Origin of the sequence: Streptomyces sp. (genome assembly GCF_035644915.1) — a bacterium.
In the GTDB taxonomy this organism is placed as follows: Bacteria; Actinomycetota; Actinomycetes; order Streptomycetales; family Streptomycetaceae; genus Streptomyces.
Window position 1 is genome coordinate 1 of the sequence record NZ_DASQNP010000007.1, and the last position, 44933, is coordinate 44933.

The window sequence follows — 44933 nt, forward strand, 5'->3', positions numbered from 1 at the left end:
CGGTGATCGGAAACGCTAGGGCAGGGGTCTGACAACGCCTCAGAACCGGGCCCGCACACGGCGTTGTCAGTGGCGGTTGGTAGAAAGATCCGCACCTCGCGACCAGAGTCAGGAGAAGCGCCCCATGACCATCCACGGGCATCTGTCGGAACTGCACGCCCTGCCCGCCCACGACTTCGTCCCGCCGGAGCCCGGCGAGGAGGGTGCCCTGCCCGCGGCCGACTCCGTGGCCTGGCGCGTCGCCTACAGCATTTACTCCGACCCGTTTCCCGGGGGTTTCTCGTCCCTCTGGCAGAGCTTCCTGGAGACCGTGGACACCACGGCCGTCCGGGCGCTGATCATCGGTTCGTGGGGCGAACCCTCCGAAGACGATTCGGGATCCGTCGTCGAACAGCTCGTCTCGGACGCCGACCGGTTCCCGGCGCTGGAGGCGGTCTTCATCGGCGATGTGGTGATGGAGGAGGCGGAGATCTCCTGGATCATGCAGTCCGACGTCACCCCGGTCCTGGAGGCCTACCCGCGGCTGCGCGAGTTCGGGGTGCGCGGCGGTACCGGGCTGGTGTTCCGGCCCCTCCGCCACGAGCACTTGGAGACCCTGGCGTTCGAGGCGGGCGGACTGCCGGCCGCGGTGGTGCGCGCGGTCGCCGCGAGCGAGCTGCCCGCGCTGAAGCAGCTCGAACTGTGGCTGGGTGTCAGTGATTACGGTGGTGACGCCACGCTGGAGGACCTGGCGCCGTTCCTCTCCGGGGACCGTTTCCCCGCGCTGCGCAGCCTGGGGCTGAAGAACAGCGAACTGCAGGACGAGATCGCCGCGGCCGTCGCGGGCGCCCCGGTGGTGGCGCGGCTGCACACGCTGGACCTGTCCATGGGCACCCTCACCGACGCCGGCGCCGAGGCGCTGCTGAGCGGGCAGCCCCTCACCCACCTCCAGCAACTCGACCTGAGCCACCACTTCCTGAGCGACGCCGTGATGGAGCGGCTGCGCGAGGAGCTGGGCGGCGCCGGGGTCGACGTGGACCTCTCCGACCAGGAGAAGCCGCACGAGTACAACGGCGAGACGTGGCGCTATGTCGCGGTCTCCGAGTAGCCCGGGCCGCCCGGGCGATCCCGTCCCGTGGTTCGCCGTCGTCGGCAACCCCGGCAACCGCCGGGTCGCGCTGTTCGCGGCGGCCGTCACCGGCGCGGGCCTGCCGGCGCCCCGGGTGCTGCCCTGGGCCGGGGTGCTCGCCGGCGGCGCGCGGTTCGCTCCGGGCGAGACCGTGCGGATCGACTCGCCCGGCGAGGACGCGGCGGTCGAGCGGCTGCTGCGCGGGGTCGAGGACCCGACGCGGGTGGAGGGCACGGCCCGCTGGTACGAGCGGTTCACCGCGGCCGTGCGCGGCGTGGCCCGCGCGGCCCGGTCGGCCGGCGCCGCGCTGCTGGACGCCCCGGAGGACCTGGCGGTGCTCTTCGACAAACGGCTGTGTCACGGGGTGCTGCGCGAGGCGGGCGTCCCGGTGCCGCCCTCCCCGACCTCCGGCCCCGGCGCCGCGCCGGTGACCTGCTGGGAGGACGTGCGCGCGGTGCTGCGCGACGCGGGGATGCGCCGGGTCTTCGTCAAGCTCGCCCACGCCTCCTCGGCCTCCGGGGTCCTGGCCGTGGAGTCGGCGGGAGGCGGCCGGTGGCGCGCGGTCACCTCCGTGGAACGGACCGCGGATGGCCGCCTGTTCAACTCCCTGCGGGTGCGGCGCTACGAGAGCGAGCGGGAGATCGCCGACGTGGTGGACGCCTTGGCGCCGGACGGCCTGCACATCGAGCGCTGGCTGCCCAAGGCATCCCAGAACGGCAGGACGGCGGACCTGCGCGTGGTCGTCGTGGCCGGGGAGGCCACCCACGCCCTGGTGCGCACCAGCCGCTCCCCCATGACCAACCTCCACCTGGGCGGTGCCCGCGGCGACCTCGCCCTGGCGCGCGCCGCGGCGGAGGCGGCCGGGGTGCCCTGGGCGGAGGTGCTGGGGATCTGCGAGCGGGCCGCGGCCTGCTTCCCCGGCACCCTGTGCGTCGGCGTGGACCTGCTGCCCGCCATCGGCTGGCGGCGGTTCGCGGTCGGCGAGGTGAACGCCTTCGGCGACCTGCTGCCCGGGCTGTCCGGACTGCCCGGCGGCCGGGCCGAGGGACAGGACACCTACGCGGCCCAGGTCGGTGCCGTGCTGCGGGGAGCCGTACCGCGGGAGGAGGTCCGCCGTGCCGCGGCCTGAGCCCGCCGGACCGCACGCGGACGCCGGGCCGCGCCCGGGCGGCACCGCCGTGCCGGACATGAACCGGATCGTGGGCAGCCACGACCTGCTGCTGGTCACCCTCGACACCCTGCGCCACGACGTGGCCGAGGAGCTGGCGGCCGAGGGCGGCATTCCCAACCTGGCGCGGCACCTGCCGGGCGGGCGCTGGGAGAAGCGCCATTCCCCCGGCAGTTTCACCTACGCCGCCCACCAGGCGTTCTTCGCCGGATTCCTGCCCACTCCCGTCACCCCGGGACGGCATCCGCGGCTGTTCGCGGCGCGTTTCGAGGGCAGCGAGACCACCGCCGGGAGCACCTGGGTGTTCGACGCGCCGGACCTGGTGACCGGGCTGGCGCGGGCCGGGTACCACACGGTGTGCATCGGCGGCGTGGGGTTCTTCAACAAGCGCGGCGCGCTCGGCTCGGTGCTGCCCGGGCTGTTCGCCGAGAGCCACTGGGAGCCGGAGTTCGGCGTCGCCTCCCCCACCTCCTTCGAGGCGCAGGTCGCCCGCGCGGAGGAGGTGGTGGCCGCGCTCCCCGCCGAGAAGCGCCTGTTCCTGTTCGTCAACGTCTCGGCGCTGCACCAGCCCAACTGGTTCCACCTGCCGGGCGCCACGGCCGAGGCGGGGGACTCCCGCGCCACCCACGCCGCGGCGCTCCGCTACGTCGACCGGCACATCGGGCGCCTGTTCGCCGCCGCGAGCAGCCGTCGCCCGTGCTTCGCCGTGGTCTGCTCCGACCACGGCACGGCCTACGGCGAGGACGGCCACACCGGCCACCGGATCGGCCACGAGGTCGTCTGGACGGTGCCGTACGCCCACTTCGTCCTCGACTCCCGCCGGACACCCCGCACAACCCCCCGTGAGAGGCCATGACCACAGCGACCAGCCCTGCCGCCGACCCCGCCGGGCCGGCCCCGGACGGGGCCCGGAGTCCGTACCAGAGCCCGTACCAGAGCTATGTGTACGCCTATCCGCACAAGACGGCCTACCGCAGGCTCCCGGAGCGGCCCGCGCTGCGCACGCTGTGGTCCGGTGAGAAGACCGATGCGCTCTCGCTGTACCTGCACGTGCCCTTCTGCGAGGTGCGCTGCGGCTTCTGCAACCTCTTCACCCGCGTCGGCGCGCCCGACGGGCTGACCGGCGCCTACCTCGACGCGCTGGAGCGCCAGGCCGGGCCGGTGCGCGAGGCGCTGGGCGGGGGCGCCCGGTTCGCCGCCGCGGCCTTCGGCGGCGGCACCCCCACCTTCCTGACCGCCGCCGAACTGGAGCGGCTGTGCGACATCGCCGAGGAGCGCATGGGCGCGGACCTGCGCGCGGTGCCGCTGTCGGTGGAGACCTCCCCGTCGACCGCCACCGCCGACCGGCTGGCCGTTCTCGCCGAGCGCGGCACCACCCGGCTGAGCATCGGCGTGCAGAGCTTCGTCGACGCCGAGGCGCGCGCCGCGGTGCGCCCCCAGCGGCGTTCGGACGTCGAGGCCGCGCTCGCCCGCATCCGCGACAGCGGCATACCGGTGCTCAACATCGACCTGATCTACGGCATCGAGGGGCAGACCGCCGCCACCTGGCGGCGGTCGCTGGACGCGGCCCTCGCCTGGGAACCGGAGGAGCTGTACCTCTACCCGCTCTACGTCCGGCCGCTGACCGGCCTGGGGCGCACGTCCCCGGGCCCCGACCCGGCGTGGGACGAGCAGCGCCTGGCCCTCTACCGCCACGGCCGCGACCACCTGCTCGCCCACGGCTACGAGCAGGTGTCGATGCGGATGTTCCGCCGGGCCGGGGCGCCGGACGCCGCGTCCGCCGACCACGCCTGCCAGACCGACGGCATGGTGGGGCTGGGCTGCGGCGCCCGCTCCTACACCTCCGCCCTGCACTACTCCTTCGACTACGCCGTGGACATGCGCCGGATCCGCGCCATCGTCGACGACTACGTCTCCCGGCCCGCGGCTTCCTTCGCCCACGCCGAGGTCGGCCGGTGGATGGACGACGACGAGGCCCGCCGCAGGCACCTGCTGCAGTCGCTGCTCCAGGCCGAGGGGATGGAGGTGGCCGGCTACGCGGCCCGGTTCGGCGCGCCGCCGGCCGAGCACTTCCCCGCCGAACTGGCCGCGTTCGCCGGCCGGGGCTGGCTGGACGAGGACGCCGCGCCCGGACGGCTGCGGCTGTCCGCGGAGGGCCTGGCCCACTCCGACGCGGTCGGCCCCGCGCTGTTCTCCCCGGCCGTGCGCGCCGCCATGGCCGCGTACGACCTCAGGTAGCGGGGGCGGGCGTGGAACTGACCCTGCTCTACCGCGGGCCGCTGGCCTCGTGCGACTACGACTGCCCGTACTGCCCGTTCGCCAAGCGCCGCGACTCCCGGGAGGAGCTGCGGGCCGACCGCCGGGCGCTGGAGCGCTTCGCCGGCTGGGTGGCCGCGCAGCGCGGGGACCGGCTGTCGGTGCTGTTCACCCCGTGGGGCGAGGGCCTGGTCCGGTCCTGGTACCGGCGCACCCTGGCCGAGCTGAGCCGTCTGCCGCACGTGCGCCGGGTGGCGATCCAGACCAATCTGAGCTGCCGCACCGACTGGCTGGAGACCGCCGACCTGTCCACCCTGGCGCTGTGGTGCACCTACCACCCGGACCAGACGCCCTACGACCGGTTCCTCGCCAAGTGCCGTGACCTGGCCGGCCGGGGAGTGCGCCACAGCGTCGGGATCGTCGGCCTGCCCGAGCACCTGCCCCACGCGCTCCGGCTCCGCGCCGACCTGCCGGAGCACGTCTACCTGTGGGTGAACGCCGCCGAGGGCCGCACCTACACGGACGAGGAGGCCGACCGCTGGACGGCGATCGACCCCCTCTTCCCGTACAGCCGCCACCCCCACCGCAGCGCCGGACTCCCCTGCCGCACGGGCGAGTCCGTCGTCTCGGTGGACGGCGAGGGCACGGTGCGGCGCTGCCACTTCGTCCCGGAGCCGCTCGGCAACCTCTACGACGGCTCCTGGCGCGCGGCCCTGCGCCCGAGGCCCTGCCCGCTGGCGGTCTGCGACTGCCACATCGGCTACGTGCACCTGGAGTCGCTGCCGCTGTACGACGTCTTCGCGGGCGGTGTCCTGGAGCGGATACCGGCGGCGCCGGTCCGGGAGCTGCGCCCGGTTCAGCGCTTGACGCCCACCCCGCCGTAGAGCGCGACGCGGCGCAGCTCCTCGGGCCCGGGCGGCGGGCCGTCCGGCCGCCACAGCGGCAGTTGCACCAGCCCGGGGTCGAGGAGGTCGTAGCCGTCGAAGAAGGGCAGGATGCGGGCGTGGCTGCGCATGGTCACCTGGGCGGTGGCCTTCTTGTAGACCGCCGTCCCCTCCTCCACCAGCCGGCGGTCGTGGAAGTCGGGGGTGCCGTGGGTGAGGACGAGGCAGCTCCCGGCGGGCAGGGCGCCGCCGAGGGTGGCGACGATCCCGGCGGGGTCCTCCTCGTCGGTGATGAAGTGCAGGACGGCGACCAGCAGGAGGGCCACCGGCCGGTCGAAGTCGATCAGCTCCCGCACGGCCGGGTGCTCCAGGACGGCCTCGGGTTCGCGGACGTCGGCGAGGACGAACTCCGCGTTGCCCGCGCCGGTGAGCTTGGCGTCCGCGTGGGCGGAGACGATGGGGTCGTTGTCCACGTACGCCACGCGGACGTCCGGGGCCACGGACCGGGCCAGTTCGTGGGTGTTGGGCGAGGTGGGGATGCCGGTGCCGATGTCGATGATCTGGCGGATGCCGTGCTCCCGCACCACCGTCCGCACCGCGCGTCCGAGGAAGTCCCGGTTGGCGCGGGCGCTCGCCCGCACGTCCGGGGCGATCTCGATGAGGCGCTCGGCGGCCTCCCGGTCCACCTCGTAGTTGTCGCTTCCCCCCAGGTAGTAGTCGTACATGCGGGCCGGGTGCGGCCTGCCGGTGTCGATCTGTTCGGGCGCGAAGCCCAGGTGGGACTGGTTGGTCATGCCGTCCTCCGTCACGGTCCTGCGACCTCCTGCACGCTCCTACACGGGCTCCCGGGCGAGCAGGAAGTCGGCCTCCCCGGCCTTCACGCCCTGGATGAACCTCACGATCGCGTGGTGGGCGTAGATCAGGGCGGGACCGTCGGGGTCGGTGGACTGGCGCAGGGCCACCCTCCCGTCCGTCAGCCTCATGGCCTCCACGCAGCTCCCCCCGTTGCCGCCGCTCCACGGCTTGTGCCAGCCCTCGCTCCCCAACTGGGCGGCCGGCATGCCGTTGTAGACGCGACTTGCTCGTTCCATTCGTTCACAGCTCCTTGCGGAGGCCGTCCAGAACGGCCTCGGTCCGCCGTACCGGCACGGCCTGTGCGCACATCCGGTCCAGTGCCTCCTGGAACGCCGAGACGTCGTCGCGCTGGTCGAAGTACACGGCGCCCACCAGGCTCTCGCTGTAGGCGACGTCGGGCAGTTCCGGTATCGGGAACCGGAAGATGTGGAAGGGCCCGTACATCGCCGGGTGCGGGCCGGCGGCGAAGGGCATGACCTGCAGGCGCACCCGCGGCATCGAGCACGCCTCGATCAGGCGGCCGATCTGCTCGCGCATGATCCCGGGGCCGCCGATGGGCCTGCGCAGCACGGTCTCGTCCATCACCACCCACAGCAGCGGCGGTTCCTCGCGGGCCAGCAGCCGCTGGCGTTCCATCCGCAGGGCGACGCCGCGGTCGATCTCCTCGTCGGAGGCGTGCGGTTTGCCCGCGCGCAGCACGGCACGGGCGTAGTCCTCCGTCTGGAGGAGGCCGGGCACGTAGTGCGGCTCATAGGCGCGGATGACGTGGGACTCGCTCTCCAGGCTGACGAAGGCGCTGAACCACTCGGGCAGCACGTCGCGGTAGCGGTGCCACCAGCCGGGCCGGTTCGCCTCGCGGGTGAGGGCGAGGAAGCCGTCGATCTCCGCCTGGTCGGTGACGCCGTAGGTGCGCAGCAGCTTCTCGACGTAGGGGACCTTCAGGCCCACCTCGGCCCGTTCCATCCTGCGGATCGTGGCGTGCGTGACGTCGAGGGCCGCACCGGCCTTCTCATAGGTCAGCCCCGCCTTCTGGCGCAGGTCCCGCAATCGCTTGCCGAGCACCACGCGCAGAACCGTCGGGGCGCCTCCCGCCCGGGAGTCCGCCACTTCCGTCCCCTCCCACCCGCCAACTGCCGCTCCGCAGCGGCAGTCTGTCATGCCATCGGCTTATTCCGACAGGATGGCATGCACGTTTCTGCAAACAACAGATTGATCCTTGCCAGATGTTGTCGACGCCCCCACACTGGGGTGGTGGCTTCCTTTCCCGATGTTCGCCCGTTAGAACGCCTCGGAAGCTCGGCCGAGCCGAGCCTGCGGGACGCTTTTCACCTCCCGGCCATCGGCACCTCGGTGGCCGAGGCCCGCAGGAGGGTGATCGACAGGCTGACCGAGTGGGACATCGGGGCCCTGGTGCGCGACAACGCCCAACTGGTCATCTCGGAACTCTTCACCAACGCCGTCAAGCACACCGACAGCGACAAGGTCGACTGCGAACTGCGGGTCACGGGCATACGGCTGCGCCTGGAGGTCGCCGACCGGGGCGGCGGCCCGGCCCGGCCGCGCGCCCGGCACTCCGGCGGCTCCGCGGGCCCGGACCACGAGCGGGAGAGCGGCCGCGGACTGATGCTGGTCAGCGCCCTGGCCGAGGAGTGGGGCGTACGGCCGGGCGGCGGCGGCAGGGGGCACGTGGTCTGGGCGGAACTGGGGTGCGCGCGGTCCGTCCCATAGACGCGGGGTCACCCGGCCTTGGGCGGGGGAGGCCGGGTGGCCCCGTTTTTCCGCACCCCCGCGTTCCCTGCGTTCTCTCCGTTTTCCGTGTTTTCCCCGTTTTCCGTGTTCTTCGCGTTCTCCGTGTTCTTCGCGTTCCCCGTGCGCCCGGGCGGCCTCACCGCATGACCGCCGTGTCCGGTGGCGAACCGATCGCCCCGGCCGAGCGGGTGCCCGGCCCGCACACCGCCGGTGGCCGGATCTCACCGGCGCGGCGTCCGCCCCGGCCGGCGAGGCGGGCGACCTCCGCTCCGGTGTGCGCACCGGCACCGGCTCCGTGACAAGGCTCCGCGCGGAGCGCGCGGCCGCCGTGGTCACGGCCCGCGCACACCGGAGCTCGGAGATCGTCCGTCGCCGTGGGGCGGAACGGCGAGGTCGCACCGCGCGTCGTGCCGCCGCGCGGACGGTGCGGGGAATTCGCCCGCCGGGCCGACCCGGCCGATTCCGATATCGAGGCAGTTTTCGGAAGGAAGAATTCCGCCGGACTCGGCGAGGGCTCGGCGAGTTGCCGCCGTTCGACGAACGACCGGGCCCTTCCGACCCCCACCGATTCCGCCGTCCCCGCGCGACCGGCGCCAAGGGCGCGCCACAGGTGTACGGTAAGCGCTTGCCAAGCCGCGCCGTCCGTTCCCGTCCCCCTTCTGGAGCCGCACGTGAGCACGGACCACCACCCCCAGCGCACCGGTGACGACGCCGGACTGCACCTGTGGTACCCCCGCCCCGCCGACGAGTGGCTCCAGGCCCTGCCGGTGGGCAACGGCCGGCTGGGCGCCATGGTGTTCGGCGGCACGGACGTCGAGCGGCTCCAGCTCAACGAGGACACGCTGTGGGCGGGCGGCCCGCACGACTACGACAATCCGCGCGCGCTGGCCGCCCTGCCCGAGGCGCGCCGCCTGGTCTTCGAGCGGCGGTGGGACGAGGCCGAAACCCTGATCGACAGCGACCTGATGGGCGTCCCCGTCCGTCAGCTTCAGTACCAGACGGTCGGCGACCTGCGGCTGTCCTTCCCCGACGACGAGGCGGACGACGGTACGGGCGACGAGGCGGGCGACGCAACGGAGGTCCCCGGCTACCGGCGCGGCCTCGACCTCGCCACCGCCGTCGCCTCGGTGGAGTACGTGCGCGGCGGGGTGCGCCACCGCCGCGAGGTGTTCGCCAGCGCGCCGGACCAGGTCGTCGTGGTCCGGCTGACCGTGGACACCCCGGGTGCGCTGTCCTTCGCCGCCGGCCTGGACAGCCCGCTGCGCTCGCACGTCTCCTCCCCCGGCCCGCTGGACATCGCGCTGGACGGCACCGGCGACGACGCCCAGGGCATCGCGGGCGCGCTGCGCTTCCGCTGCCTGGTCCGGGCCGTCGCCGAGGGCGGCCGGGTGCGCTCCGCGGGCGGAACGCTGCGGGTCGAGGGCGCCACCGCCGCCACCCTGCTGGTCTCGGCCGCCACCAACCACCTCGACTGGCGCGGCGTGGACGACGCCCCGGACGCGGCCGCCGCCCGCGCGGCCCGCCACCTCACGGCCGCCGCCGTCCGCCCGTACGACGAGCTGCGCGCCCGCCACGTCGCCGACCACGCCGCGCTGTTCGACCGCGTCCGCCTGGAGATCCCGCCCACGCCCGCCGCGGCGCTGCCGACGGACGAGCGGGTGGCGGACTTCGCGCGCGGCGACGACCCGCACCTGGTCGCGCTGTACTTCGCCTACGGCCGCTACCTGCTGATCGCCTGCTCCCGCCCCGGCACCCAGCCCGCCAACCTCCAGGGCCTGTGGAACGACCTGACCGACCCGCCGTGGGGCGGCAAGTACACCATCAACATCAACACGGAGATGAACTACTGGCCCGCCGCGCCCACCAACCTCCTGGAGTGCTGGGAGCCGCTCTTCGACCTCCTCGGCGACCTGTCGGCCGCCGGCGCCCGCACCGCCCGGTCCTGCTACGGGGCGCGCGGCTGGGTCGCCCACCACAACACCGACCTCTGGCGCGGCACCGCGCCCGTGGACGGCGCGTTCTGGGGGATGTGGCCCACCGGCGGGGCCTGGCTGGCGCTGTCGGTCTGGGAACACCACCGCTTCACCCGGGACACCGACGCGCTGCGCAGACGGTATCCGGTCCTGGCGGGCGCGGCCCGCTTCTTCCTGGACGCCCTGGTGGAGGACCCGGACACCGGGGAGCTGGTCACCTGTCCGTCGCTGTCCCCGGAGAACGCACACCACCCAGGCCCCGGCGGCTCGCTGTGCGCGGGGCCGACCATGGACAACGAGATCCTGCGCGACCTGTTCGACGCCACCGCCGCGAGCGCCGAACTCCTCGGACTGGACGAGGAGTTGGCCGAGGAGGCGCGGGCGGCGCGCGACCGGCTGGCCCCGATGCGCGTCGGGGCGCTGGGCCAGCTCCAGGAGTGGCGCGAGGACTGGGACGCGCAGGCCCCCGAGCCGGGCCACCGGCACGTCTCCCACCTGTACGCCCTCCACCCGGGCAACCGGATCACCCGGCGCGGCGCCCCGGAGCTCTTCGACGCCGCGCGCACCACCCTGGAGCTGCGGGGCGACGCGGGCACGGGCTGGTCGCTCGCCTGGAAGATCAACTTCTGGGCGCGGCTGGAGGACGGCGCACGCTCCCACAAGCTGCTGACCGACCAGCTCACCCCGGAGCGCACCGCGCCCAACCTCTTCGACCTGCACCCGCCCTTCCAGATCGACGGCAACTTCGGCGCCACCGCCGGAATCGCCGAGTGGCTGGTGCAGAGCCACGCGGACGGCCTCCACCTGCTGCCCGCCCTGCCGCCCGCGCTGCCCGACGGCTCGGTGCGGGGACTGCTGGCGCGCGGTGGCTTCGAGGTCTCCCTCGCCTGGCGCGGCGGCGCGCTCGCCGGGGCGGAGCTGACCTCCCGGGCCGGGCACCGGGCGCGGGTGCGGACGGCCGGGGAGGTCCGGGTCTCCTGCGGCGGACGGCCGGTGGAGGCCGTACGGCCGGAGGCGGGGGTGGTGGAGTTCGACACCGCTGCCGGCCGCGTCTACCTCCTGGACCCGGCGTGAGCGCGCCGTACCCGCCGCCGTACCTCGGGGACGTCGGCGAGGGGGCGCCCACCCTGCTGCTGGTGCACGGCTGGGGCTGCGACGGCGACGACTGGGCGGCGCTGCTGCCCGCCCTGGCACCGCGCCACCGCGTCCTGGTGCCGGACCTGCCCGGCCACGGCCGTACGCCGCCCGTCCCCGCCCCCTCCGGCGCGCCGAACCCCTACGCTCCCCGCGCGCTGGCGCGGGAACTGGCCGCGCTGGTCGAGCGGCTGGGGGCCGGGCCGGTGGTCGCCGTCGGGCACTCCATGGGCGGCCATGTCGTCAGCGCCCTGGCCGTGGAGCACCCGCGCCTGGTGCGGTCGGTGGTGACCGTCGCCACCGGCTGGGGCGGCGCCGCCCACGGAGCACCGGTCCCGCGGCGGCCGGCGGCGGAGCGGGCGGAGCCGGAGGAGCGCGCGGAGCCGGGGAATCCGCGCCGCGCGGAGGACGCGTGGGCGCTGCGGGTGGTGCGCGCGGCGTGCGGGCCGGGAACGCCGCCGGAGGTCCGAGCCCGCCACGAGCGGCTGGTGGCGGCCGCGGACGCCGGGGTGCTGGCCCGCTGCCGGGAGGGGATGTACCGGGGCGGGGACGCCTTCGGGCTCCGCCCGGCGGCCCGCCGGTACCTGTCCCGCCGCCGCTGCCCGGTGCTGGCGGTCCACACCTCGCCGGAGGCGGCGGCGTGGGAGCGGCGGCTGCCCCGGCATCCGCTGTCCCGGGTGGAGCTGTGGGAGGGCTGCGGCCACTACGCCCACGAGGAGCGGCCCGGGGAGCTGGCCGCGCTGCTGGAGGAGTGGTGCGCGGTGACGGCCTGACGACCGGCGGGCGACGGGCGACGGACCGCAGGCGGCGGACGGCGGACGCCGCCCCGCCCGGTGCGCAATCCCCGTGACCGTCGGTGTCCGCGGTGCCACCATGAGCGCATGGACTCCGGCACCGCACCGAACATCCACAACGTCGTCCGCGACAGCACCATCGGCACCCTGGTCCAGGTCGGTGTGCTCAACGGCCCGCTCGCCGTGCGCTTCGAGGTCACCGCGCGCCCCGGGCCCGAGCCGCTGGAGCGGGCCGAGCACGAGCTGGCGCGGAGCGTGTTCCGGCGGTGGCGGGCGGAGGCCAACGCCTGGCAGCTCAGCTCGACGGAGCCGCTCGCGGTGCGCTGGGCGGCGAACTGGCTGGACGCCGACCACCCGTACAAGGTCGGCGGGGAGGTGTCCGGGCGGGGCGACCGGGTGGGCACCATGGCCGAGGCGTACCTCGCCCTGCGGCAGCGCCGGCTGGTGCTCCTCGGCGGTCCCGGCGCCGGCAAGACGACCCTGGCCGTGCTGCTGACGCTGGACCTGCTGGCCCGGCGGCTGGGCGGCGGCGACCGGGGGCCGGTCCCGGTGCCGCTCTCCCTGGAGACCTGGAACGCCGGGGAGGAGCACCTGCGCGCCTGGATGGCGCGGCGGATCGCCGAGGACCATCCGGGGCTGCCGGGTGTGGCGGGCCGCCATCCGGCCGGGCGCCTGGTGGGGGACCGGCGCGTGCTGCCGGTCCTGGACGGTCTGGACGAGCTGCCCGAGCACCGGCGCCGGGACGTGCTGCTCGCGCTCAACCGTGAACTCGGCGACGGCGACCCGGTCATCCTCACCTCGCGCACCGGGGAGTACCGGCTCGCCGTCCGGCAGGCCGCCCCGCTGAGGTCCGCGGCGGTGGTCGAGGCGCTGCCCGTGGAGCCGGAGGACGCCATCGCCTACCTGCGCGCCGCCACGCCCCCGGCGCTCGTCCACCGCTGGGAGCCGGTGTTCGAGGAGTTGCGGGAGGTTCCGCCGGAGCCGGTGCGCACCGCGCTGTCCAGCCCGCTGATGCTGTGGCTGGCCCGCCGGGTGTACGCGCTGCCGTACGGGCCCCACGCCCCGGACCCGGCGGAGCTGGCCGACACCGGCCGCTTCCCCACGCCCGAGGCCGTCGAGAACCACCTGCTCGACCACATCGTCCCCGCCGTCTTCGCCCCGCATCCGCACGCCCCGGACCGGCTGCACGCGCCGGGCCAGTGGCATCCGGAGCGTGCCCGCCGCTGGCTCGCCTCCCTCGCCCGCCGGCTCACCGCCGCCGGCGGCGCGCGGCTGGAGTGGTGGCGGCTGGACCGGACCGGACCCGCCCGGCTGCTGACGCTCCCGATGCTGCTGGGGCTGGGCGTCGTGCTGTCCCTGGTGCCCCTTACGGTCATCGAGGAGTACGCGTCGGCTCCCGGCGAGTACGGCCAGGGGTACGCCTCCGCCCTGGGCCTCCGGACGGCGCTGTCCGTGAGCCTGCTGTACGCGGTCCTGCTCCGTGCCTGCGCCCTGGTGTGGTTCGGGGAGCGGATCGGCGATCCCCGACGCCGGGCGAACCCCTTCCGGCTCGGCGCGGCCCTGCGCTCGGCCCGGCGCGCCACGTCGGTGCGCCGGGCGGTGGGCGCGTCGTCCATGGTGGTCGTGCCCACCGCCGTGCTCCTGCTGATGGCGGCCGGCACGCACGTGCCCGGCGGTTACCTGGCGCTGGCGCTCCTGGGGTTCACCCTCCCGGCGGTCGCCACGGTCGTCCTGGCGGCCCCGTCCGACACCGTGGACGCCCCGAGCCCGGACGGCCTGATGCGCGGTGAGCGCAGGTCGGTGCTGCTCACGGTGGTGATCGTCGCTCCGCTGATGGGGCTCGGCCAGGGGTCGATGGTGTGGCTGGGCTCCCTGGGCGGGAACGCCTGGACGCACGCGTTCCTGGGCTGGTACGGGACGTCGGCGATGTTCGTGCTGCTCAGCCCCTGGGCACGGTGGGTGCTGGCCAAGACCTCCCTCGCCGTCCTCGGCCAGGTCCCGTGGTCCCTGATGGAGTTCCTGCGCGACGCCCACCGGGGCGGGCTGCTGCGGCTGGAGGGCGGGGCGTACCGCTTCCGCAACCCGCGCCTCCAGCGCCACCTGGCGGGCGTACCCGACCACGCGGCACCGGGACCGGTACGGCCGGAGCCCGGCCGGCCCGTCGGCGCGTCCCGGCCGCCGGGCCCTCCGCGGGAGCTGCCTCCGGTCTCCCGGGTCAGGGGCTTCGACGTCCACCACGGCCCCGGCGGCTTCGTGCTGCGCGGACGGTCCCGCCGCCTGGTCCTGGGCCACTGGCCGGTGATCGGCTGCTTCGCCCTGGCCAGGGCCGTGATGACGGCCGTCGGCGGCCAGTGGGGCCAGGCGACCGCCTGGATGCCCGTGCTGTTCCTCCTGGGCTTCGGCGCCCTGATCACGCTGGCCGGCCTGCTGCTGCCGCGCCTGTGGATGGAGCTGCGGCTGACCCCGGAGACGATCGAGTCCGCCGTCGGCAGGCACCACTGCCTGCACCGCTGGCCGGACGTCGAGCGGGTGGCGATCCGCCGGATCCACCGCCGTGGCCGGGACACGCGCCTGTACGGGATCCACGTCCGGCTGTTCCCGGGCGCACCGAGGCCGCCGCGCTTCTTCCACGGCCGCGACGGCTGGTACTCCGTGCTCCCGGTGCACGTCACCAGCGCGGTGCCGCCGGACCTCGCCGCGGCGCTGGCCCGGTTCGCCGGCCCGCGCTGGGACGGCGGCGCCGGGGAGGCCACCGTCCCCCCGCCCTCCCCCGGACCCTCCCGGGGGACCCCGTCCGGAACTCCCTGACCGCGCCGCTCGTTCGCCGGACCAGGGACCAGGGAGGTGCGCCATGAGCACGGGACCGGCACGGCGAGGGCGCGGCGACGAGAGCGGGGAGAACGGGGAGGGCGCGGGCGGCACCGGGCGGGACGCCTGGGAGGACGTCGTGCTCGACGAGGACTTCGTACGCGGCGCCGAGGTGCGCGAGCCGACGGCGCGGACGCGGATGCTGCGGGCCCGCTGGCGCGACGATCCGCCGCAGCCGCAGCCCTGGCGGGCGGACGAGCCCCCGGCGGGCTGGTTCTGGAGCAGGGGCCGCCGCAGACGGCGCGGATGGCGCCGCCGCAGGGAGGGGTGAGCCGCCGTGCGGGGGCGGGGGTCCCGCTCCGGGACCAGCCCGCCCCCGCACGCGGTCACGGCCGCCGGGGCGTCAGCCGCGGACGCCCAGCAGGTGGTCCATCGCCAGTTGGTCCAGCCGCTCGAAGGCCATGCCGCGCCGGGCCGCGGCCTCCACGTCGAACTCCTCGAAGGCGGTCCGGTCGGCCAGCAGGTCGGCGGCGGTCTCGCCCTCGTTCAGGGTCGGCCGCGCCAGCTCGTCCAGGCGGGCGGCGCGCAGCGCCTCCTGGACCTCCGGGTCGGCGCGGAAGGCGGCCGCCCTCTCCTTGAGGATGAGGTAGTTGCGCATGCAGCCGGCCGCCGAGGCCCACACGCCGTCGAAGTCCTCGGTGCGCGGCGGCTTGAAGTCGAAGTGGCGCGGGCCCTCGTACCCGGCCGACTCCAGCAGGTCCACCAGCCAGAACGCCGACCGCAGGTCGCCGGCGCCGAAGCGGAAGTCCTGGTCGTACTTGATGCCGGACTGGCCGTTGAGGTCGATGTGGAACAGCTTGCCGTGCCACAGGGCCTGGGCGATGCCGTGGGGGAAGTTCAGCCCGGCCATCTGCTCGTGGCCGACCTCGGGGTTGAGGCCCACCCGGTCGGCGTGCTCCAGCGAGTTGATGAACGCCAGCGCGTGGCCGACGGTCGGCAGCAGGATGTCGCCGCGCGGCTCGTTGGGCTTGGGCTCGATGGCGAAGCGCAGGTCGTAGCCCTGGGAGACGACGTAGTCGCCGAGCAGGTCGAAGGCCTCCTTGAGGCGGTCCAGCGCGACCCGCACGTCCTTGGCGGCGCCCGACTCGGCGCCCTCGCGTCCGCCCCAGGCGACGTAGGTGGTGGCGCCCAGCTCGACGGCGAGGTCGATGTTGCGGATGGTCTTGCGCAGCGCGTAGCGGCGGACGTCGCGGTCGTTGGCGGTGAAGGCGCCGTCCTTGAACACCGGGTGGGTGAAGAGGTTGGTGGTGGCCATCGGCACCTTCAGGCCGGTGGCGTCCAGCGCCTGGCGGAAGCGCTTGACGATGCCCTCGCGCTCGCTGTCGGAGGAGCCGAAGGGGATCAGGTCGTCGTCGTGGAAGGTGACGCCGTAGGCGCCCAGTTCGGCCAGCTTCTGCACGCTCTCGACCGGGTCGAGGGCGGGGCGGGTCGCGTCGCCGAAGGGGTCGCGACCCTGCCAGCCCACCGTCCACAGACCGAATGTGAACTTGTGCTCCGGCTTCGGCTCGTAGCTCATGTCATGCCTCTCGGGTATTTCGTCAGGGCCGTTGACAAATTAGTATGCGCCCAGGAGCCGCAGAGAGGAAGAGGCGACATGGCCGCACCCGAAGGTCCGCTCGTTGTCGGTGTGGACAGCTCGACGCAGTCCACGAAAGCGCTGGTCGTCGATGCGGCGACCGGGCAGGTGGTCGCCCGCGGCCAGGCACCGCACACGGTGTCGGCCGACCACGAGAGCGACCCCGAGCAGTGGTGGCGGGCGCTGTGCCGGGCGCTGGAGCAGTGCGGTCCGGCCGTCCACCAGGTCGCCGCGGTCTCCGTCGGCGGACAGCAGCACGGGCTGGTGACGCTGGACGCCGAGGGCCGCCCGGTGCGGCCCGCCCTGCTCTGGAACGACGTGCGCTCCGCCCCGCAGCGCGACCGCCTGGTGGAGGAGCTGGGCGGCCCGAAGGTGTGGGCCGAGCGCTTCGGCAGCGTGCCGGCGGCGTCCTTCACGGTCACCAAGTGGCTGTGGCTGCGCGAGAACGAGCCCGAGGCCGCCGCGGCCGTCCGCGCGGTGCGGCTGCCGCACGACTACCTCACCGAGCGGCTGACCGGCCGGGGCACCACCGACCGCGGCGACGCCTCGGGCACCGGCTGGTGGTCGACGGCCACCGGGGCGTACGACGAGGAGGTCCTGGAGAAGGTCGGCCTCTCCCCCGACCTGCTGCCCCGGGTGCTCGGCCACGGCGAGGCGGCGGGCACCGTACGGGCGCTGGAGGAGCTGCCGCTCCCCCAGGGCGCGCTGGTGGCCACCGGCACCGGGGACAACATGGCCGCCGCGCTCGGGCTGGGCCTGCGCCCGGGCCGGCCGGTGCTGAGCCTGGGGACCTCCGGCACGGTCTACGCCGTCTCCACCCGCCGCCCCGCCGATCCCACCGGCACCGTCTCCGGTTTCGCCGACGCCCGCACCGACTGGCTGCCGCTGGCCTGCACCCTCAACTGCACCCTGGCCGTGGACCGCGTCGCGGCCCTGTTCGGCCTGGACCGCGAGGCGGTCGAGCCGGGCGGCGGCGTCACCGTGCTGCCCTTCCTGGACGGCGAGCGCACCCCCAACCTCCCCTACGCCTCCGGCCTGCTGACCGGCCTGCGGCACGACACCACCCCCGGCCAGATCCTCCAGGCCACCTACGACGGAGCGGTCTACGCGCTGCTGGAGGCGCTCGACCTGGTCCTGGACGCCGACGCCGCCGCCGACGCCCCGATCCTGCTGATCGGGGGCGGCGCCAGGGGCACGGCCTGGCGCGAGACGGTCCGGCGGCTGTCCGGGCGGCCGGTGGTCGTGCCGCGGGCGCAGGAACTGGTCGCGCTCGGCGCGGCGGCGCAGGCCGCCGGACTGCTGCTGGGCGAGGACGCGGCGGCGGTGGCCCGCCGCTGGTCCACCGCCGAGGGACCGGCGTACGAGGCGGTGGAGCGCGACGAGGAGGCCCTGACCCGCCTGGCCGCCACCCTCACCGGCGCCGATACGCTGCTGCGGCAGCGCTGATCCGGCGCCCGGTACCCGGCACCCGACACCGGTGGCGACCGCCGCCGGGAGACCTCCGAGGAGCAGGCGATCGATGGCAGCACCCCTGCCCACCACCCAGCAGGAGATGCGGCGGCGGAACCTGGCGCGCGTGCTGCACGCGGTGGCCGACGGCGGCCCCCTGTCACGGGCCGCCGTCGCGGCGCGGATCGGGCTGACCCGGACGGCCGTCTCCACCCTGGTGGACGAACTCCTCGGCATCGGGCTGCTGGTGGAGCTGGGCCCGGGCCGGTCGGGCGCGGTCGGGCGGCCCGGCACCGCGCTGGCGCTCAGTAACCGCGGCCCCTGCGGGATCGGCGCCGAGATCGGCGTCGACCACCTCGCCGTGTGCGCCGTCGACCTGCGCGGGAAGGTCCGCACCCGGACGGCGGTGGACGCGGCCAACCGGGACAGCGACCCCGCCCCGGTGCTGCGGCAACTGGCCGGACTCGTGGCCGAGACCGCGGACGAGGTCCGCGGGCTGGGGCTGCGCCCGGCCGGGCTCGCCGTGGCCGTGCCGGGCCTGGTCGCCCGCGGCACCACCACCGTCGTACGGGCCCCCAACCTCGGCTGGACGGACCTCGACCTCGCCCCCCACCTGACCCCGGACGCGCTCGGCCTCGCGCCCGGCACCGGGTGCGCCGTCGACAACGAGGCCAACCTCGGCGCCCTGGCCGAGCTGTGGCTCGGCGGCCACACCCCGCCGCCCGAGGACTTCGTGCACGTCTCGGCCGAGATCGGCATCGGCGCCGCGATCGTGGTGGGCGGCGAACTGCTGCGCGGCACCCGGGGGTTCGCCGGGGAGCTGGGCCATGTGCCGGTGCGCCCGGAGGGCCGCCCGTGCGCCTGCGGCGGCATCGGCTGCCTGGAGCAGTACGCGGGCGAGGAGGCCGTGCTGCGGGCCGCCGGGCTCGACCCGCGCGCCACCGCCGCCCACCACCCCGGCCCCGGCGCCCGCGTCGGCCTGCTCGCCGCCCGCGCGGAGCGCGGCGACCGCGCGGTGCTCACGGCGCTGGGCGAGGCCGGGACGGCGCTGGGCACCGCCCTGACCGGCACCGTCAACCTGCTCGACCCGCAGACCGTGGTCCTCGGCGGCGCCCTCGCCCGGCTGGCGCCCTGGCTGCTGCCCTCCCTGGAACGGGAGCTGGACCGCCGGATAGCCGGACCGCCGCCGGTGGCGGTCTCCCGGCTCGGCGCGGACGGCCCGCTGCTGGGCGCGGCCCACTCGGTCGTGCGGTCGGTCCTCGACGACCCGCTGGCCCACCGAGCCTGACGCCGGCGCCGGCCCGGCGCGGCCCCGTCCGACGGTTCCCAACTCCCCCTCTCCGCAGGGGAATCGACCGATGTTCAGCAGATCAGGGGAACCATCGGCGGTTTTCCCCCCGGCCGCCGGCCGACCCGATAGAGAAGCACCTGTGGATCGAAGGCATCTCAGGCGGGGGGCGGGCGCGGGCGTGGTCGTGGCCGGATTCGTCCTCGCGCTCACCGCACCGGGCGCCGCACGTGCCGACGGACCGGCCGTACCGCGGCGGGACTGCCCGCGGCTGTCCGTGACGATCGCGGTCGGGGCCGGAGGCTCCGGCGCACGGGTCGAGGTGGTCCTGGGCGCCCACTGCCCGGTGCCTCCACCCCCGGAACCGTGCCCGCCACCTCCGCCGCCTCCGCCACCGCCGCCGCCCTCCACGTCCGCGCCCCCGACGCCTCCGCCACCGCCTCCGCCACCCACGTCCGCTCCCCCGGCACCGACACCGACGCCGACCCCCGTACCGCCGACACCGCCCCCGCGGCCGACCTCGGCGCCCCCGCCCCCGGCGTCCTCCGCACCGCCCCCGCCGGCCGCCCCGCCGGAGGCGGAGCCGGTCGCGGCGGCCCCCGTACCGCCGGCGCCCGGCAGGCCCGTGCCGCCCCCGCGCCGGAGTCCGGCGCCGGAGCGCACCGCGCCCTCCCCGGGCGCGAGCGCCTCCCCCTCCCTCCCCGCCCGCGCCGAGGTCCGGCGCCACCGGTCCGACGCCGGTCTCCCGCTCATCGGCCGCACCCTGCTGATCGTCGCCCCCGCGGTGCTGGCCGCCGCCGCGCTGCGCCCCCGGTCCGGTTCGGACCCGGGTTCCCGTTCCCGCTGACACCTGCGAGGACTTCCATGGCCGAATGGCTCTTCCTGCTCCTCACCATCACCGGGTCCTGCGCGGCCGTGGTGACCGTCACCCTGCTGCGGCAGCGCCGGGCGGGCGAGGACGACGATCCCTCGGAGACGCCCGACGTCATCGAGTACATGACGATGATGATCGGCGTGGTGTACGCGATCGTGCTCGGTCTGGCCATCGCGGGCGTCTGGGAGGGGCGCTCGGCCGCCGAGGAGTGGGTGCGCCAGGAGGCGCAGGCGCTGCACGAGGTGCACGAACGCGCCCAGGCCTACCCCGCCGCCGTCCGCGACGAGGTGCGCGGCGACGTCGACGCCTACGTCCGCCACGCGGTGACGGTGGAGTGGCCGCACATGGCCGAGCACGGCGAACTCACCGAGCGGGGCGAGCGGCTCTTCGAGGACCTGCGGCGGAACGTCACCGCGTACGAGCCGCGCACCGCGCGCGAGGCGCAGACGTACCAGTCCCTGGTGGACCAGGTCGCCCTGGCCGACGAGGCCCGCACCGCGCGCGGCCGGGGCGCCGAGCCGACGCTGCCCGGCGTGGTGTGGTTCGGGCTGGTGGCGGGCGCGGTGATCGCGGTCGGCATGGTGTTCGCCCTGCAGATCCAGCGCTCGGGCCGGGAGCTGGTGCTGGCCGGGCTGTTCACCGCGCTGATCGCCTTCCTGCTCTTCCTGGTCTGGTACTTCGACTCGCCGTTCACCCGCGGGCTGGCGGACCCGGCCGAGGCGTTCACCGTGCTCTTCCCCCGGGCCGCGGGCGACTGAGATCACACCCGTCGTCCCGGGCTGCGTGCGGCCCGCGGGGTAGGTCACCCTGGAGACGGACCGGACGGCCGTCCGGAACGCCGCACGAGACGCCGCACGGAACGAGGACGAGGAGTCGCCGGGTGCCCGCACTGTTCCCCACCCTCCACAAGACGCCGGCCAAGCCCGCGCTCCGCTTCGGCGGGCAGGTGATCGACTACGGCCGGCTCGCCGCGCTCGCGGGCTCCCTCGCCCTGCGGATCGGCGACGCCGGACGGGTGGCGGTGTGGGCCACGTCCTCCCCCCACACCTGCGTCGGCGTGCTGGCCGCGCTGCTGGCCGGGGTGCCCGCCGTCCCCGTCAACCCGCGGATCGGCGCCGAGGAGCTGGCCCACATCGTCTCCGACAGCGCACCGGACCGGGTGCTGGCCGCGCCCGGCGACGACCTGCCCGGGGCGCTGGCCGCGCTCCCGCGCACCGACGTCGTGCTGACGCCGGAGGAGCCGGAACTTCCCGGGGGTGGAGTCCCGCCCGTCGACGGCGCGCGGGCCGCCGACGACCACGCCGCCGCGCTGATCGTCTACACCTCCGGCACCACCGGTCCGCCCAAGGGCGTGGTCCTGCCGCGCCGGGCGATCGCGGGCACGCTGGACGACCTGGCCGACGCCTGGGGATGGACCGGCGACGACGTGCTGGTGCACGCCCTGCCGCTGTTCCACGTGCACGGCCTGATCCTGGGCGTGCTGGGCCCGCTGCGGCGCGGCGGCACCCTCCACCACCTGGGCCGGTTCTCGCCCGAGGGCGTCGCCGGGGCGCTGGAGGAGGGCGGCACCATGCTGTTCGGCGTGCCGACGATGTACCACCGGCTGGCCGAGGTCCTGGAGGACGGCGGGGAGGGCGGCGCCCGGCTCGCCTCGGCCCTGCGCGGCGCCCGGCTGCTGGTCTCCGGCTCCGCCGCGCTGCCCCTGCACGACCACGAGCGGATCACGGCCGCGACCGGCCGGCGCGTCGTCGAGCGCTACGGGATGACCGAGACGCTGATGATCACCAGCGTGCGGGCGGACGGCGAGCACCGTCCCGGCACGGTGGGCGTGCCGCTGCGCAGCGTGGACGTGCGGCTGGTGGACGAGGAGGGCAACCGGATCGAGGGGGGCGACGGGGAGACCATCGGCGAGGTCCAGGTGCGCGGCCCCCACCTGTTCATCGAGTACCTGAACCGTCCGGACGCCACCGCGGAGGCCTTCGCGGGCGGCTGGTTCCGCACCGGCGACATGGCCGTCCGGGACGCCGACGGCTCCTACCGGATCGTGGGCCGCAAGTCGACCGACCTGATCAAGAGCGGCGGCTACAAGATCGGCGCCGGCGAGGTGGAGAACTGCCTGCTGGGCCATCCGGGCGTCGCCGAGGCCGCCGTCGTCGGCGAGCCCGATCCGGACCTGGGCGAGCGGATCGCGGCCTGGATCGTGCCGGCGGGCGGTGCGGCGCCCACCGCGGAGGAGCTGGCCGAGTACGTCGCGCGGCGGCTCGCCCCGCACAAGCGGCCCCGGACCGTGCGGTTCGTGGAGGAGCTGCCCCGCAACGACCTGGGCAAGGTGATGAAGCGGGCGCTGACGCATGGCTGAGCGGCGGCTCCCGGCCCGCGCGGTGCTCGCCTCGGTGACCGACGGCTTCACCGAGCTGCCCCACGCCCCGGGCACGGCCGCCGACGGCGGCGGGAACGGTGACGGGAACGGGCCGATCGGCTGGGCGGATTACGGCGCGGCCCGCGCCCGGGCACGGGAGCGCACCGGCGAGCGCGAGTCGGTGGTGTGCGGGACCGGCGCGGTCGGCGGCGTCCCGGCGGTCCTGATCGCCTTCGAGTTCGCCTTCCTCGGCGGCTCCCTCGGGCAGCGCACCGGCGACCGGATCGAGGCCGCCCACCGGTACGCCCGGCGGGCGCGGCTGCCGGTGGTGTCGCTGCTCGCCACCGGCGGCAGCCGGATGCAGGAGGGCATGCGGGCCCTGGTCCAGCTCCAGCGCGTGGCGAGGGAGTCGGCGCTGACCCGCGCGGCGGGCCTGCCGCAGATCGCCGTGGCGCGGGACCCGACGACGGGCGGCGGCTGGGCCACGCTCGGCGCGGGCTCGGACGTGGTGCTGGCACTGCCGGGGGCGCAGATCGGCTTCGCGGGCTCACGGGTCCGTCCACCGGGCGCCGACCCGGCCGCGTACGGCGCCGAGGGGCAGCTCGCCGCCGGGCAGATCGACCGGATCGTGGCCCCCGGCGAGCTGCGGTCCGTGCTGGGGCGCTGGCTGTCCCTGCTCACCTCCCCGGCCGGCGGCCCGCCCGAGCCGCCGCGGGCGCTCGGTGCGGCGGACGGGCTGCCGCCGTCGGGCTGGGAGGCGGTGGAGCGGGCCCGGTCACCCCGCCGGCCGCGCGCCGACGCCTATCTGGAGGCGTACTTCGAGGTGCGCGAGGAGATCGGCGGCGACCGCTGCGGCGGGACGGATCCGGGGATGCGCTGCGGTTTCGGGCGGCGCGGCGGCCGTACGGTCGCCTACGCCGCACAGTGCGGCACGCCGACCCGGCCCGCCGGCTTCCGCACGGCCGCCCGGCTGATCCGGCTGGCCGACCGGCTGGGCGTCCCGGTCCTCACCCTGGTGGACACCCCGGGCGCGGCCAACGACGCGGAGGCCGAGCGGTCCGGCGCGGGCGCGGCCGTCGCGGAGGCGTTCGCGGCGGTCGCCGAGGCCCGGGTCCCGGTGACGACCCTGGTCGTCGGGGAGGGCGGCTCGGGCGGTGCCCTGGCGCTGGCGTCCCCGGACAACACCTGGATCACCCCGGACGGCTACTTCTCCGTCATCGCCCCGGAGTCGGCCGCGGCCATCCTCAAACGCGGTCCGGAGCGGGTGCGCGCGACGGCCGACGAGCTGCGGCTGCGCCCGCAGGACCTGGTGGAGCTGGGGATCGTCCGCGGCATCGTGGCGCCGTGACCGCCGTACCGGCGGCCGGGCCTCAGGCGCCGGGGGTCAGCCGGGCCAGGCGGGCCAGGCGGCGGTAGGAGTCCAGGCGCCGGTCGTGGTCGTAGGCGTTGAGGGTGAGCAGCAGTTCGTCGGCGCCGCTGCGCTCGACCAGCCCGGTGAGCGCGGCCGCCACCTCCTCCCCGGTGCCGTGGATCTGGGCATCGCGGGCCTCGGCGAACAGGGCTCTCTCGCGTTCGGTCATCTCCCGCTCCAGCACCTCCTTCGGCGGCGGCAGCGGCGGGAAGACGCCCCGGGTGCGGGAGACGACCGTCGACCACGCCTCCGACACCTGCATCAGCTCCGCCTCCTCGGCGGTGGCGCCGACCGCCACGCTCGCCGAGACGACCACGTACGGCTCGGGGGCCAGGGCGGAGGGGCGGAAGGCCCGGCGGTAGTCGCCGATCGCGCGCAGCATCCGCTCCTCGCCGCGGGCCGGGGCGATGACCAGCGGCAGCCCGTGTTCGGCGGCCAGGTGTGCGCCCGAGCCCGTGGCCAGCAGGAACACCGGCACCCGCAGTCCCTGGGAGGGCATGGCGCGCACCCCGTGCCCACCACCGCCGGTGAACCAGCCCAGCAGTTCGGCCAGGTCGTCGCCGAACCGTCCGGCCGCCTCCTTCTCCGCGCCCAGGGCCCGGCGGACGGCACCGGTGAAGCCGACCGAGCGGCCCAGGCCCATGTCGATCCGGCCCGGGAAGAGCGACTCCAGCACCCCGAACTGTTCGGCGACCACCAGCGGCCGGTGGTTGGGCAGCATCACCCCGCCCGTGCCCACCCGGATGCGGGTGGTGGCCGAGGCGACGGCCGCGGCGAGCACGGTCGGCGCGGAGCCGGCGACGCCGGGCACCCCGTGGTGCTCGGAGACCCAGAAGCGGTGGTAGCCCAGCGCCTCGATGTCCCGGGCGAAGCGCACGGTGGCACGCAGGGCCGCGTCCGGGTCCTCGCCCTGGCGGATCAGGGAGCGGTCCAGGACCGACAGGCGGGTGGTGCGCAGGGTGTCGGTGTCCATGTCCCTTCCAACGCCCGCGGCCGTGCGGGATTCCCGGTGCGTGGCCCGCTCAGCCGCGCCGCGCGTCGTCCTCCAGCAGCCCGGCGTCGTGGACCAGGAGGGCGATCTGGACCCGGTTGTTGAGGTCCAGCTTGGTGAGGATGCGCGAGACGTGCGCCTTGACCGTGGGCACGCTCAGGTGGAGCGCGGCGGCGATCTCGGCGTTCGACCCGCCGTGCCCCACCGCGACCGCGATCTCCCGTTCCCGCTCCCCCAGCGCCGCCAACCGCCTGCGGGCGCGGGCACGGCGGCCGTCGCGGCCGGAGCCGGCGACGTGGGCGATGAGGCGCCGGGTGACGGCCGGGGAGAGCACCGGGTCGCCGGCGGCCACCCGGCGTACCGCCTCGACGATCTCGGCGGGCGGGGTGTCCTTGAGGACGAAGCCCGCGGCCCCGGCCCGCAGCGCGCGCAGCACGTGGTCGTCGGCGTTGAAGGTGGTCAGGACGATCACCTCGGGCGGGTCGGGGCGGCGGCGCAGCGCCTCGGTGGCGGCCAGCCCGTCCAGCTCCGGCATCCGGATGTCCATCAGCACCACGTCCGGCCGGTGGCGGTCCACCAGCGGCAGCACCCGGGTCCCGTCGGACGCCTCGCCGACGATCTCGATGTCGGGCGCGCCGCCGAGCATCAGCCGCAGCCCGGCGCGTACGAGGGGGTCGTCGTCGACGAGGAGGACCCGGACGGTGCCGCCGGTGCGGGCGGTGCCGTCGGCATGATCGGCGTGGTCGGTACGGCCGGTGCGGTCGGTCATGCCCGCCACGGTAGCCAGGCCCGCAGCCGGAAGTCGCCGCCGGTCCTGCCGTGTTCCAGCCGCCCTCCGGCGAGCGCGACGCGTTCGGCCAGTCCCACCAGGCCCGCGCCCGCCCCGGGGATGGCCTGCTCGGGAGCGGCCGGGGCCCGGCCGAGCCGGTTGCGCACCTCGACGGTCAGTCCCTCGTCGGGCCCGCCGGTGACCGTCACCGTGACCTCGGTGCCCGCCGCGTGCTTGCGGGCGTTGGTGAGCCCTTCCTGCACCACGCGGTAGGCGGTGCGTCCGGTCGCCTGCGGCACGGTCCCCGCCGCGCGGATCCGCCGCTCCAGCGCGACGCGCGTCCCGGCCCGGCGGGACTCCTCCACCAGCCGGGGCAGGTCGGCCAGGGTCGGCTGGGGGCGGTCCTCGCTCCTCCCGCCCCCGCCGGTGCCGTCCGTCCCGGCGCGCAGTACGCCGATGACCTCCCGCAGTTCCTCCAGCGCCTGGTGGGCGCTCTGCCGGATCACCCCGGCGGCCTGCTGGACCTCCTCGGGCGGGGCGCCGGGGCGGAACTCCAGGGCGCCCGCGTGGACGCTCAGCAGCGACAGCCGGTGGGCGAGCACGTCGTGCATCTCGCGGGCGATGGCCTCGCGGGTGTCGCGCCGGGCCTTCTCGTAGAGCGAGGCGAGCAGTTGCCGCCGGGAGCGGACGTACATCCCCCAGCCGATCACCCCGCCGATCAGCACCAGACCGAGGAACACGTCGAGTCCCGGGGGCGTTTCGGGGTCGGGCCGGACCAGCACGGAGGCGACGAGGGAGACGAGGGCGAGCCCGGTGACCAGGGCGACGGTGCGCGGCCGGCGGTGCACGGCGACGGTGAAGAGGGCGACCTCCAGGGGCCCGGCCACGAAGTGCGAGAACACGCTGACCGGCAGGATCACCAGCGCGATGCCCACCGGCCACCGCCGCCGCAGCCACAGCGCGGCGCAGGCCAGGGCGCCCGCGATCTGGTCGGCGGCCAGCCGGGCGTCGGAGACGGCGGGGTTGTCGACGACCGGCCCGGAGGTGATGACGCTGAAGACGGCGGCCAGCACGAACGCGCTGGTGTCGACGGCCCAGTCGCGCCTGCTGCGCCGGACCGGTTCCCCAGGGATGAGACGACGGACCATGCGGGGGAACCTACCGGCCGTCCGCCGCCGTCCGCCCCGCCGCGGGCCGGCCGTATACCGACGTCACGCGGTCGCATACTTTCGACGGTCGTACCGGTCCGGGCGGCGCGCCTAGCCTGCGGGCATGAAGCAGTTGCTGGGTTTTGTGAGTTTCGTGCTGATCGCTCAGGGAGTGGGCGGACTGGCCCACCACTTCGGCTGGTTCGACCTGTGGGGACTCGTCCACCGCGTCGGCTTCCTGGACGGCTACGAGCTCTACGCCGGCGTCGTGCTGATCGTGCTGGGCCTGGCGGTGGGCGGCCTCGCGGAGAGGATCAGGGACTGATCCCCGCCGCCCGCCCGGCCGTCACCGCTTGCGCCCCACGCCGCCGAACACGGCCACCTCGGCGGGCGGTTCCCCGGACCGGTGGGACGGGGTGGGCTCGGGCCGCCACCGCGAGCACGAGACGACGCCGGGGTCGAGCAGCTCCAGGCCGTCGAAGAAGGCGGCGATCTGCTCGGGGCTGCGGGGCGTGTACGGGGTGGCGGCACCCCGGGCGTTGTGGCGCTCGATGGCCTCGACGTACGCCGGTTCGGTGGTGGTGCCGTCGTTCAGGCCGAGGAAGCTTCCGGGGGGCAGGGCGTCCAGCAGGCGCCGCACGGCGGCGCGGGCCTCGTCGTAGTCCGGCACCAGGCCCAGGATGCCCATGAGCATCAGCCCGACGGGGCGGGAGAAGTCCAGCGTCCGCGCGGCCTGCCGCAGGATCGTGTCGGTGTCGCGGACGTCGGCGTCGAGGTAGTCGCACGCGCCCTGCGGGGAACTGGTGAGCAGGGCCTGGGCGTGCACCAGGACCAGGGGGTCGTTGTCGACGTAGACGATGCGGCACTCGGGGGCGACGCGCTGGGCGATCTCGTGGGTGTTGTCGGCGGTCGGCAGTCCGGTGCCGATGTCCAGGAACTGCCGGATGCCGGCCTCGCCGGCCAGGTGGCGCACCACGCGCCCGATGAAGGCACGCGAGGCGCGGGTGATGTCGCGCATGCCGGGGAAGACGGCCAGCACCCTCTCGGCGGCGTCCGCGTCGGCCTCGTAGTAGTCCTTGCCGCCCGCCAGGTAGTTCCAGATCCGGGCCGAGTGCGGGCGCGTGGTGTCGATCCCGGGTCCGATGGGCCGTGTGCCGCTGTCCGCCATGCTCGTTCGCCTCCGTGGTGCCGGCCGATTCACCGGTGCGGGCGTCGCGGGTCCGCCGGCCGGGGACCCGCGACGCGCACCGTTCCGGTCCCATTCCTACACCGTTCCGCGCCCGCCGGCGCCTTCCGCGTGCGGCGGGCGCGGAACGGCGCTCAGGAGACCGGGGCGTCCAGGACGGGGATCAGCCACTCCTCCTCGTAGGCCAGGTGGCTCTCCAGCTCGGCCGTGAGCCGCTCGACCTCGGCGAGCACGTGCGCGGGGTCCGCGCCGTCGGCGGAGACGGCCTTCCGCAGGTCCTCCAGCAGGTCCGCGATCCTCCGGTGCTCCTCGCCCAACCGCTCCATGACGGGGGCGAGTTCGGGCCGCCGCTCGGCGAGGGCCGGGAACATCCCGCCGTCCTCGCTGCTGTGGTGGTGGTGCAGCCCTCCGCAGAAGGTCAGGCAGTTCACCCGGAGTTGGGCGCCCAGTCCGGTCCCCGACGCGGCGATCTCCTCGCGGATCAGGGCGAGTTCCCGCCGGAACGCGTCGTGGACCGCCTTGAGGGCCGCGCCCCAGGACGTCGCGTTCGGGTTCGGCGGGCCCGGGAGCGGCTGGAGGGCGACCACGGGCAGGACGCGTCCCGCCCGCTCCTGGTACTCGGCCCACCCGGGGTCGGCCTCGACCGCGCGGGCGAAGGCGCGGTCGCGTTCGGCGCCCTCCAGGACGACCGCCTCCGCCCGGTAGGTGAAGACGCCGTCCTCGACGGTGACGCGGGGGTCGGCCAGCAGGTTGCGGAACCAGTCCGGGTGCCTGGGCGCGCCGCCGGCCGAGGCGATGACCAGGATGCGCTCGCCGTCGGGGAGGTAGCCGAGCGGGGTGGTGTGCGGCGCGCCGGACCGCGCCCCGGTGGTGGTCAGGAGGATCAGCCGGGCCTTGTCGAAGAATCCGCCGACCCGGCCGCCGTTGGCGCGGAATTCCTCGATGACCTGCTGGTTGAAGTCGTTCGGCATTCTCTGCTTTCTGCTGGGATGGAAGGTTCCGCGAGCTGTTCGCGGGCATGGCGAATTCACCTCCGGGCGGTGCCGCCCGGGGTGCGGGAAAGGGCGGGAAGGCGTGCCGGGATTCCGGCCGGACGGCATGCCGCCGAACGGTCGGTTCAGGGATGGATCACGGCATCAGCGGTGGTCGCGGCAGGCCGCGGGCGTGCGGAAGCAGCGCGCGGAACACGCGAGGAACGCACGGGGACGTGCGGTGAGGGAAAAGGAAGAAGGTGCGGAAAGGCGGGCCTCTCGCCCGCCTCGCGCTCACGTCGAGGCCGGGAGCCTCTCTCGTGTGTGGCCCATGGCCGACCCGGCAGTCACGGAATGCACATTAGTGCGGTGAACACGCCGGCGCAACGCCGTACTTCCCGGCCGGTTCCGGCCGCCGTGCGCGCGGGGCGGAAAACGGCGGCGGCCCGGGCCTCCCGGACCGCCGGGCCCGCGGCTCAGTACGCCCGCCCCGCGTGCTTGCGGTGGAAGAGGTGCAGCAGTCCGAGGAGGTGCGGGCGGCGCCTCCTCCGCCCGCTCCCGGCTTCCTCCGTGCGGGTCCGCGCCGCCTTCCGGACGCCGGACGCCTGCGGCCCGGGGGCCTCGGGCGGCGCGGTGCGGCGCCGCAGCGCCCCCTGCGCCGAGGAGACCCGGCCGGCCCCCAGGACGCGCACCACCCGGCTGCCGCAGCCGGTGCAGCCGGGCCGGGTCAGCGGGGAGGGCACGTGCGTCCCGTCCACGACGTACACGACGAACTCCCGGCCCTTCCCGTCGATGTGGTGTTCGATGTCGTAGGACTGCTCCCAGCCGTGCCCGCACGTCAGGCAGACGAACGCGTACGCCTCGTGCCCGGTGCGTATCCCGTGGGCGTCATCACTCATGCCGGCTCCTGTCGTCCGTGGGGCGAACCCCCGGGTGTGCGGGCCTGCACACCCCCCACTGCCAGGGAACGCCTCCGCGCGGGCGGTCGCACCGGATCTGCCGGTCGTTGGAACGGATTTGGCCTACGCATGAGCAGGGGCGGGAAGAGGACGGCGGGGAGGGCCCCGGACGCGGTCCCGGCTTTGCCTTCCGGGGGGCGCTCTTTACCGTCCGATGGGCTTCGGCGCGCTCCGTCCTTTGCCGTCCCGGCGGCATCGGAAGCCCTCCGGCCGGGCACCGCACCGGGCGGACGCGCGGGCGCCGGGTCAGGGCGCGGGCTCCAGGTCGGCCGGGAGGAGCTGCTCGGTGAGCAGGCGGCGCACCCGCGCCTCGCGGTCCGGGGCGGCGAGCCAGGAGTCCAGCAGCCGCCAGCCGTGGAAGTAGCCGAGCACGTACAGGCCCATGCCCGTCGCCCGTATCGAGCGCAGCGCCGTGCCCGCCTCGGCGTCGGAGAGCAGCGCCCACCGGGACAGGTAGCCGGCGAGCTCCGGGTCCGGGCGGCCCTCGGCGGCCAGGAACGCCGCGTTGGCCCAGGCACCGAACAGGACGTTCCGGGCGCGGTGGATCTCCGCGAAGTCACTGCCGTCCGGTTCCACGCCCTGGTCGGCGAGGACGTTGTCGGTCAGCCACGCCCGGGCCTCGTCGCCGGGGAAGACGATGTCCTGCGCGTGCAGGCCGAGTCCCTCGCTGACCACGAACGAGGGCCCGAGCATGAACCGGACCTGCTGCTCCAGCAGACCCCGCTCACGGACCAGCAGGCGCTCCTTGAGCAGCGACTCGGCGATGTGCCCGGGGTGCCCCTCGTGCGCGACCACGTACAGCAGGTCGGCCAGGTTGAACGGCAGGTCGCGGTTGATGAAGATCACCGACCGCGATCCGCCCTCGTGGTGGCCCGCCGCCAGGAAGTGCGCGCCGGACACCAGCCGGCACTCCACCACCTCGTCCTCCGGCAGCGGTACGAGGGCGGAGGTGCGGCGGCGGGTCTCGGCGACGGCCCGGTCCACCAGGCCGGGCAGCCGGTCCAGCCGGTCCGGCGGCAGCGTGTGAGCCGCCTGCCAGGCGTGCAGCCGCTCCGCCAGGGAGCCGCCGCCCTTCGGCAGCGCGGCGTCCAGCCGGGCGTGCGCCTCCTCGAAGACCTCCTCCGGCAGCCACTCCACGGGCACCCCCAGGCATGCGTGGGCGTACTGCGGCAGTGGCAGCTCCTGTCCGGCCAGGCGCCGGGCGACCGCGCGCAGGGCCCGTACCTGTGCGGCCAGGTGGCGGGCGCGGTCCGGCGCGAACGGCAGTTCGTCCAGTAGCGCCTCGGCGTCGTCGGCCAACCGCCCGGGCGGGGGCGGCTCCTCCTCCTCGACCCGGGCGCTCCACTCCCCGGGCCCCCGGTAGATCAGCACCGTCCCGCCGGTGTCCCGGGTCACCTGCCGGTTGATGCGCAGCGCCAGCAGCGCGTAGTCGCGCAGCCACTCCTGTTGCGTCACGGTCATCGGCTCCTCCCGTCCCGCGATGGTGTGCGGACACGGCACGAAGCTAGCTGTACGGTTTTCCGTACGCCGTACGGAAGGAGTGCAGGATGTCCCGCTCGCGGCCTCCCGCCGTCTGGTTCGCCGAGGAGCCTCCCCGCAGGCCCCGGCTGTCGAGGGAGAGGATCGTCCGGGCCGCCGTCGCGCTGCTGGACGCCGAGGGGGTGGCGGGCCTGTCCATGCGGCGCCTCGCCGCCCGGCTGGACGCCGGCGTCATGTCGCTGTACGAGTACGTCGGCGGCAAGGAGGACGTCCTCGACCTCGCGGTGGACGAGGTCGTCGCCGGGATCGAGCTGCCCGGCACCGACGACCTGCCCTGGCGCGAGGCCCTCACCCGGCAGCTCGTCCGGAGCCGCCGGGTGATGAGGCGTCACCCGTGGCTCCCGGCCCTGATGGCGACCCGCCCGCTGCTCGGCCCGCACTCCCTGGCCCGCTCCGAGTTCTTCTACGCCACACTCGCCCGCGCCGGGCTGGAGGGACCACGGCTCACCGCCGCCGTCGGCGCCCTGACCTACTACGTCCAGGGGTACGCCGCGATGGAGAACCTCTGGCGCCACCGGATGCGCGACTCCGGCGAGGAGGCCGAACTGCGCCGCCAGGCACAGGAATTCATCGCCCAGCACGCCGGGCGCTACCCCACGCTGACCCGGCACGCCCGGCTCGACGACGACGATTTCGACGGCCAGTTCGCCCTCGGCCTGGAGACCGTCCTCGACGGCATCGAGGCGCAGCTCGCCGGGCGGGGGACGGCGCCCTGAGGGACCGGCCGGGCGCCGCGGGAAACCGCCGGGGCATTCGAACGTCCCCTACGGGCAGGCAGAAGATCAGCAGAACGATGGACGAGACGACGGGACGAGGAGCGGTGCATGCGCGTCACACTGGCTGAGGAGGTCATGCTGCTGTCGCTGGACGACGAGTCCGGCACGGCCAGGGACCGGTCGTCCGCGGGCTGGGCCGTCGCCGGCGGCATCCTCCTGGAGCTGGCCCTGGCGGGCCGCGTGGCGGTGACCGACGGCCGGGTGGGGGTGACCGACCCCTCGCCGACCGGCGTCGCCCTGCTCGACGGACGCCTGGCGCAGCTCGCCGAGTGGACGAAGGGCAAGGGCAGGAGGAAGGCGGCCGACTGGGTGGCGAAGGACCAGGCGAAGGCCGTGCGGGCGACGGTGGACAGCCTGTGCGAACGCGGTCTGGTCACCGAGGAGCGGCACCGCGCGCTCGGCCTCTTCCCGGTGCGGCGCTACCCGGAGGCGGACGGCTCGGTGGAACGGGAATTGCGCGACCGGCTGACCGCCGTGGTCCTGGACGGCGCCGAGCCGGACGACCGCACCTCCGGACTGATCGCCCTGCTGCACGCCACGGGCCTGCACCGGCCGGCGTTCCCCGAGCTGCCCCGCAAGAAGGTGGCACCGCGCATGGCGGAGATCGCCGAGGGACAGTGGGCGGGCGACAGCGTCCGCGAGGCGATCCGCGCCATGCGGGCGGCGATCGCGGCGGTCACGGCGGTCACCGTGGTCACCGCGGTGTCCTGACCGCCGCTCCGAAACCCGCTTGACCCGGCGGCCCGCGCTCCCGAGGCTTCCCACATGACCGCCGCACTCCGCCTGGAGAAGATCACCCCCGCCACCTTCGACACCGCCATCGGCCTGAAGGTGCGTCCGGAACAGGAGCACCTGGTCGCACCGGTCGTGAAGTCGCTCGCCGAGGCGTATGTGCACCCCGACACGGCCTGGCCCCGCCTCATCCTCGACGGCGACCGGCCCGTCGGCTTCCTCATGGCGTTCTTCGACATCGACTTCACCGGCGACGGAACGGGCACCGACCTGCGATCGGGCCTGTGGCGCCTCAACATCGCGGCCGGGGAACAGGGCCGTGGACACGGCCGCTTCGCGGTCGAGTCCGTGGCCGCCGAGATCCGCCGACGCGGCGGCACCCGCATGACGGTCACCTGGCATCCCGGCGGGACCGGGCCGGAGGGCTTCTACCTGAAGCTCGGCTTCCGTCCGACGGGGGAGATGAGCGGGGGTCAGCGGGTGGGTGAGCTCGCGCTGTCCTGAGTCCCGGTCCGCCGGGCGGGCCGCCCTCCTCCCCGCAGTTCCGGTCGCCGGCCGCGGCACGGGGGCTGGACACGGGGGGTGACGCGCGGGGCAGGTGACCGATGGCTCCCCGCGTCCCGCCTCACTCCGGGTGGGGATGCCAGGCGGGACCGCGGCCCGCCCGGCGGACACGGCCGAAGACCACGTCGGCGAAGTGGCCGCCGAAGCCGATCGTGCCGGGTTCCTCCAGTTCGGCCAGGAGACGGCGGCGGAAGCCGGCGGACAGCTCCGGGTCGTGGTCGGGGAGGGCCGACCACTCCGGATGGTCGGCCTGGATCGGCGAGTGCATCGCGTCGCCGAAGGCGATCAGCCGCCGCCCTCCCCAGGCGATGACGTACATCGCGTGCCCGACCGTGTGGCCGAGGGCGAACACCGCCCGTACGCCGGGGAAGACCTCCTGGCCGTCCGTCACGGTGCGGACGCGGGGTTCCATCGCCGCGAGCATCTCGCCCGTGATGCCGGACGCCTCGGCGAGGTGGCGCTGCTCCCACTCGGGGGCGGCGATCAGGTGGTCGGCGTGGGCGAAGGCGAGCCGGCCGGTGCCGGGAACGGGGTGCCAGGCCCATCCGATGTGGTCGATGTGCAGGTGGGTGAGGGCCACCGCCTCGATGTCCTCCGGCCGGCGGCCGAGCACGGCCAGGTTGTCCAGGAGCGCGCCGCCGCGGATGTCGCCGATCGGGCCGCCCGGCTGCGCCGGGAACGACTGCGGGCCGAACCCGGTGTCGATCAGCAGCGCCCGGTCGCCGTGCTCCACCAGCAGGGCGCCGATGCTCGCCACCAGGTGGCCGGAGTCGTCCAGGTACTCGGGGTGTGCGGCCCACACCTCGTCGGTGGTGGCCGGGAGCCACAGCCGCGGCACGAGTCCTGCCGCGCCGTCCGGCACGTAGCTCACCTTCAGTTCGCCCAGCCGCAGCGACCGGATGCCCGAGGGCCGCCGCAGCCGTTCCTCCCGGTGCGAGACGGTTTCCGTCATGTCCCCTCCCCTTTCGCGGCACGCGTGTCCGTGGGGCGGCCCGCCGGACGCGTGGACCGCGGGCCGCCCGCCGTCACCTTCGCGGCCGTCGGGCCGGGAGGCAAGGGGGCGTGGAACCGGCTTCACCGCCCGCCGGGCGGCCGGGCGGCCGGAAGGTCCACCACCCGGTCGCACCAGCGCTCCAGCAGCACCCGGTCGTGGCCGACCGCGAGGAGCGCGGCGCCGCTCCCGCGGCGGTAGTCCTCCACGGCGGCGACGAGGGCGGCGGTGGTGGAGGCGTCCAGCATCGCGGTCATCTCGTCGCAGATCAGCAGCCTCGGACGGAGGATCAGCGCGCGGGCCAGGCAGGCGCGCTGGAGCTGGCCGTCGCTGACCTCGTGCGGGCGGCGGCTGAGCAGGTCGCCGCCGAGGCCGACGGAGGCGGCCAGCCCGGGCAGCCGGTCGGGGATCTCGTCGCGGCGTCCGGTGGCGCGCAGGGGTTCGGCGATGGTGTCGGCGAGGGTGAGGCGGGGATCGGCGGCGAGCCGGGGCTGCTGGAAGACCACGCCGACGGAGGTGCGCAGTGCACGCGGGGCGCGGTGCCGGAAGCCGCGCACTTCCCGGCCGCCCAGCCGGACGGTGCCCGCGTACGGCCGGTGCAGCAGGGCGGCGACGCGGGCGAGGGTGGACTTGCCGCAGCCGCTGGGGCCGAGCAGGCCGACGGCCTCGCCGGCGGCGACGGTCAGGGAGATTCCGCTCAGCACGGGCGCGCGGCGGTCGTATCCGGCGGTGATGCCGAGGAGTTCGAGGGCCGCTGCGGGGGCCGTCCCGGACGTCTCGCGGGTCGGGACGGGAGTCGTCTCAGGCATCGGCCGTCTCCGGGGCGGGGGCGTACGCGTGGTGGCAGGCGACCGCCCGGCCGGGGGCGCCGGTGAGGGCGGGCACGCCGGCGCAGGCGTCGTCGGCGCGGTGGCAGCGCGGGGCGAAGGCACAGCCGACGGGCAGGGCGTCCAGTTCCGGGGGCATGCCGGGGATGGGGGTGAAGGCCCGCTCGGGCAGGGCGTCCAGCAGGCCGCGCGCGTAGGGGTGCCGGGGGCCGGGGCTTTTGAAGAAGCCGTCGGCGTCGGCGAGTTCCACGATGCGCCCGGCGTACATCACCGCGACCCGGTCGGCTACGCGTTCGGCGGCGGCCAGGTCGTGGGTGATGACCAGCAGCCCGTGGCCGCCGTCCACATGGCGGCGCAGCTCGTCGACGGTGCGGTCCACCAGGTCCCGGTCCAGACCGGTGGTCGGTTCGTCGGCGATCAGCAGGGGGGCGCCGCCGACCAGGGCGAGGGCGGTCGCGGCACGCTGGGCGAGGCCGCCGGAGAGTTCGTGGGGGTGGTGGTCGAGGTGGTCGGCGGGGAACGCGGCGCGTTCGGCGGCCCGCTCGGCGCCGGCGCGCGCCTCCTCCCCGCGCGCCCCGGTCAACTCCCGTACCGTCTCCTCCAGTTGGGAGCGGACGGTGCGCACCGGCGTGAGGTGCGCGGCGGGGCTCTGCGGGATGAGGGCGATGCGCCGGCCGCGGACGGTGCGGGCCAGGGTGGTCTCGTCGGCCGCGATCAGGTCGAGGCCGTCCAGGAGGGCGGAGCCGCGGATCTGCGCGTTGCCGGGCAGCAGTCCCAGCAGCGCGGAGGTCAGCACGGACTTGCCGCAGCCGCTCTCCCCCACCAGGGCCAGGCACTCCCCCGGGGCCAGGTCGAAGGACACGTCCGTCACGGCGGCGACGGTGCGCCCGCCGCGCATCCGGAAGCGCACGGACAGGTTCCGTACGGACAGCTTGCCCGGTGGGGACGTCTCGGCTGTCACAGCATCAGCTCCGATCGGCGGCGCGGGTTGATCCGCTCGCGCCAGGCGCCCGCGAGCCCGGCGATGGCGAGGGTGGGGACGATGATGAACAGGCCGGGCCAGAGGGTCGGCCACCAGGCGCCCGCGAGCAGCGTGCCGCGCGCGGCCTCGACCATGGTGCCGAGGCTGGCCTGGTGGGCGGGGATGCCCAGGCCCAGGAAGGACAGCGCCGACTCGTGCCAGATGGCGTGCGGCACCATCAGCACGGCCGCCAGTCCGGCCTGCGGCAGGACGCCGGGCAGCAGGTGCCGTACGGTCACCCGCCACCGCGAGGCGCCGCCGGAGACCGCCGCGTCCAGGTAGGGGCGGCCGCGCAGCGAGTGCACCTCGGCGCGGACGATGCGGGCGGTGGAGACCCAGTGGGTGAGGCCGACGGAGGCGACGACGGGCCAGACGCCGGGCCGGAACATCGCCACGATGAAGATGCCCATCAGCAGGTGGGGCACGGACGCGAAGACGTCCACGGCCCGCATCACCAGCCGGTCGACCGTGCCGCCCAGCGCTCCCGCCGCGGCACCGACGGCGATGCCGACGACCGTGGCGACCAGGGCGGCGACCACCCCGACGAGCAGCGAGACGCGCAGCCCGTACACGCAGCGCAGCAGCAGGTCGCGGCCCATCTCGTCGGTGCCGAACGGATGCTGGAGGGAAGGGGGTTGGAGCTTGGCGGCGAGGTCGACGGCCTGCTGGTCCAGGGGGAACAGGGGCGGTACGACCAGGACGGCGAGGACGGTGGCGGCCACGAGCACGGCCGACAGGAGTCCGCGCGGTACACGGGCCGGACGCCCGTCGGCGCCGGCGGCGCGCCAGGCGTCGGTGGGACCGGTCGCGGCCTGGCCGGTCGTGGTGGGGCCGGTGGCGGTGGAGTCGGTGGCGGTCACATCTCCTCCAGGTCGACCCGGGGGTCGGCCAGCGCGTACAGCAGGTCGGCCAGCAGGTTCCCGGCGAGGACGGCGAGGGTGGCGAGCACGGTCACCGCGGCCAGCAGCGGGAAGTCGGTGTCGGTGGCGGCCTTCACGGTGGCCGAGGCGATGCCGGGCCAACTGAAGACGGTCTCCACCAGCAGGGCCCCGGTGATCAGTTCGGGGACGCGGGTGCCGACGAGGGTGAGCACCGGCAGCAGCCCGGAGCGCAGGGCGTGCCCGAACAGGACGGTCCGCTCGCGCAGGCCCCGGGCGCGGGCGCCGCGCACCGGGTCCTCGCGCAGGGCGTCGGCGACGCCCTGCCGGGTGTAGAGGGCGAACCACGGCAGTTGGGAGAGGGCGAGCACGCCCACGGGCAGCACCATGTGGCGGGCCAGCGAGCCGGCGGTGACCGTCTCCTCGCCGAAGTCGGTGAGCCCTCCGGCGGGCAGCACCCCGAGGTGGAGGGCGAAGAACCAGACGGCGAGCAGGCCGAGCCAGAACGGCGGGGCCGCCTGGAGGACGTACGCCGCGCCGGTGACGCAGCGGTCGAGCCATCCGCCCTGGCGGCGCGCGGCGGCGACGCCGAGCAGCGTCCCGAGCGTCACCGCGAGGACGAACGCGACCGCGCACAGCAGCACGGACCAGCCCATGCGTTCGCCGACGACCTGGGCGACCGGCTGGCGCAGGGACACCGACCAGCCCAGGTCCCCGCCCAGGGCAGAGGTGAGCCAGCGCCACCACTGCTCGGTGAACGGGCCGTCCAGGGCGAGGTTCTCCCGCAGTTGGTCGAGGGTGTCCTGCGAGGCGCGCAGCCCGGCGCTCCCCGCGTACCGGCGCACCGGGTCGAAGGGGGAGGCCGCGGCCAGGGCGAAGGCGCCCAGGGTGACGGCGGCCAGCACGGGGACGGCGGCCAGGGCACGCCGTCCGGCCAGCCGGGCCATCGCCGCCCAGGGCAGTCCCCGGCGCCCGGCGGGCGCGGGGCGGGGCGGCGTCTTCCCCGCCGTCCCCGCCTCCCGCGTCGCTTCCGGTTCCGTCGTGGCCGGGACCGTCACCGCTTGGGCCGCCAGTCCTCGACGTTCCACCAGGGGCCGGTGCCGAAGCCGTGGTCGTGGGGTTCCACCTGGGTGGTGACGCCCTCCCAGTCGTCGCCCATCACGTAGACGTGGTCGATGTGGGTGAGGAAGGTGTAGCCGGGGTTCTCGGCCAGTTCGCGCTGGACGGTGTCGTACGCCTCGGTGCGGGCGTCGCGGTCACCCGCACGGCGGCCCTTCTCCAGGGCGCGGTCGACGGCCGGGTTGTCGTAGGCGGCCATGTTGTTGAAGCCGTCCAGGGCGAGGGAGGAGTGCAGCAGCGGGTAGAGGTCGAAGTCGGGGTCGGCCGGGCTGCCGCCGCCGGAGAGGACGGCGTCCTCCTTCATGCGCGGCTCGATGACCTCCCAGGTGCCGGACTCGACGGTGATGTCGATGCCGATCTTCTTGGCGTCGGCGGCGTAGGCGAGGGCGTGCTCCTGGCGGAGCCGGTCACCGGAGGGGTACCAGAGGGTGAAGGCGGCGCGGCGGCCGTCCTTGCGGCGGATGCCGTCCTCGCCGGGCTGCCAGCCGGCCTCGTCCAGGATCTCCCTGGCCCGCGCGGGGTCGTGGCGGCGCTCGGTGCCCTTGGCGAACCAGGGGCTGTCGGTGGGGACGGGCCCGTACGCGGCCCGGCCCGCGCCGTTCAGGACGCTGTCGACGATGGCGTCGCGGTCCACGGCGAGGTCCAGGGCGCGGCGGACGGCCCGGTCGCCGGTGACCTCGTTCGCGGTGGGCAGGGTGACGGCCCGGAAGTCGGCGGTCCTCGCGCGGATCACGCGCTTGTCGCCGTCCTTGGCGAAGGTGTCGGCCAGGGCGGGCGGCAGGATGGCGGCGTCGAGGTCGCCGGAGCGCAGCCGGGTGGCGCGGACGTCGTCGTCCTTGATGACCGCCATGGTCAGCTTCTCGACCTCCGGCGCGCCTCCCCAGTAGTCGGGGTTGGCCTCGAAGGTGAGCTTCTCGCCCTTGCTCCAGCCGGCCAGGACGTACGGGCCGGTGCCGATCGGCTCGGTGTTGTACCGGGCGGTGTTGACGTCCTGTCCCGCCAGGGCCTCCTTGGAGACGATGGGCAGCACGGTGCGCTCGGCGAAGGCGGCGTAGGGGTACTTCAGCTTGAAGACGACGGTGTCCTCGCCCCGGGCGGTGACGCTGTCGAGGGCGTCCAGCTCGCCCTTGGAGGGGTTGTTGGTCTTCTCGTCGAGGATGGTCTCGTAGGTGAAGACCACGTCCTCGGCGTCGAAGGGGGTGCCGTCGCTGAAGGTCACCCCGTCGCGCAGGGTGTAGGTGTACGTCCTGCCGCCGTCGCCGACCTGGGGGAGCTTCTCGGCGAGGGCGGGTTCGAGCTCCATGTCGGCGTTGTGCCGCAGCAGCCCGTCGAAGATCTTGGAGTTGCCGTCCTTGCCGTAGCCGAGCAGGGGGTTGAGGGTCTCGGGCTCCTGGGCGATGCCCACCACCAGGGAGTCCTTCGCACCGGCGGCACCGCCGCCGTCGGAGGGCGCGGAGCAGGCCGCCGTGCCCGCCAGCACCGCGCCGGCCGTGACGGCGGCGGCCACGGCACGTACCACCCGGACTGTCATGTTCCACACCCCTGTAACCGAGTAAAAGTTATTGCAAACAGCTTGCAATTAAATACCAGGGACCGCACCGGCCGTGCCAGGGGGCACCCCCTCCCGCGCTCCGCCGGACCCCCGGCGCGCCACGCTTTGATCACTCTTCGATCACACCGGCATCACAAGTGCCGCACCCGGCGGTCTTTCCGCCGCTTCTTCGCGTCTACCGCTTGACCGCCCCATTGGTCTATGCCAAGTCTGTGCACACCCCGCGCTCCGCGCACCGGTCATCTCCCAGGGGACACACCATGCCTGTCCGTCACCGTGTCAGACCGTTGCTCTCGGCCCTGTCCGCCGTACTGCTGCTGGGCGGGTGCGGCACCCTCGCGGACCCCGGCGAGGAGACGCGGAGCCTGGAGGTCTGGCTGATGCGGGGCAGCCTCTCCGAGGAGCTCACCGACGCCGCCGTACGGGACTTCGAGGCGAGGAACCCCGGGATGGAGGTGGAGGTCACCGTCCAGGAGTGGCCGGGCATCGACAAGAAGATCACCGCGGCCCTCGCCTCCGGCGACGCCCCGGACGTGATCGAGGTGGGCAACACCCAGGTCGCCCAGTACGTGCAGGCGGGCGGGGTGGAGAACCTCACCATCAAGGTCGGCGACCTCGGCGGCGACCACTGGATCCCCGGCCTGGAGGAGCCGGGGAAGATCGACGGCTACCAGTACGGCATCCCCTTCTACGCCGCCAACCGCGTCGTCATCTACCGCAAGGACCTCTTCCGGGAGGCCGGGATCACCGAGCCGCCCACCACCCGCGAGGAGTGGATCGAGGCCACCGCCCGGCTCGACCGGCCCGGCCGGCAGGGCATCTACCTCCCCGGCCGGAACTGGTACGTCCTGGCGGGCTTCGTCTGGGACGAGGGCGGCGACCTCGCCGTCGAACGCAGCGGCCGGTGGACGGGCGCGCTCCACACCCCCGAGGCGCTGCGCGGCATGGAGTTCTACCGGGAGCTCCAGTCCTACGGCCGGGGCCCCGTCGACTCCGACGAGTCCGACCCCGACCAGCGGAAGGTCTTCGCCCGGGGCGGGATAGCCCAGATCATCGACGTGCCCGGGGCCGCGGAGCTGATCACCGAGGCCAATCCGGCGCTGACCGGCAAGCTCGGCTTCTTCCCGGTCCCCGGCAAGAGCGCGGACCGGCCGGGCGCGGTCTTCACCGGCGGTTCGGTGCTGATCATCCCCGAGCGGGCGGACGAGCACGACGCCGCGTACGCCTTCGTCAGGCTGCTCACCGGCGAGACGTGGCAGCGGAAGCTGGCGCGGACGATGAGCGTCGTGCCCAACAGCACCGAGCTGGCCGACGCCCTGGAGGACGACCCCGGCGCCGCGGCGATGGCCGAGGGCGCCCGCAACGGTCACGCCACCCCCAACTCGCCCCTGTGGGGCCGCCTGGAGGCGGACAACCCGATCAAGGAGTACCAGACCGCCGTGCTCCGGGGGGCCGATCCGCGCACCGCCGCGCGCGAGGCGTCCGAGAGGATCACCGCGATCCTGAGCGGCCGGGGCGACGGCTCCGGCTAGGGCGCGCCCCTCCGGCCGGACACCCGGCGAAGCCCTGCCGGGCCTGGTCCGGCGGGGCCTGGCCGACGGCCGCCGGGAAGTCCGCGGCCACCGGGCTCCGGTCGCTCCTGCGCCGGGCGACGGCGACCGGCGTGCGGGCGGTGCCGGGGCCGGGGAGGCGTCCGGGCCGGCCTCCACCGGGGCGCAGACGGTCTGCCGCTCCACCGCGTGCCGGGCACCCGGGGCGTGAGGCCCGCCGGGGCGCACGGACCGGTGATCCGGTCGTACAGCCCCGGGCCGGCCGCCCGGGGGCAGGAGCACCAAGGGCGAGTCCGCCGGCCGCGCGAGCGGCACGGTCCGCCGGGCCGCCAGGGGGTGCGCGGAGGCAGGACGGCCACGAAGGGCTCGGTCAGCACGGTCGTGAAGCCCAGCGCCGCCTTGTCGGCGGGGGCTCGCGCAGCGGGCCGATGTCGACGGCCCCCTCGTGCAGGGCGGTGATCTGCGGCGCGGTGGTCATCTCGTGGATGTCCGGGCGCACCTCCGGGAAGCGCTCCCGGAAGGTGCGCAGCAGACCGGGCAGGACGGTCAGGGCGAGCGAGGCGGCGGAGCCGGGCCGCCGGCGGCCGGCCCGGCCGTCCGCGCGGCCGGGGAGGGCCCGCCGGGCGGCGGGCAGCCGTTCCCTTCCGTCCGGGGTGAGGGCGACGCGTCCCGGCCCGCGGCCGAACAGCGCATGGCCGACCTTGCCCTCCAGGCGGCGGACCTGCCGGCTCAGCGGCGGCTGCGCGATGCCCGGGCGCGCGGCCGAAGTGGAGTTCCTCGGCGAGCACGGCGAAGGCGTGCAGTCGCGGCAGGGGGAGTCCGGGACGGTCCATGTCCCCAGGGGCATCAGGCCATGTCTCCGGCTTGTATTGGACGTATCCCGGCCGGCCACCTAGCGTTCGCCGCATGACGGAGCGACGCGCGATCCTCAGCGGCTCGACGTTCGAGGAGCAGATCGGCTACGCCCGCGCCGTGGTGGACGGCGACTGGGTGCACGTGTCCGGGACGACCGGTTTCGACTACACCACCATGACGATCTCCGAGGACGTGGTGGAGCAGGCCGAGCAGTGCCTGCGCAACGTCGGGGCCGCGCTGGCCGAGGCGGGCTGCACCTTCGCCGACGTCGTGCGGGTGCGGTACCTGCTGCCCGACCGGGCCGACTTCGAGCCCTGCTGGCCGGTCCTGCGCCGCTGCTTCGGCCCGGTCCGGCCGGCCGCCACGATGCTCGTGTGCGGCCTCGCCGACCCCCGTATGAAGATCGAGATCGAGGTCTACGCGCGGCGTCCCGCGTGACCGGGCCGGGGCGCGGGGACTTCGTGGGAAGACGCGTGCCGCCGGTCCGGTGGCCGTCGGGTCAGCGGCCGTCGCCGGTGGGCGTCCGGCGCGGGCGGAGCAGGACGGCCGCCGTGGCCGCGGTGAGGACCAGCCCCACCGCGGCGACGGCCGAGACGACGGTGAACCCGCGGTCGTAGGCATGCCGCGCCGCGCGCAGCAGCGCGTGGGCGGTCTGTTCGGGGAGGCGGCCGGCGAGGTCCGCGGCCGCCGCGAAGGACTCCCCGGCCGTCGCCCGGCCGTCCGGGCCGAGTCCCGGGACCGGAGGCAGGGTGGTCCGGTAGACGGCGGTCAGCACGGTTCCCAGGACGGCGACGCCCAGCCCGGCCCCCAGTTCGAAGGAGGTCTCCTGGACGGCGGCCGCCTCGCCGGAACGCTCCGGCCGCGCGGCGCCCATGATGGAGTCCGCGCCCAGGGTCATGACCACGCCCGCGCCGCATCCGGCGGCCAGCAGAGGCACCAGGAGGATCCCGTAGCGGGACGGGTCGCCGACCGCCGCGATCAGGGCCAGGGCGGCGGCGAAGACGGCGAGCGATCCGGTGAGCGCCCACCGGTTCCCCCACCGGCTCGCTACCCGGGGGGCCGTGACGGCACCGACGGCGTTGGCGCCCGCGAGCGGAACGAGGGCGAGCCCGGCGCGCAGCGGCGAGTACTCCCCGGCCTGCTGCCACCACTGGGTGAGGAAGAACAGCAGGGCGACATAGCTGCCGAAGCAGCCGATGACGCACACGGTGGCGGTGGCGAAGCGCCGGTCGCCGAACAGGGAGAGGTCCAGCAGCGGCTCGGCCAGGCGCCGCTGGCGGCGCACGAAGGCGTACAGCAGCAGGGCGCCGGCGGTGGCGGTGACGAGGGCGGCGCCGTCGGCCCCGGCGCGCTCGCCGACCCGCTTGAGCGCGTAGACCGCGCTCGCGAGCCCGGTGGCGGACAGCACCACGCCGGCCAGGTCCCAGCGGCGGGGCACCGGGTTCCTCGACTCGGGGACGACGCGTGCGCCGACGGCCAGGACGGCAACGACGACCGGCACGTTCACCAGGAAGACGGCGCCCCATCCCCACCGCCCGGCGACCAGGCCGCCGACCAGCGGGCCGACGGTGGCGCCCACACTGTGCGCGGAGGTCCACACGCCGAGGGCGACGGCCCGTTCGCGGTCGTCGGTGAAGACCACCCTGATGATGGCCGCCGTCGACGCCATGATCATGGCCGCGCCGACACCGAGGGCGGCGCGCGCGGCGATCAGCTGCGGGACGGAGTCCGAACAGGCCGCGGTGGCCGAGGCCAGACCGAACAGGAGGAGGCCGCCGAGGACCATGCGCCTGCGGCCGATGCGGTCGCCGAGCGTGCCGCAGGTGACCAGGAGCGCGGCGAGGGTCAGCGAGTAGACGTCGACGATCCACAGCAGTTCCGCGCCGCTGGGGCGCAGGTCCCGGGACATGCCGGGCACCGCCACGTGGAGCACGGTGAGATCGATGCCGCACAGCAGCAGGCCGCCGGAGACCACGGCCAGCACCAGCCACCGCCGCCGCGGGGTGTCAGGCCGTTCCCGCTCCGCGGGCGGGGGCGCCGGTGCGGACGCTCTGCCTTTCGTCATGCCCGTACTGTCCGGGCCACCGACCCGCCGTGCAAGTACGGTCTTTTCTGTCCCGTAGTGTCATTCCGTATACCGATGGAGGTGGAGCCGGGTGCGGACGGACATCGACGGGGCACCGGAGTACTGCGCGATCGAGTTCGCGATGGAGGTGCTCGGGGGCCGCTGGAAACTGGCGATCCTGAAGCAACTGCTCACGGGTACGCACCGGTTCGGTGAGCTGCGGCGCGCGCTGCCCCGGATCACCCAGCGCATGCTGACCCGTCAGCTCCGGGAGCTGGAGGCCGACGGACTGGTGGTGCGGACGGTGTACCGGGAGGTGCCGCCGAGGGTCGAGTACTCGCTGACCGAGGCGGGGCGCAGCCTGGAGACGATCGCGGACGAGCTGGACCGGTGGGGACGGTGGTACCGCCGGACGCGGCGGGAGCAGTTGGCGGAGGCCGGGCGGGAGGAGACCGGCTGACCCCCGCTCGGTCGCGGCACCGGTCGCGGGTCGAGCCGTGCGCGGTGCCGGACGGCCGGTCCAGCACCGGCGGGCCGTTGCCGGGCCTCTCGCCCGGCGCGGTCTCCGGCACGCTCACGCGGCGGCCTCCGGCGCCAGGCCGCGCTCGCGCAGCCACAGCAACTGCTCGTACGGCTGTGAGGCGCGTCCGCCGCCGTGGTCGCCGAAGTGCCACACCCGGATGTCCTTGTCCTC

42 protein-coding genes are annotated in these 44933 nt (G+C 75.2%); 23 read left to right on the top strand and 19 right to left on the bottom strand.

Annotation, left to right across the window (positions count from 1 at the left end; all coding sequences use genetic code 11):
- Positions 1 to 124 precede the first annotated feature (124 nt).
- Genes VE546_RS01320 through VE546_RS01340 form a run of 5 tightly spaced genes read left to right on the top strand, consistent with a single transcriptional unit; the run spans position 125 to position 5416 of the window.
- On the top strand, positions 125 to 1087 hold the full coding sequence (locus tag VE546_RS01320; RefSeq protein ID WP_324916872.1) for an STM4015 family protein: 963 nt from the start codon (positions 125 to 127) through the stop codon (positions 1085 to 1087).
- Complete coding sequence (locus VE546_RS01325; protein WP_324916875.1) at positions 1068 to 2237, top strand: STM4014 family protein; 1170 nt, start codon at positions 1068 to 1070, stop codon at positions 2235 to 2237. Before VE546_RS01320 ends, VE546_RS01325 begins: the two co-directional genes overlap by 20 nt.
- A 58-nt stretch (positions 2238 to 2295) precedes the next feature.
- Positions 2296 to 3132: an STM4013/SEN3800 family hydrolase gene (locus VE546_RS01330; protein WP_324916981.1), complete on the top strand. Its 837-nt coding sequence runs from the start codon at positions 2296 to 2298 to the stop codon at positions 3130 to 3132.
- Complete coding sequence (locus VE546_RS01335; RefSeq protein WP_324916878.1) at positions 3129 to 4514, top strand: STM4012 family radical SAM protein; 1386 nt, start codon at positions 3129 to 3131, stop codon at positions 4512 to 4514. The genes VE546_RS01330 and VE546_RS01335 overlap by 4 nt, the downstream gene beginning before the upstream one ends.
- A gap of 11 nt (positions 4515 to 4525) precedes the next feature.
- The gene (locus VE546_RS01340; protein ID WP_324916881.1) at positions 4526 to 5416 is read left to right on the top strand and encodes an STM4011 family radical SAM protein; all 891 of its coding nucleotides are present in this window, start codon (positions 4526 to 4528) and stop codon (positions 5414 to 5416) included.
- Here VE546_RS01340 and VE546_RS01345 read toward each other — a convergent pair.
- Genes VE546_RS01345 through VE546_RS01355 form a run of 3 tightly spaced genes read right to left on the bottom strand, consistent with a single transcriptional unit; the run spans position 5389 to position 7378 of the window.
- Positions 5389 to 6210 (bottom strand): SAM-dependent methyltransferase, encoded by an 822-nt coding sequence (locus VE546_RS01345; RefSeq protein WP_324916884.1) that lies wholly within the window; start codon positions 6208 to 6210, stop codon positions 5389 to 5391. The genes VE546_RS01340 and VE546_RS01345 overlap by 28 nt on opposite strands.
- Before the next feature lie 39 nt (positions 6211 to 6249).
- Positions 6250 to 6507, bottom strand: a complete 258-nt coding sequence (locus tag VE546_RS01350; RefSeq protein WP_324916887.1) for a DUF397 domain-containing protein — start codon at positions 6505 to 6507, stop codon at positions 6250 to 6252.
- Between the two features lie 4 nt (positions 6508 to 6511).
- Positions 6512 to 7378, bottom strand: coding sequence for a helix-turn-helix transcriptional regulator (locus VE546_RS01355; RefSeq protein ID WP_324916889.1), 867 nt, complete (start codon positions 7376 to 7378; stop codon positions 6512 to 6514).
- Between the two features lie 243 nt (positions 7379 to 7621).
- On the opposite strand from VE546_RS01355, the gene VE546_RS01360 reads away from it, so the two are divergent.
- The 5 genes from VE546_RS01360 (at position 7622) to VE546_RS01380 (ending at position 15060) form a co-directional block, all read left to right on the top strand.
- Complete coding sequence (locus VE546_RS01360) at positions 7622 to 7999, top strand: ATP-binding protein (RefSeq protein WP_324916984.1); 378 nt, start codon at positions 7622 to 7624, stop codon at positions 7997 to 7999.
- 692 nt (positions 8000 to 8691) lie between these two features.
- A complete protein-coding gene (locus tag VE546_RS01365) occupies positions 8692 to 11067 on the top strand; it encodes a glycoside hydrolase family 95 protein (RefSeq protein ID WP_324916892.1) in 2376 nt (791 codons plus the stop codon).
- Entirely contained in the window at positions 11064 to 11900 is an 837-nt protein-coding gene (locus tag VE546_RS01370) for an alpha/beta hydrolase (RefSeq protein ID WP_324916895.1), read from the top strand. The genes VE546_RS01365 and VE546_RS01370 overlap by 4 nt, the downstream gene beginning before the upstream one ends.
- Positions 11901 to 12008: 108 nt before the next feature.
- Positions 12009 to 14729, top strand: coding sequence for an NACHT domain-containing protein (locus tag VE546_RS01375; RefSeq protein WP_324916898.1), 2721 nt, complete (start codon positions 12009 to 12011; stop codon positions 14727 to 14729).
- A 43-nt stretch (positions 14730 to 14772) separates the two neighbouring features.
- Positions 14773 to 15060, top strand: coding sequence for a hypothetical protein (locus VE546_RS01380; protein WP_324916901.1), 288 nt, complete (start codon positions 14773 to 14775; stop codon positions 15058 to 15060).
- A gap of 72 nt (positions 15061 to 15132) precedes the next feature.
- On the opposite strand, the gene xylA is transcribed toward VE546_RS01380, so the two are convergent.
- Entirely contained in the window at positions 15133 to 16305 is a 1173-nt protein-coding gene (gene xylA / locus VE546_RS01385) for a xylose isomerase (RefSeq protein WP_324916903.1), read from the bottom strand.
- 78 nt (positions 16306 to 16383) lie between these two features.
- Here xylA and xylB point away from each other — a divergent pair, with 78 nt between their 5' ends.
- From xylB to VE546_RS01415, 6 genes are all read left to right on the top strand, one after another.
- The gene (gene xylB / locus VE546_RS01390) at positions 16384 to 17811 is read left to right on the top strand and encodes a xylulokinase (RefSeq protein ID WP_324916905.1); all 1428 of its coding nucleotides are present in this window, start codon (positions 16384 to 16386) and stop codon (positions 17809 to 17811) included.
- Between the two features lie 73 nt (positions 17812 to 17884).
- On the top strand, positions 17885 to 19102 hold the full coding sequence (locus VE546_RS01395) for an ROK family transcriptional regulator (RefSeq protein WP_324916908.1): 1218 nt from the start codon (positions 17885 to 17887) through the stop codon (positions 19100 to 19102).
- 625 nt (positions 19103 to 19727) lie between these two features.
- Positions 19728 to 19949 (top strand): hypothetical protein, encoded by a 222-nt coding sequence (locus tag VE546_RS01400; protein WP_324916910.1) that lies wholly within the window; start codon positions 19728 to 19730, stop codon positions 19947 to 19949.
- A gap of 17 nt (positions 19950 to 19966) precedes the next feature.
- Positions 19967 to 20734, top strand: a complete 768-nt coding sequence (locus VE546_RS01405; RefSeq protein ID WP_324916913.1) for a hypothetical protein — start codon at positions 19967 to 19969, stop codon at positions 20732 to 20734.
- Between the two features lie 122 nt (positions 20735 to 20856).
- Entirely contained in the window at positions 20857 to 22335 is a 1479-nt protein-coding gene (locus VE546_RS01410) for an acyl-CoA synthetase (protein WP_324916916.1), read from the top strand.
- Positions 22328 to 23683, top strand: coding sequence for a carboxyl transferase domain-containing protein (locus VE546_RS01415; protein ID WP_324916919.1), 1356 nt, complete (start codon positions 22328 to 22330; stop codon positions 23681 to 23683). Before VE546_RS01410 ends, VE546_RS01415 begins: the two co-directional genes overlap by 8 nt.
- Positions 23684 to 23705: 22 nt before the next feature.
- Here the strand turns inward: VE546_RS01415 and VE546_RS01420 are convergent, their stop codons facing one another.
- The 3 genes from VE546_RS01420 to VE546_RS01430 are packed head-to-tail and all read right to left on the bottom strand — an operon-like array spanning position 23706 to position 26654.
- The gene (locus VE546_RS01420) at positions 23706 to 24719 is read right to left on the bottom strand and encodes an LLM class flavin-dependent oxidoreductase (protein ID WP_324916923.1); all 1014 of its coding nucleotides are present in this window, start codon (positions 24717 to 24719) and stop codon (positions 23706 to 23708) included.
- 49 nt (positions 24720 to 24768) lie between these two features.
- Positions 24769 to 25506 carry a response regulator transcription factor gene (locus tag VE546_RS01425; RefSeq protein WP_324916926.1) on the bottom strand — a complete coding sequence of 246 codons (738 nt, stop codon included), beginning with the start codon at positions 25504 to 25506 and terminating at the stop codon, positions 24769 to 24771.
- Positions 25503 to 26654, bottom strand: a complete 1152-nt coding sequence (locus VE546_RS01430) for a sensor histidine kinase (protein ID WP_324916929.1) — start codon at positions 26652 to 26654, stop codon at positions 25503 to 25505. The genes VE546_RS01425 and VE546_RS01430 overlap by 4 nt, the downstream gene beginning before the upstream one ends.
- 124 nt (positions 26655 to 26778) lie before the next feature.
- On the opposite strand from VE546_RS01430, the gene VE546_RS01435 reads away from it, so the two are divergent.
- Positions 26779 to 26979 (top strand): hypothetical protein, encoded by a 201-nt coding sequence (locus VE546_RS01435; protein WP_324916933.1) that lies wholly within the window; start codon positions 26779 to 26781, stop codon positions 26977 to 26979.
- A 21-nt stretch (positions 26980 to 27000) separates the two neighbouring features.
- On the opposite strand, the gene VE546_RS01440 is transcribed toward VE546_RS01435, so the two are convergent.
- The 4 genes from VE546_RS01440 to VE546_RS01455 form a co-directional block, all read right to left on the bottom strand.
- On the bottom strand, positions 27001 to 27822 hold the full coding sequence (locus VE546_RS01440; RefSeq protein ID WP_324916936.1) for an SAM-dependent methyltransferase: 822 nt from the start codon (positions 27820 to 27822) through the stop codon (positions 27001 to 27003).
- A gap of 152 nt (positions 27823 to 27974) precedes the next feature.
- On the bottom strand, positions 27975 to 28811 hold the full coding sequence (locus tag VE546_RS01445; protein WP_324916938.1) for a nitroreductase/quinone reductase family protein: 837 nt from the start codon (positions 28809 to 28811) through the stop codon (positions 27975 to 27977).
- Between the two features lie 476 nt (positions 28812 to 29287).
- Complete coding sequence (locus VE546_RS01450) at positions 29288 to 29710, bottom strand: hypothetical protein (protein ID WP_324916941.1); 423 nt, start codon at positions 29708 to 29710, stop codon at positions 29288 to 29290.
- Between the two features lie 306 nt (positions 29711 to 30016).
- Positions 30017 to 31231 carry a hypothetical protein gene (locus VE546_RS01455; RefSeq protein ID WP_324916945.1) on the bottom strand — a complete coding sequence of 405 codons (1215 nt, stop codon included), beginning with the start codon at positions 31229 to 31231 and terminating at the stop codon, positions 30017 to 30019.
- Positions 31232 to 31317: 86 nt separating this feature from the next.
- Between VE546_RS01455 and VE546_RS01460 the strand changes: the two genes are divergently transcribed.
- From VE546_RS01460 to VE546_RS01470, 3 genes are all read left to right on the top strand, one after another.
- On the top strand, positions 31318 to 32025 hold the full coding sequence (locus VE546_RS01460) for a TetR/AcrR family transcriptional regulator (protein ID WP_324916948.1): 708 nt from the start codon (positions 31318 to 31320) through the stop codon (positions 32023 to 32025).
- Positions 32026 to 32133: 108 nt separating this feature from the next.
- The gene (locus tag VE546_RS01465) at positions 32134 to 32796 is read left to right on the top strand and encodes a GOLPH3/VPS74 family protein (RefSeq protein WP_324916951.1); all 663 of its coding nucleotides are present in this window, start codon (positions 32134 to 32136) and stop codon (positions 32794 to 32796) included.
- A 54-nt stretch (positions 32797 to 32850) separates the two neighbouring features.
- Positions 32851 to 33321 carry a GNAT family N-acetyltransferase gene (locus VE546_RS01470; RefSeq protein WP_324916954.1) on the top strand — a complete coding sequence of 157 codons (471 nt, stop codon included), beginning with the start codon at positions 32851 to 32853 and terminating at the stop codon, positions 33319 to 33321.
- A gap of 121 nt (positions 33322 to 33442) precedes the next feature.
- Here VE546_RS01470 and VE546_RS01475 read toward each other — a convergent pair whose 3' ends face one another.
- The 6 genes from VE546_RS01475 to VE546_RS01500 form a co-directional block, all read right to left on the bottom strand.
- Positions 33443 to 34333, bottom strand: coding sequence for an MBL fold metallo-hydrolase (locus VE546_RS01475; RefSeq protein ID WP_324916957.1), 891 nt, complete (start codon positions 34331 to 34333; stop codon positions 33443 to 33445).
- 122 nt (positions 34334 to 34455) lie between these two features.
- Positions 34456 to 35181, bottom strand: coding sequence for an ABC transporter ATP-binding protein (locus VE546_RS01480; RefSeq protein WP_324916961.1), 726 nt, complete (start codon positions 35179 to 35181; stop codon positions 34456 to 34458).
- A complete protein-coding gene (locus VE546_RS01485; protein WP_324916987.1) occupies positions 35174 to 36097 on the bottom strand; it encodes an ABC transporter ATP-binding protein in 924 nt (307 codons plus the stop codon). The genes VE546_RS01480 and VE546_RS01485 overlap by 8 nt, the downstream gene beginning before the upstream one ends.
- Positions 36098 to 36156: 59 nt before the next feature.
- Positions 36157 to 36957, bottom strand: coding sequence for an ABC transporter permease (locus VE546_RS01490; protein ID WP_324916990.1), 801 nt, complete (start codon positions 36955 to 36957; stop codon positions 36157 to 36159).
- Between the two features lie 119 nt (positions 36958 to 37076).
- Complete coding sequence (locus VE546_RS01495; RefSeq protein ID WP_324916993.1) at positions 37077 to 38045, bottom strand: ABC transporter permease; 969 nt, start codon at positions 38043 to 38045, stop codon at positions 37077 to 37079.
- Positions 38046 to 38152: 107 nt separating this feature from the next.
- A complete protein-coding gene (locus VE546_RS01500) occupies positions 38153 to 39748 on the bottom strand; it encodes an ABC transporter substrate-binding protein (RefSeq protein WP_324916964.1) in 1596 nt (531 codons plus the stop codon).
- Positions 39749 to 40029: 281 nt separating this feature from the next.
- Between VE546_RS01500 and VE546_RS01505 the strand changes: the two genes are divergently transcribed.
- Positions 40030 to 41301, top strand: coding sequence for a sugar ABC transporter substrate-binding protein (locus tag VE546_RS01505; RefSeq protein WP_324916967.1), 1272 nt, complete (start codon positions 40030 to 40032; stop codon positions 41299 to 41301).
- 388 nt (positions 41302 to 41689) lie between these two features.
- Here VE546_RS01505 and VE546_RS01510 read toward each other — a convergent pair whose 3' ends face one another.
- Positions 41690 to 42166, bottom strand: a complete 477-nt coding sequence (locus VE546_RS01510) for a LysR family transcriptional regulator (protein WP_324916969.1) — start codon at positions 42164 to 42166, stop codon at positions 41690 to 41692.
- A gap of 59 nt (positions 42167 to 42225) precedes the next feature.
- On the opposite strand from VE546_RS01510, the gene VE546_RS01515 reads away from it, so the two are divergent.
- On the top strand, positions 42226 to 42612 hold the full coding sequence (locus tag VE546_RS01515; RefSeq protein ID WP_324916971.1) for a RidA family protein: 387 nt from the start codon (positions 42226 to 42228) through the stop codon (positions 42610 to 42612).
- A 61-nt stretch (positions 42613 to 42673) separates the two neighbouring features.
- On the opposite strand, the gene VE546_RS01520 is transcribed toward VE546_RS01515, so the two are convergent.
- Positions 42674 to 44239 carry an MFS transporter gene (locus tag VE546_RS01520; protein WP_324916974.1) on the bottom strand — a complete coding sequence of 522 codons (1566 nt, stop codon included), beginning with the start codon at positions 44237 to 44239 and terminating at the stop codon, positions 42674 to 42676.
- Positions 44240 to 44330: 91 nt separating this feature from the next.
- Between VE546_RS01520 and VE546_RS01525 the strand changes: the two genes are divergently transcribed.
- Positions 44331 to 44699, top strand: a complete 369-nt coding sequence (locus tag VE546_RS01525; protein ID WP_324916977.1) for a helix-turn-helix domain-containing protein — start codon at positions 44331 to 44333, stop codon at positions 44697 to 44699.
- Positions 44700 to 44933 lie beyond the last annotated feature (234 nt).

Excerpts from the sequence above, each read along its gene's own strand:
- VE546_RS01520 (WP_324916974.1), bottom strand. The coding sequence starts at position 44,239 with ATGACGAAAGGCAGAGCGTCCGCACCGGCGCCCCCGCCCGCGGAGCGG.
- VE546_RS01505 (WP_324916967.1), top strand. The coding sequence starts at position 40,030 with ATGCCTGTCCGTCACCGTGTCAGACCGTTGCTCTCGGCCCTGTCCGCC.
- VE546_RS01460 (WP_324916948.1), top strand. The coding sequence starts at position 31,318 with ATGTCCCGCTCGCGGCCTCCCGCCGTCTGGTTCGCCGAGGAGCCTCCC.
- VE546_RS01450 (WP_324916941.1), bottom strand. The coding sequence starts at position 29,710 with ATGAGTGATGACGCCCACGGGATACGCACCGGGCACGAGGCGTACGCG.
- VE546_RS01475 (WP_324916957.1), bottom strand. The coding sequence starts at position 34,333 with ATGACGGAAACCGTCTCGCACCGGGAGGAACGGCTGCGGCGGCCCTCG.
- VE546_RS01500 (WP_324916964.1), bottom strand. The coding sequence starts at position 39,748 with ATGACAGTCCGGGTGGTACGTGCCGTGGCCGCCGCCGTCACGGCCGGC.
- xylA (WP_324916903.1), bottom strand. The coding sequence starts at position 16,305 with ATGAGCTACGAGCCGAAGCCGGAGCACAAGTTCACATTCGGTCTGTGG.
- VE546_RS01375 (WP_324916898.1), top strand. The coding sequence starts at position 12,009 with ATGGACTCCGGCACCGCACCGAACATCCACAACGTCGTCCGCGACAGC.
- VE546_RS01325 (WP_324916875.1), top strand. The coding sequence starts at position 1,068 with ATGTCGCGGTCTCCGAGTAGCCCGGGCCGCCCGGGCGATCCCGTCCCG.
- VE546_RS01510 (WP_324916969.1), bottom strand. The coding sequence starts at position 42,166 with ATGCCCCTGGGGACATGGACCGTCCCGGACTCCCCCTGCCGCGACTGC.
- VE546_RS01440 (WP_324916936.1), bottom strand. The coding sequence starts at position 27,822 with ATGGCGGACAGCGGCACACGGCCCATCGGACCCGGGATCGACACCACG.
- VE546_RS01435 (WP_324916933.1), top strand. The coding sequence starts at position 26,779 with ATGAAGCAGTTGCTGGGTTTTGTGAGTTTCGTGCTGATCGCTCAGGGA.
- VE546_RS01495 (WP_324916993.1), bottom strand. The coding sequence starts at position 38,045 with ATGGCCCGGCTGGCCGGACGGCGTGCCCTGGCCGCCGTCCCCGTGCTG.
- VE546_RS01480 (WP_324916961.1), bottom strand. The coding sequence starts at position 35,181 with ATGCCTGAGACGACTCCCGTCCCGACCCGCGAGACGTCCGGGACGGCC.
- VE546_RS01330 (WP_324916981.1), top strand. The coding sequence starts at position 2,296 with ATGAACCGGATCGTGGGCAGCCACGACCTGCTGCTGGTCACCCTCGAC.
- xylB (WP_324916905.1), top strand. The coding sequence starts at position 16,384 with ATGGCCGCACCCGAAGGTCCGCTCGTTGTCGGTGTGGACAGCTCGACG.
- VE546_RS01405 (WP_324916913.1), top strand. The coding sequence starts at position 19,967 with ATGGCCGAATGGCTCTTCCTGCTCCTCACCATCACCGGGTCCTGCGCG.
- VE546_RS01415 (WP_324916919.1), top strand. The coding sequence starts at position 22,328 with ATGGCTGAGCGGCGGCTCCCGGCCCGCGCGGTGCTCGCCTCGGTGACC.
- VE546_RS01395 (WP_324916908.1), top strand. The coding sequence starts at position 17,885 with ATGGCAGCACCCCTGCCCACCACCCAGCAGGAGATGCGGCGGCGGAAC.
- VE546_RS01515 (WP_324916971.1), top strand. The coding sequence starts at position 42,226 with ATGACGGAGCGACGCGCGATCCTCAGCGGCTCGACGTTCGAGGAGCAG.
- VE546_RS01425 (WP_324916926.1), bottom strand. The coding sequence starts at position 25,506 with ATGACCGACCGCACCGGCCGTACCGACCACGCCGATCATGCCGACGGC.
- VE546_RS01345 (WP_324916884.1), bottom strand. The coding sequence starts at position 6,210 with ATGACCAACCAGTCCCACCTGGGCTTCGCGCCCGAACAGATCGACACC.
- VE546_RS01320 (WP_324916872.1), top strand. The coding sequence starts at position 125 with ATGACCATCCACGGGCATCTGTCGGAACTGCACGCCCTGCCCGCCCAC.
- VE546_RS01430 (WP_324916929.1), bottom strand. The coding sequence starts at position 26,654 with ATGGTCCGTCGTCTCATCCCTGGGGAACCGGTCCGGCGCAGCAGGCGC.
- VE546_RS01455 (WP_324916945.1), bottom strand. The coding sequence starts at position 31,231 with ATGACCGTGACGCAACAGGAGTGGCTGCGCGACTACGCGCTGCTGGCG.
- VE546_RS01380 (WP_324916901.1), top strand. The coding sequence starts at position 14,773 with ATGAGCACGGGACCGGCACGGCGAGGGCGCGGCGACGAGAGCGGGGAG.
- VE546_RS01420 (WP_324916923.1), bottom strand. The coding sequence starts at position 24,719 with ATGGACACCGACACCCTGCGCACCACCCGCCTGTCGGTCCTGGACCGC.
- VE546_RS01335 (WP_324916878.1), top strand. The coding sequence starts at position 3,129 with ATGACCACAGCGACCAGCCCTGCCGCCGACCCCGCCGGGCCGGCCCCG.
- VE546_RS01465 (WP_324916951.1), top strand. The coding sequence starts at position 32,134 with ATGCGCGTCACACTGGCTGAGGAGGTCATGCTGCTGTCGCTGGACGAC.
- VE546_RS01470 (WP_324916954.1), top strand. The coding sequence starts at position 32,851 with ATGACCGCCGCACTCCGCCTGGAGAAGATCACCCCCGCCACCTTCGAC.
- VE546_RS01350 (WP_324916887.1), bottom strand. The coding sequence starts at position 6,507 with ATGGAACGAGCAAGTCGCGTCTACAACGGCATGCCGGCCGCCCAGTTG.
- VE546_RS01485 (WP_324916987.1), bottom strand. The coding sequence starts at position 36,097 with ATGCGCGGCGGGCGCACCGTCGCCGCCGTGACGGACGTGTCCTTCGAC.
- VE546_RS01445 (WP_324916938.1), bottom strand. The coding sequence starts at position 28,811 with ATGCCGAACGACTTCAACCAGCAGGTCATCGAGGAATTCCGCGCCAAC.